At 40.7% G+C, this 57,671-nt stretch carries 54 protein-coding genes, 15 pseudogenes and 1 riboswitch (1 of these 70 only partly in view); of the genes and pseudogenes, 15 read left to right on the plus strand and 54 right to left on the minus strand.

The genetic code is table 11. The annotated features are described in order from the left end of the window. Positions 1 to 82: 82 nt before the first annotated feature. Entirely contained in the window at positions 83 to 232 is a 150-nt protein-coding gene (locus JCM10519_RS28615; protein ID WP_347843769.1) for a hypothetical protein, read from the plus strand. A 439-nt stretch (positions 233 to 671) separates the two neighbouring features. Here JCM10519_RS28615 and JCM10519_RS10080 read toward each other — a convergent pair. The 9 genes and pseudogenes from JCM10519_RS10080 to JCM10519_RS10125 all read right to left on the minus strand — a co-directional run bounded on the left by JCM10519_RS10080 (position 672) and on the right by JCM10519_RS10125 (position 10,084). Further along, positions 672 to 1,595 (minus strand): annotated as a pseudogene (locus tag JCM10519_RS10080) (serine/threonine protein phosphatase). A gap of 119 nt (positions 1,596 to 1,714) precedes the next feature. Next, a complete protein-coding gene (locus tag JCM10519_RS10085) occupies positions 1,715 to 2,548 on the minus strand; it encodes a hypothetical protein (protein ID WP_054738949.1) in 834 nt (277 codons plus the stop codon). After that, a complete protein-coding gene (locus tag JCM10519_RS10090) occupies positions 2,478 to 3,218 on the minus strand; it encodes a hypothetical protein (protein WP_054738951.1) in 741 nt (246 codons plus the stop codon). Before JCM10519_RS10090 ends, JCM10519_RS10085 begins: the two co-directional genes overlap by 71 nt. Positions 3,219 to 3,282: 64 nt before the next feature. Then, positions 3,283 to 4,143 carry a hypothetical protein gene (locus JCM10519_RS10095; protein ID WP_054738952.1) on the minus strand — a complete coding sequence of 287 codons (861 nt, stop codon included), beginning with the start codon at positions 4,141 to 4,143 and terminating at the stop codon, positions 3,283 to 3,285. A gap of 19 nt (positions 4,144 to 4,162) precedes the next feature. Next, positions 4,163 to 4,852 (minus strand): hypothetical protein, encoded by a 690-nt coding sequence (locus tag JCM10519_RS10100; RefSeq protein WP_054738954.1) that lies wholly within the window; start codon positions 4,850 to 4,852, stop codon positions 4,163 to 4,165. A gap of 108 nt (positions 4,853 to 4,960) precedes the next feature. Then, the gene (locus tag JCM10519_RS10105) at positions 4,961 to 7,087 is read right to left on the minus strand and encodes a glucoamylase family protein (protein ID WP_347843770.1); all 2,127 of its coding nucleotides are present in this window, start codon (positions 7,085 to 7,087) and stop codon (positions 4,961 to 4,963) included. A 58-nt stretch (positions 7,088 to 7,145) separates the two neighbouring features. After that, positions 7,146 to 7,868 (minus strand): hypothetical protein, encoded by a 723-nt coding sequence (locus JCM10519_RS10110; RefSeq protein ID WP_347843771.1) that lies wholly within the window; start codon positions 7,866 to 7,868, stop codon positions 7,146 to 7,148. 310 nt (positions 7,869 to 8,178) lie between these two features. Beyond that, entirely contained in the window at positions 8,179 to 8,868 is a 690-nt protein-coding gene (locus JCM10519_RS10120; protein ID WP_054738963.1) for a hypothetical protein, read from the minus strand. A 19-nt stretch (positions 8,869 to 8,887) separates the two neighbouring features. Then, positions 8,888 to 10,084: a hypothetical protein gene (locus tag JCM10519_RS10125; RefSeq protein WP_347843772.1), complete on the minus strand. Its 1,197-nt coding sequence runs from the start codon at positions 10,082 to 10,084 to the stop codon at positions 8,888 to 8,890. 687 nt (positions 10,085 to 10,771) lie between these two features. Here JCM10519_RS10125 and JCM10519_RS10130 point away from each other — a divergent pair. Further along, positions 10,772 to 11,699: pseudogene (locus tag JCM10519_RS10130) on the plus strand (LysR family transcriptional regulator). A 45-nt stretch (positions 11,700 to 11,744) separates the two neighbouring features. On the opposite strand, the gene JCM10519_RS10135 reads toward JCM10519_RS10130, so the two are convergent. The 3 genes from JCM10519_RS10135 to JCM10519_RS10150 all read right to left on the minus strand — a co-directional run bounded on the left by JCM10519_RS10135 (position 11,745) and on the right by JCM10519_RS10150 (position 14,022). Next, complete coding sequence (locus JCM10519_RS10135; protein ID WP_054738968.1) at positions 11,745 to 12,371, minus strand: glutamine amidotransferase; 627 nt, start codon at positions 12,369 to 12,371, stop codon at positions 11,745 to 11,747. A 135-nt stretch (positions 12,372 to 12,506) separates the two neighbouring features. Continuing rightward, positions 12,507 to 13,538, minus strand: a complete 1,032-nt coding sequence (locus JCM10519_RS10140) for a GGDEF domain-containing protein (RefSeq protein WP_347843773.1) — start codon at positions 13,536 to 13,538, stop codon at positions 12,507 to 12,509. Positions 13,539 to 13,785: 247 nt separating this feature from the next. Then, positions 13,786 to 14,022: a hypothetical protein gene (locus JCM10519_RS10150; RefSeq protein WP_347843774.1), complete on the minus strand. Its 237-nt coding sequence runs from the start codon at positions 14,020 to 14,022 to the stop codon at positions 13,786 to 13,788. A gap of 234 nt (positions 14,023 to 14,256) precedes the next feature. Further along, a riboswitch (FMN riboswitch) is annotated at positions 14,257 to 14,371 on the plus strand. A gap of 153 nt (positions 14,372 to 14,524) precedes the next feature. Here JCM10519_RS10150 and ribD point away from each other — a divergent pair. From ribD to ribE, 4 genes and pseudogenes are all read left to right on the plus strand, one after another. After that, the gene (gene ribD, locus JCM10519_RS10155) at positions 14,525 to 15,625 is read left to right on the plus strand and encodes a bifunctional diaminohydroxyphosphoribosylaminopyrimidine deaminase/5-amino-6-(5-phosphoribosylamino)uracil reductase RibD (RefSeq protein ID WP_054738976.1); all 1,101 of its coding nucleotides are present in this window, start codon (positions 14,525 to 14,527) and stop codon (positions 15,623 to 15,625) included. Next, positions 15,607 to 16,245 carry a riboflavin synthase gene (locus tag JCM10519_RS10160; protein ID WP_054738978.1) on the plus strand — a complete coding sequence of 213 codons (639 nt, stop codon included), beginning with the start codon at positions 15,607 to 15,609 and terminating at the stop codon, positions 16,243 to 16,245. Before ribD ends, JCM10519_RS10160 begins: the two co-directional genes overlap by 19 nt. Positions 16,246 to 16,256: 11 nt before the next feature. Continuing rightward, a pseudogene (gene ribA / locus JCM10519_RS10165) lies at positions 16,257 to 17,467 on the plus strand (GTP cyclohydrolase II). Between the two features lie 13 nt (positions 17,468 to 17,480). Continuing rightward, positions 17,481 to 17,951, plus strand: coding sequence for a 6,7-dimethyl-8-ribityllumazine synthase (gene ribE, locus JCM10519_RS10170; RefSeq protein ID WP_054738980.1), 471 nt, complete (start codon positions 17,481 to 17,483; stop codon positions 17,949 to 17,951). A 518-nt stretch (positions 17,952 to 18,469) separates the two neighbouring features. Here ribE and JCM10519_RS28620 read toward each other — a convergent pair. Further along, a complete protein-coding gene (locus JCM10519_RS28620; RefSeq protein WP_347843775.1) occupies positions 18,470 to 19,081 on the minus strand; it encodes an MFS transporter in 612 nt (203 codons plus the stop codon). A 281-nt stretch (positions 19,082 to 19,362) separates the two neighbouring features. After that, positions 19,363 to 19,853, minus strand: a pseudogene (locus JCM10519_RS10180) (MarR family transcriptional regulator). A 333-nt stretch (positions 19,854 to 20,186) separates the two neighbouring features. Between JCM10519_RS10180 and JCM10519_RS10185 the strand changes: the two are divergent. Next, positions 20,187 to 20,501: a DUF2087 domain-containing protein gene (locus tag JCM10519_RS10185; protein ID WP_054739128.1), complete on the plus strand. Its 315-nt coding sequence runs from the start codon at positions 20,187 to 20,189 to the stop codon at positions 20,499 to 20,501. A 94-nt stretch (positions 20,502 to 20,595) separates the two neighbouring features. Here JCM10519_RS10185 and JCM10519_RS10190 read toward each other — a convergent pair whose 3' ends face one another. Then, positions 20,596 to 20,916 carry a winged helix-turn-helix transcriptional regulator gene (locus JCM10519_RS10190; protein ID WP_054738982.1) on the minus strand — a complete coding sequence of 107 codons (321 nt, stop codon included), beginning with the start codon at positions 20,914 to 20,916 and terminating at the stop codon, positions 20,596 to 20,598. 104 nt (positions 20,917 to 21,020) lie between these two features. On the opposite strand from JCM10519_RS10190, the pseudogene JCM10519_RS10195 reads away from it, so the two are divergent. After that, positions 21,021 to 21,558 (plus strand): annotated as a pseudogene (locus JCM10519_RS10195) (flavin reductase family protein). Between the two features lie 192 nt (positions 21,559 to 21,750). Here the strand turns inward: JCM10519_RS10195 and JCM10519_RS10200 are convergent. After that, positions 21,751 to 22,272, minus strand: a complete 522-nt coding sequence (locus JCM10519_RS10200) for a nitroreductase family protein (protein WP_054739129.1) — start codon at positions 22,270 to 22,272, stop codon at positions 21,751 to 21,753. 130 nt (positions 22,273 to 22,402) lie between these two features. Here JCM10519_RS10200 and JCM10519_RS10205 point away from each other — a divergent pair, with 130 nt between their 5' ends. Then, the gene (locus JCM10519_RS10205; RefSeq protein WP_054738983.1) at positions 22,403 to 23,197 is read left to right on the plus strand and encodes an AraC family transcriptional regulator; all 795 of its coding nucleotides are present in this window, start codon (positions 22,403 to 22,405) and stop codon (positions 23,195 to 23,197) included. Between the two features lie 99 nt (positions 23,198 to 23,296). On the opposite strand, the pseudogene JCM10519_RS10210 reads toward JCM10519_RS10205, so the two are convergent. Then, a pseudogene (locus JCM10519_RS10210) lies at positions 23,297 to 23,644 on the minus strand (ATP-binding cassette domain-containing protein); the annotation flags it as partial. 212 nt (positions 23,645 to 23,856) lie between these two features. On the opposite strand from JCM10519_RS10210, the gene JCM10519_RS10215 reads away from it, so the two are divergent. Next, positions 23,857 to 24,360, plus strand: a complete 504-nt coding sequence (locus JCM10519_RS10215) for a cupin domain-containing protein (RefSeq protein WP_054738987.1) — start codon at positions 23,857 to 23,859, stop codon at positions 24,358 to 24,360. 200 nt (positions 24,361 to 24,560) lie between these two features. On the opposite strand, the pseudogene JCM10519_RS10220 reads toward JCM10519_RS10215, so the two are convergent. From JCM10519_RS10220 to JCM10519_RS10270, 12 genes and pseudogenes are all read right to left on the minus strand, one after another. After that, positions 24,561 to 25,896, minus strand: a pseudogene (locus tag JCM10519_RS10220) (MATE family efflux transporter). After that, the gene (locus JCM10519_RS10225) at positions 25,881 to 26,687 is read right to left on the minus strand and encodes an ATP-binding cassette domain-containing protein (protein ID WP_054738990.1); all 807 of its coding nucleotides are present in this window, start codon (positions 26,685 to 26,687) and stop codon (positions 25,881 to 25,883) included. Before JCM10519_RS10225 ends, JCM10519_RS10220 begins: the two are co-directional and overlap by 16 nt. 1 nt (position 26,688) lies before the next feature. Continuing rightward, positions 26,689 to 27,805, minus strand: a pseudogene (locus JCM10519_RS10230) (iron ABC transporter permease). Positions 27,806 to 27,807: 2 nt separating this feature from the next. Beyond that, positions 27,808 to 28,842, minus strand: coding sequence for an ABC transporter substrate-binding protein (locus tag JCM10519_RS10235; protein WP_054738992.1), 1,035 nt, complete (start codon positions 28,840 to 28,842; stop codon positions 27,808 to 27,810). A gap of 178 nt (positions 28,843 to 29,020) precedes the next feature. Further along, positions 29,021 to 29,275, minus strand: coding sequence for an AraC family transcriptional regulator (locus tag JCM10519_RS28625; protein WP_347843848.1), 255 nt, complete (start codon positions 29,273 to 29,275; stop codon positions 29,021 to 29,023). Further along, positions 29,220 to 29,411 carry a hypothetical protein gene (locus JCM10519_RS28630; protein WP_347843857.1) on the minus strand — a complete coding sequence of 64 codons (192 nt, stop codon included), beginning with the start codon at positions 29,409 to 29,411 and terminating at the stop codon, positions 29,220 to 29,222. The genes JCM10519_RS28625 and JCM10519_RS28630 overlap by 56 nt, the downstream gene beginning before the upstream one ends. A 39-nt stretch (positions 29,412 to 29,450) precedes the next feature. Then, the gene (locus tag JCM10519_RS28635; RefSeq protein ID WP_347843776.1) at positions 29,451 to 30,074 is read right to left on the minus strand and encodes a hypothetical protein; all 624 of its coding nucleotides are present in this window, start codon (positions 30,072 to 30,074) and stop codon (positions 29,451 to 29,453) included. Between the two features lie 287 nt (positions 30,075 to 30,361). Beyond that, entirely contained in the window at positions 30,362 to 30,871 is a 510-nt protein-coding gene (locus tag JCM10519_RS10250) for a GNAT family N-acetyltransferase (RefSeq protein WP_054739002.1), read from the minus strand. A 31-nt stretch (positions 30,872 to 30,902) separates the two neighbouring features. Then, complete coding sequence (locus JCM10519_RS10255; protein WP_054739004.1) at positions 30,903 to 31,376, minus strand: GNAT family N-acetyltransferase; 474 nt, start codon at positions 31,374 to 31,376, stop codon at positions 30,903 to 30,905. A gap of 142 nt (positions 31,377 to 31,518) precedes the next feature. Continuing rightward, on the minus strand, positions 31,519 to 31,806 hold the full coding sequence (locus tag JCM10519_RS10260; RefSeq protein ID WP_054739006.1) for an HNH endonuclease: 288 nt from the start codon (positions 31,804 to 31,806) through the stop codon (positions 31,519 to 31,521). Between the two features lie 17 nt (positions 31,807 to 31,823). After that, the gene (locus JCM10519_RS10265; RefSeq protein ID WP_054739008.1) at positions 31,824 to 32,246 is read right to left on the minus strand and encodes a hypothetical protein; all 423 of its coding nucleotides are present in this window, start codon (positions 32,244 to 32,246) and stop codon (positions 31,824 to 31,826) included. 421 nt (positions 32,247 to 32,667) lie between these two features. Beyond that, complete coding sequence (locus tag JCM10519_RS10270; RefSeq protein ID WP_054739010.1) at positions 32,668 to 32,886, minus strand: NUDIX domain-containing protein; 219 nt, start codon at positions 32,884 to 32,886, stop codon at positions 32,668 to 32,670. A 94-nt stretch (positions 32,887 to 32,980) separates the two neighbouring features. On the opposite strand from JCM10519_RS10270, the gene JCM10519_RS28640 reads away from it, so the two are divergent. Together JCM10519_RS28640 and JCM10519_RS28645 are read left to right on the plus strand one after the other, a co-directional pair. Continuing rightward, entirely contained in the window at positions 32,981 to 33,358 is a 378-nt protein-coding gene (locus JCM10519_RS28640) for a hypothetical protein (RefSeq protein ID WP_347843777.1), read from the plus strand. A 4-nt stretch (positions 33,359 to 33,362) separates the two neighbouring features. Further along, on the plus strand, positions 33,363 to 33,605 hold the full coding sequence (locus JCM10519_RS28645; protein WP_347843778.1) for a GNAT family N-acetyltransferase: 243 nt from the start codon (positions 33,363 to 33,365) through the stop codon (positions 33,603 to 33,605). On the opposite strand, the pseudogene JCM10519_RS10280 reads toward JCM10519_RS28645, so the two are convergent. From JCM10519_RS10280 to JCM10519_RS10300, 6 genes and pseudogenes are all read right to left on the minus strand, one after another. Further along, a pseudogene (locus JCM10519_RS10280) lies at positions 33,590 to 34,422 on the minus strand (undecaprenyl-diphosphate phosphatase). The gene JCM10519_RS28645 and the pseudogene JCM10519_RS10280 overlap by 16 nt on opposite strands. Beyond that, positions 34,422 to 35,171, minus strand: a complete 750-nt coding sequence (locus JCM10519_RS10285; RefSeq protein WP_054739012.1) for an ABC transporter permease — start codon at positions 35,169 to 35,171, stop codon at positions 34,422 to 34,424. Before JCM10519_RS10285 ends, JCM10519_RS10280 begins: the two are co-directional and overlap by 1 nt. Beyond that, positions 35,164 to 35,310, minus strand: a complete 147-nt coding sequence (locus JCM10519_RS28650; protein WP_347843779.1) for a hypothetical protein — start codon at positions 35,308 to 35,310, stop codon at positions 35,164 to 35,166. The genes JCM10519_RS10285 and JCM10519_RS28650 overlap by 8 nt, the downstream gene beginning before the upstream one ends. Beyond that, positions 35,297 to 36,028 carry an ATP-binding cassette domain-containing protein gene (locus JCM10519_RS10290; RefSeq protein ID WP_347843780.1) on the minus strand — a complete coding sequence of 244 codons (732 nt, stop codon included), beginning with the start codon at positions 36,026 to 36,028 and terminating at the stop codon, positions 35,297 to 35,299. The genes JCM10519_RS28650 and JCM10519_RS10290 overlap by 14 nt, the downstream gene beginning before the upstream one ends. Before the next feature lie 208 nt (positions 36,029 to 36,236). Beyond that, positions 36,237 to 36,852 (minus strand): annotated as a pseudogene (locus JCM10519_RS10295) (helix-turn-helix transcriptional regulator). A 366-nt stretch (positions 36,853 to 37,218) separates the two neighbouring features. Next, positions 37,219 to 38,671, minus strand: a pseudogene (locus JCM10519_RS10300) (DEAD/DEAH box helicase). Between the two features lie 293 nt (positions 38,672 to 38,964). On the opposite strand from JCM10519_RS10300, the pseudogene rsmH reads away from it, so the two are divergent. Next, positions 38,965 to 40,015 (plus strand): annotated as a pseudogene (gene rsmH / locus JCM10519_RS10305) (16S rRNA (cytosine(1402)-N(4))-methyltransferase RsmH). A gap of 335 nt (positions 40,016 to 40,350) precedes the next feature. Continuing rightward, positions 40,351 to 41,040 carry a hypothetical protein gene (locus JCM10519_RS28655; protein ID WP_347843781.1) on the plus strand — a complete coding sequence of 230 codons (690 nt, stop codon included), beginning with the start codon at positions 40,351 to 40,353 and terminating at the stop codon, positions 41,038 to 41,040. Positions 41,041 to 41,411: 371 nt separating this feature from the next. Here JCM10519_RS28655 and JCM10519_RS10325 read toward each other — a convergent pair whose 3' ends face one another. From JCM10519_RS10325 to JCM10519_RS10380, 14 genes and pseudogenes are all read right to left on the minus strand, one after another. Continuing rightward, positions 41,412 to 41,669 carry a hypothetical protein gene (locus JCM10519_RS10325; protein WP_054739021.1) on the minus strand — a complete coding sequence of 86 codons (258 nt, stop codon included), beginning with the start codon at positions 41,667 to 41,669 and terminating at the stop codon, positions 41,412 to 41,414. A 17-nt stretch (positions 41,670 to 41,686) separates the two neighbouring features. Then, positions 41,687 to 41,953 (minus strand): collagen-binding domain-containing protein, encoded by a 267-nt coding sequence (locus JCM10519_RS10330; protein ID WP_054739023.1) that lies wholly within the window; start codon positions 41,951 to 41,953, stop codon positions 41,687 to 41,689. Positions 41,954 to 42,619: 666 nt separating this feature from the next. After that, positions 42,620 to 44,000 (minus strand): annotated as a pseudogene (locus JCM10519_RS10335) (MATE family efflux transporter). Positions 44,001 to 44,017: 17 nt separating this feature from the next. Further along, the gene (locus tag JCM10519_RS10340; protein ID WP_054739024.1) at positions 44,018 to 44,455 is read right to left on the minus strand and encodes a MarR family transcriptional regulator; all 438 of its coding nucleotides are present in this window, start codon (positions 44,453 to 44,455) and stop codon (positions 44,018 to 44,020) included. 289 nt (positions 44,456 to 44,744) lie between these two features. After that, positions 44,745 to 44,966, minus strand: a complete 222-nt coding sequence (locus JCM10519_RS10345) for a hypothetical protein (protein ID WP_054739026.1) — start codon at positions 44,964 to 44,966, stop codon at positions 44,745 to 44,747. Next, a complete protein-coding gene (locus JCM10519_RS28660) occupies positions 44,945 to 45,241 on the minus strand; it encodes an ABC transporter permease (RefSeq protein WP_347843782.1) in 297 nt (98 codons plus the stop codon). Before JCM10519_RS28660 ends, JCM10519_RS10345 begins: the two co-directional genes overlap by 22 nt. After that, complete coding sequence (locus tag JCM10519_RS10350; RefSeq protein ID WP_347843783.1) at positions 45,198 to 45,683, minus strand: ABC transporter permease; 486 nt, start codon at positions 45,681 to 45,683, stop codon at positions 45,198 to 45,200. The genes JCM10519_RS28660 and JCM10519_RS10350 overlap by 44 nt, the downstream gene beginning before the upstream one ends. Further along, on the minus strand, positions 45,683 to 46,633 hold the full coding sequence (locus tag JCM10519_RS10355; protein ID WP_054739029.1) for an ATP-binding cassette domain-containing protein: 951 nt from the start codon (positions 46,631 to 46,633) through the stop codon (positions 45,683 to 45,685). Before JCM10519_RS10355 ends, JCM10519_RS10350 begins: the two co-directional genes overlap by 1 nt. A 1-nt stretch (position 46,634) precedes the next feature. Continuing rightward, on the minus strand, positions 46,635 to 46,862 hold the full coding sequence (locus JCM10519_RS28665; RefSeq protein WP_347843849.1) for a GyrI-like domain-containing protein: 228 nt from the start codon (positions 46,860 to 46,862) through the stop codon (positions 46,635 to 46,637). Next, positions 46,858 to 47,091, minus strand: coding sequence for a hypothetical protein (locus JCM10519_RS28670; RefSeq protein ID WP_347843784.1), 234 nt, complete (start codon positions 47,089 to 47,091; stop codon positions 46,858 to 46,860). The genes JCM10519_RS28665 and JCM10519_RS28670 overlap by 5 nt, the downstream gene beginning before the upstream one ends. Before the next feature lie 3 nt (positions 47,092 to 47,094). Further along, entirely contained in the window at positions 47,095 to 47,961 is an 867-nt protein-coding gene (locus tag JCM10519_RS10365) for an effector binding domain-containing protein (protein ID WP_054739031.1), read from the minus strand. 617 nt (positions 47,962 to 48,578) lie between these two features. Then, positions 48,579 to 49,029 (minus strand): annotated as a pseudogene (locus JCM10519_RS10370) (YaiI/YqxD family protein). Between the two features lie 38 nt (positions 49,030 to 49,067). After that, positions 49,068 to 49,289, minus strand: a complete 222-nt coding sequence (locus tag JCM10519_RS10375; RefSeq protein WP_347843785.1) for an RNA 2'-phosphotransferase — start codon at positions 49,287 to 49,289, stop codon at positions 49,068 to 49,070. Between the two features lie 270 nt (positions 49,290 to 49,559). After that, positions 49,560 to 50,791 (minus strand): annotated as a pseudogene (locus JCM10519_RS10380) (DEAD/DEAH box helicase). A 1,281-nt stretch (positions 50,792 to 52,072) separates the two neighbouring features. Here JCM10519_RS10380 and aes point away from each other — a divergent pair. Then, complete coding sequence (gene aes / locus JCM10519_RS10385) at positions 52,073 to 53,080, plus strand: acetyl esterase (RefSeq protein WP_054739034.1); 1,008 nt, start codon at positions 52,073 to 52,075, stop codon at positions 53,078 to 53,080. Between the two features lie 108 nt (positions 53,081 to 53,188). Here aes and JCM10519_RS10390 read toward each other — a convergent pair whose 3' ends face one another. From JCM10519_RS10390 to JCM10519_RS10405, 5 genes are all read right to left on the minus strand, one after another. After that, entirely contained in the window at positions 53,189 to 54,229 is a 1,041-nt protein-coding gene (locus tag JCM10519_RS10390) for a LacI family DNA-binding transcriptional regulator (RefSeq protein WP_054739037.1), read from the minus strand. Positions 54,230 to 54,411: 182 nt separating this feature from the next. After that, the gene (locus tag JCM10519_RS10395; RefSeq protein WP_054739038.1) at positions 54,412 to 55,698 is read right to left on the minus strand and encodes an MFS transporter; all 1,287 of its coding nucleotides are present in this window, start codon (positions 55,696 to 55,698) and stop codon (positions 54,412 to 54,414) included. Between the two features lie 109 nt (positions 55,699 to 55,807). Further along, positions 55,808 to 56,182, minus strand: coding sequence for a hypothetical protein (locus tag JCM10519_RS28675; RefSeq protein ID WP_347843786.1), 375 nt, complete (start codon positions 56,180 to 56,182; stop codon positions 55,808 to 55,810). 161 nt (positions 56,183 to 56,343) lie between these two features. Next, complete coding sequence (locus JCM10519_RS10400) at positions 56,344 to 57,423, minus strand: hypothetical protein (RefSeq protein WP_347843787.1); 1,080 nt, start codon at positions 57,421 to 57,423, stop codon at positions 56,344 to 56,346. A 210-nt stretch (positions 57,424 to 57,633) separates the two neighbouring features. Next, positions 57,634 to 57,671: the 3' end of an acyl-CoA dehydrogenase gene (locus tag JCM10519_RS10405; RefSeq protein WP_054739040.1), read on the minus strand. Its footprint extends 1,105 nt past the window's final position; only the last 38 of its 1,143 coding nucleotides appear in the window; its start codon lies beyond the right edge, outside the window — the gene reads right to left on this strand; its stop codon occupies positions 57,634 to 57,636.

Here is a 57,671-nt window from a genome sequence, read left to right on the forward strand (position 1 = left end):
TTTGCCCGGATGCAAAATCCAAAGGCGAATAATATCCTTTTACCTGCAAATAATAACCCTATTAATATTAAGGAGAATAATTATGGCAAAAGATTCACAACTTGACCCGAAATCGGTCCGTAAGAAAAAAAGCCAATGGAGGTCCTACCATGCTGAGAGCGCATTAGATGGAGAAAGCCGAAATACGAAAAAGCAGTCAGGCAGCCGTCACAAACCCGGTAATGATAAATAATCCACTTTTTATGCAAAGGAGCAAATGATATGAACCGTGACAAGCTCATCGACCAGGTAAAAAAATGAATATGCACGAATAGCCTCTGCTGAATCCCAACAGCATTTCCATCAGACCACAACCGAATTAACACCGGAAGCATACTATGAAAACCTGTTAAGCAAAGCCATCAGCGAAATCAACAGAGGAACCTTTGACAATTTCAAATCAGGGGAAGAAATAGTAAATGCTATTGCAAATGATAAGTCCTGGCTTACTGATTGGAAGTAACTTTAGCCGCAGATTTATAAACTTTATATTAAAGCGCAAATGAAAACCGCAGTCCATTTTAAAAGGATTGCGGTTTTCAATATAACATTAGAGCTATAAATGAAAAACCCCTGAAATGTAATCAAGCAAGGTTCCAGCCATTACGACAGTTCAGGAGTTTTATTCCATCTTAGTTATTATAATGAGTCGAATATGGATTTTTCTTAAAATCATAATTTTCAAGCGGTATCGGTCCTCTGACTACTGTCCTGTGAACACGTAAATCTCCATTTTCATTGGCGGCAATTCTCCAGTCAACCATTTGTATTTTGCCATTAACAATTTCAATTCCATTTAACCCACGAGTACGTATACAGCATCCAGTATTAAAGTATGGAAGGTCATCTGCTTTCGGAAACTTTGGTCTGTGAGTATGTCCACAGATAAGCATCATTTTATGTTTTTCTATCCATCTGTCATAAACTTTCTCTACTTTATGCCTTTTATATAAATTACGAGCCGGGCTGGTTGGATTGCCGAATCCAACAATATGCAGATACCTCCAAAAATATCGAAGTAACAGCATGGAAAAAAAACCATAACTGATCATTAATAATGTCACCCTGATGACCATGCAGTACAAAGATCTTCTGCTTCGTTTCCTTATGCTTGAGAATTACAGCCTCCTTTGGCTTTAATCCCCTATATAAGTCCACTCGTATTTGGTTGTATTCATCATAATATTGATAATAATTCTCTTTGATAAATCGCTTTGATTTTAAATAAATATTATGATTCCCATATAACATAATAAAGCGGCCTTCATCATAAAACTTTTTTATTACTGTAAAAACGTCGCTATGGGCTAAACGAATAACACTAAAATTCTTGTATTCCCAAAGCTCGTCTCCATCCCCGACTTCTATATATTCATATCCTTCTTTGTAATAGTAATTTAATGCATGCAAAAAAAGATTCTGATTTCTAGTGAATTCATCTGAAATGCTGTCATCACCCCTATGGATATCACTAAAAATATATATTTTGTATTATCATCAAAATATACAATATCAGCATTTTTATAAGCATTATTCAATCGTCTGTCAGCTTTCATCTTACCTCCATTAATATCAAACTTATAATCTATTATTGGAATTTTACCGTTAACTGCTGTCCGATTTCTCCATTCTTATGCCATAGGACCCGATTTCCCTTGAACAGCAAAACAAGGTACTATACGATAACCAGATGCTTTTCTCCATCATCCGCCAGTAAAACCCTATTCCCCTGAATGGACCTGTCATCCACTGTGATCCCATCGGTTGTCAGGGTTCCCTTACTTCTGCTTTCAACCCTGATTTCATAGAGGGACCTCCCATACTTATATTCAATGGAAAAATCGCCGAAGCTTGCCGGTGTGGCCGGATCAATGACCAGCTCATTCCCTTCCTTCCGAATACCCAGAAACCAGCTTAACAGTCCCTGATACATCCAGCCTGCAGAACCGGTATACCAGCTCCAGCCGCCTCTTCCCGTATAGGGCGGGCTTAAGGATATATCCGCTGTCATTACGTAGGGCTCCTTTTCGTACTTAAGCACATCCTTCCTGTTTTGCGTCACATGAATCGGGTTAAGTATGGTGAACAGGGTTTGGGTCATATGATAGTCACCGAGCATTGATGTGGCGATTGCCAGCCAGACCGCTGCATGGGTATACTGGCCTCCGTTTTCCCTCATGCCGGGGATATAATTTTTAATATAACCTGGGTTTTTGCTTGTCTTATTAAAGGGAGGCGTCAAGAGAAGGGAAAGAGCATCCTCTTCTCTTACCAGATAACGCCATGCTGACTGCATGGCTGTTTTTGCCCGCTCCTCTTTCGCCCCCTTTGATATCACGCTCCAGGACTGGCTGATGGAATCGATCCTGCATTCATCATTTTCCTTTGATCCCAGTTTGGAACCGTCATCGTAAAAGGCCCGAAGATACCACTCCCCATCAGGCGTGCTCTTCGATGCTTTGAAGCAGGTTTTCCCGTTTCTGCTCCAGCTCCCGGCCGTAGGCTTCATCACCTGCCTGACGGCACAAGGGAATGAAGTCACCCATTACAGTATACAAAAACCAGGCCAGCCAGACACTCTCCCCCTTTCCCATCATTCCTACCTCATTCATACCGTCATTCCAGTCGCCTCCGCCCATAAGGGGAAGTCCGTGTTCTCCGAAGCCGGTCCTGTCAATGGCTTTTTTGCAATGCTCATAAACCGTTTCGCAGACCTGGGATATTTCCGGGGTAAACATCACATCATGCTGGTCTGCCTTTAGCACCGGACCCTTGATATAAGGTACCTGCTCTTTTAAAATCGTGGTATCTCCGGTGCTTTTTAGGTAGGCAGCTGTGCAGTAAGGCAGCCATAGTAAATCATCGGATATTCTGGTCCTTACGCCGATCCCCATGGGCGGATGCCACCAATGCTGAACATCTCCTTCTTCAAACTGCCTGCTGCAGGCAATCATAATTTGCCTTCGCAAAATGTTTGAATCTGCAAAGAGAAGGGAAAGAGCATCCTGAAGCTGGTCCCGGTATCCATAAGCTCCACCGCACTGATAAAAGCCTGCTCTTGCCTGAATGCGGCAGGACACTGTCTGATAGAGCAGCCAGCCGTTAACAAGGATATCCACGGCCCTGTCCTTTGTCTTTACCTGTACCGTTCCCAATAATCCATCCCAATAGGCTCTCACCCTGTCAAGCTCCTTATTAGAAGCAGCTGCCTCCCTGTATTTGTTTCTGAGTTTATATATCTCTTCAAGCTGGTGCTCTGCCCCAGCCCGAACAACACCGTCCTGCTCTCTTCGGGCTGTAATGCAACGGATACCTGGACCGCTCCGCAGGATCATAGCATACCCCCGTATTGCAGGATAGCTTGACCTCCGCTCCCCTGGGCTCCCTGACGCTGCCCTTCTGCCCCAGAAACTCCTTCCTGTCACCGGTATAACCGATTATGGTTTCACTGGAAAACAGATAGGAATAGGTGTTTTGAAAGTTCATGGTATAGATGTTCTTTGCATATAAGCACTCATGCTCATTGTCATAGGTGGTCAGGATATAAGGATTGGTCTGCTCCCCCTGGGTGCCCAGAACCCATTCCACATAATAGGTCAGGCTTAAATATTTTACTTTATCTGAACGGTTTGTAAGAGTAAGGCTCCATAGCTTCAATGACTCATCTAAAGGAGTAAAAACAGTCAGCTCCTGGTCAACCTGTGCTTCCTCATGAAGGAACCTGCTGTATCCAAACCCATGCCTTACCCGGTAAGTGCCCCGGTCAGACCTTCCCAAAGACATGGGAGTCATTACCTCACCGGTCATTTCATCCAGAACATAGATAGCCTCAGAGGCTCTGTCACTTACAGGGTCATTGGACCAGGGAGTCAGCTTATTTTCCCTGCTGTTGATGCTCCAGGTAAAACCGGCGCCCGACTCTGATATCTGGAATCCAAAGTTCTTGTTTGAAACAACATTAATCCAGGGTACCGGCGGCCTGTTATTACCTTCCAGCAGAATTTCATATTCCCTGCCTTCACAGGCAAATGCCCCGAAGCCGTTAAAAAATTCATAATTCTCTGATTCTTTCTCCTGTGTTGTTGGTGCATATGCTGTGTCCAAAGCCCTTCCTCCTTAAAGCCTAATATTCCTCAAGTAATTCATACTGGTTTTCTTTCACATTGGTAAAATAGATCCCCGTCTTCTCTGAAAATACAACCCGTGCTACCGTATACAGCAAATCAAGCTCCGCCGGTTTCAGTTCATAGGTATGCAGCGTAAAAAAGCTTGGCTTCTCACTTCTGGAATCATAAATCCGAAGAGAGCTTGTCATATCATTGATGAGTTCATCCACTTCCTGCAGGTAGCCAGGCTTGGAATCAATCAGGATGATTAAATCTACCATAACACGGTTGATCCTCATATATTCGTAAGCCTTTAATGCATCCTTTACGATTCTCTCCTCTTTCATGGACCGGACCATTAAAAGCAGAATGGGATTATCGCCGGATATTCCGAATTTCCATAAAAAGCTCTGATTCATAAAATTCCGCCTGATATTTTCATCCGGCCCCCGGTAAATATTCGAAGAATAGAAGACCGGGCTGATTAAATCCTGAAAGGCGTTTAACTGGGTTCTTGTAATCTCCAGATACTTTAGCTCCAGGTTGGTTTGAAGCCGGAATTTCTCCAGGATATCATCGATCCGGTAGCTTACATTCAATTCCCCGGCGATTTTTATTGCTTCCTCTTTACTGCTGCACACTCCGGTAATGAAAGAAATGCAGGCTGTTTCACCTGCGCCTATGCAAAGCTGCGCCCTCAGGCTCATAATGGATCATTACAAAAGCCTGAATTATTTAAAAATGCAATGCTGTTAACCACAGCATCCGGATTCTCCAGGGTATTGTTTCTTCCGATAAAACGTTTTCTGTCATTTTCATATTCTAATTTTTTTGCATAGCTTTGTACCTGTCCTTACCATGTGCATCACATAAGGATTATCATCTTCCTTCTTACGCCGCCTTTTCGCAAGGAAGATATCCTGCTCTTCCAGGTACTCACTTTCCAGAAAGAGCTTATTAAATGCCGGATGGCTTAACTCTGCCAGATGGGTATCATCCACCACCTCTAAATAGCTGGTCACTTCCAGCTGCTTTTCCTCATTTCCATGATTGGTAAAAGTGATCTTGCGTATCTCATAGTTATAGTCCGCATTCAAACTGACGATCATGTGTGAAGAAATATTCCCATCTCTTCGTTTAAATTCCGCCTGGTGAGGACTGAAAACCACCTGGTAATCCTCCGGCGGCTTTTTGGTCGGATGGTAGGCGGCACTCCAGACCTTTCCCTTTTTCATGTCTTTGATATAGATATAATTACCTGTATTCGCATAAATATCCGACCGGAAACGGTAAAGCATCCGGTCCTCATATTTGCTGAAGCCATCCCCATCGGTGGTTATCATCAGGGAATAATTTCCATTTGACAAATAATTCACAACCGGTGAATTGACGCCGGTATGATTAACATACCGGTTACTGTAACTATCTTCTTTAAAAAGCGGCTTTCCGATCTTTATTGTATATCCCTGCTTGGCAATGGAAATCAAATAGGACTGGCGTTTTTCCTCCAGCAGTACTTCTGTGGCTTTTATCATCATCTCCCCGTGGAACCTCTCCCGAAGAATCCCCTCATTCAGGTAATTATTAATTGCAGCCAGATTCATCCCCTGATGATGGGCCATATAGGATTTCACAATGCAATAAGGGGTCAGCTCCACAGAATTCGGTACATTAAAATCAACGGACTCATAGAAACCGTAAATGCCGTAAGCACCTAATTCCTTCAGCCGTTTTAAATTATCAAGGCATTCCTCTTCTGCAATATCCAGTGCCAGCATCGTTGCATAGGGAGCAACCACCAGGGAGTTTTTACGGACCGGCTGGAGTCTTATCTTTGGAACACCAAAGGCTTTGTACTGGTAATTTGAGTTTAAGTCAAACCGGTAATACTGGGATTCCGATATTCCCCAGGGTATCTCCGATTCCTTTGCATACTTCATATGCTGGAGCACTGCTGCCCTGGCGGTCTGGGCGTAGACGGAGTCTTCGTATTCCTTGAATACAAGATTTGGCATCAGATATTCAAACATCGTACCGCTCCAGGACACAAAGCAGGGAATTCCTCCCACAATGGTCAGCGGTCTTCCCAGTTTATGCCAGTGCTTTAACGGCACCTCCCCCATGGCTATGGCAAGAAGGCTTGTAAGTGCCGATTCTGATGCCATCAGGTCATAGCAGCCCTCATCCAGGGTGTGGGATGAAACATGATATCCAATATGAAACAGCATTCTCTTTTCGTTAAATAAAAAACGGAAATCAACATTTGTTAAAATGCTGTCTATCTTATTACTGACCGCTCCGATCCGTTCCATCATGCTATCCGCAAATTTATTGTCCCCCACCCCAATGCTGCGAAGGGAAGGATGGGAAGAAAATGCCTCTTCCTTCAGTTTTAATGCCTCGGTTTCCCTTATCGTACTGTCAATGAGATTCTTCAGCTGTCTGGTCCAGGGGTAATCTTTAAGCGGTGTAAGGTCCCTCTCATTTAAGTCTTCCCGGATTACCGCAATATCATCGATCATTTCCCCTATCCTTTGATACCTGGACTTAAGTTCATTTCTGGCAGGAATTCCTGTTCTCATTTGAATTTCTTCATTGCTGTTTTCAACCGCTATCTTAAGTTCGGACAGAAAGTTGTCCGGATAAACCGGCCTGTCCATCTGCTCTAAAAGGCCGTTTTTCAAAGCAACCAGATGTCCCAGGAAATTGCCGCTGTCAACGGTTGATATATAAGCAGGATTTAATACCTCCAGGGTCTTTATGTGATACCAGTTATAGAGATGCCCATTAAACTTCTGCATTTTCTGAACCGTTTCCATCAGGTTTTCCACAGCCTCAACCGTAGAGCTTAAAGTCTCAAATCCAAAATCCCTGGCTGACAGGATTGCCAGAAACTGAAGTCCCATATTGGTCGGCGATGTTTTATCGCTGATTTTTTCCACCACCCCGATCTGGTAATTATCCGGACAGAGCCAGTTGTTTTTCTTAGTGGAAAGCTCCTTAAAAAAACTGCCAGGTTCTGCGTGCAGTATCCAGAAGCAGTTCTTTGTCCTGGGCTTTATTACTCAGCTGATGCTTCTTTTCCGGCTGGCTGATCTGGTAAGCGATTTGGTAGGCAAAGCACCAGTCGGCAATTACGGCTGCCGTCAAAACCATTCCTGCCGGGTTTAAATATCCCATAAATAAAATTATTAAAAGGGCAGCCGCCGGAAGAAGAGAACTCCACATCGTAAGAAAATACCCTTTTCTGGTATTGACAATGGAGGCGTCCACTGCTTCCGCCGTATTCCACCTTAGTAGGTTTTTCTTGCTGATAAAGATCCGATACAAAGTCCTGATCATTGCATCACATGCCACATAGGCACGGTAGGGAGTGATTGTAAACTCCAGGAAAGCCCTATAAAGCATCGCAGCAAGCTCCCGAAAGAAGCATTTATAAACAAGGGCAAGCTTTGGCCGGATCAGCTTCTGGGTAATCACTGCAAGCAACAGGATCACCAGGGTAAATATATCATTAAAGAAAACAATGGGTAACCAAAGATAATATGCCTTTGGCATCCACGCCAGATTTAGCAATACAAACAGTGTCTTACTTAAAGGAACCATGCTTCTTCTTAAGTTGTCAAAGATTTTCCATTTTGACAGCGCACATAAGTTTTTCCCGTCCTGGGTCTTTTTTTTAAAAACAGCCAGGGTAAAAGCTGCCAGTCCCCGCGCAGCCATCGGTGTTCCCTTTTGGTAAAGGATAAAACACTGGTCGGAAAATTGTCCATAATCTTGACTGTACTGGAAAAAGCCGTCCGTGCATAGCAGCTTTCAAAAAGGTCATGACTGAGAATCCTGTTTTCCGGCACCTTGTTCTGCAGCACCTTGTGGAAGGCTTTCCTATCATAAATGCCCTTCCCGGTATAGATTCCTTTGTTAAAAATATCCTGGTAAATATCTGATATTACAGTCCCATAATGAGCAAGGCCTGATTCCCCTCCGAAGATTTTCGTAAACCTGCTGCCGTTCTTATCCACAATATGATTTCTTACGGAGGCTGAATAATGACATAGCCCTCTTCTACCTTTTGACCTGCAGAATCCAGAATCGGTTTGTTTAAGGGATGATCGATCAGTCCCACCAGCTTTGCGGCATTGTCACGAAGCAGATTTGTATCCGCATCCAGTGTAATCACATACTGGAAGGTGGTAAGAAGCTTTTCATCGCAGTAAATGGAGGAAAAGGTGGTATCCTCCTTTCCCGCTCCATTTAAAAGGTTATTAAACTCTTCCAGCTTTCCTCTTTTACGCTCCCAGCCCATATAACAGTTCTCCGCTTTATTCCATTTGCGGCAGCGGAAGAACAGAGAAAAACGCTGGTGCTCCGACGGATAGAGCTCATTCAGTTCCTTCATACGGGCAACAAGGGCGCTTTCAATTACCTGGTCCTTTGCCATGAACTGGTCTTTAGAATCCTCAAAATCAAGGAGCAATGCAAAAAAAAGGTTGGACTGCCGGTTTGCCAGATAATGCTTTTGAAGACGGTCCATGTATCCCAGGCCCTGTTCCTTTGAGGAGACGATAACCGGCATGACCACAAAGGTTCTTGCTTCCGGCCGTATTTCCTCTAAATAGTTCAGGGAAGGAATCTTCCTGACCTTAATTCTTCTGGTAAATATAAAATTTGTAATCTCTATGGAAATACCCATTAAGAGCGGCATTGCTGCCAGAAGGATCATTACTTGCCGGCTGATATTATTAAGTCCGCCAAGGGTCCGGAAAGCATAGAGCAGGCAGGCACAAAGTGCCGGAATAATAAGGAACAGGGTAAAGAAATAAAGGAAGCCATTTACATTCATCCGTTTCTTTATTTTTTTGAGGGACCGGCTTTCCTAACGCCTTTGCTTTTAAAACCGGGTAACCCTTACCCAAAAGCCAGGCTCCCACATGATGAGAGCAATGAAGGTCAGCCCTTCCCTGAACTGCCAGCTCCAGACAGTCCTGAGCGATCTTTTCCTCCGGCAGACGATAACGGTGGGATAATTTAACAATGACCCCACGGTACATGCCCCTGGATTCCAGATCCATCTTTGGATATACCCCATCCGGATCCTGTGATAAAATCTGCTCCAGACATGAATATTCCTCAAAGAACTTTTCTTCATCAACTTCATTGATATCTCTCAGGCTGACAATCAAAGTCCTGATATTTGTCTCAAGAAATGATTCAATCTTTCCTTCCTCCATAAATATGCCGGAGGTCTTCACCTGCCTTTCCATGGAAGAAAAATGATGTTCCAGGTATTTTTGAATGGAAGCCTCATCAAAAGACATGTTTCTTAACAGGTATATTACATGGGCATGGAAGGAGTAGTTCTGCCTTAAGTTATCCTCTGTTTTGCAAAGCAAGGCTGATATAGCGGACGGTCCCTTCTTATCTGCCAGCTTATCCCGGAGAAAGCTTTCTGCCTTTGATTTCACATCAATCATATGAAGTATTTCATCCGCGATCACAATGATTTCTTCAAGAATGCAAAAGCCCAGCACCTCCGGCAAAACCCAGATCTCCTTATCCGTAAGCGGGATTTTCTGCTGATAAGCATTCAGCATCACAGAAATATTTTCTTCACTTAAGTGGCCGCCGGAAAGAGCCACCATTTTTTTTGCCACAACATAAATTCGTGGAAAGTTCCGGTATTCTTTTGACTCCAGGACCGGCAATACGGCATAGCTGGTTCCCGAGGTACGGACCTTTTTAATTTCCCGGTACAGCATCTGGAAATTGTCAAAGAGCCATCGTGCTGCCGGAATCAGGGAAATGATATCGGTGGACACAGAAGAGATGCTGTCTCTTATTTTATTCAGCTTTTTATAGGCGGCCTGATTATAATCATTAAGGACAAAGCTATGTCCCACCAGTTTGACCTGGCTATGGCTTTCTGCCAGATCAAGCATCTGCTTCTCCCACTCACTTGGATCCAGTTTATTTTCTTCTCCCTGGAAACAGGCCGGGAAATGCACTTTCTTACTAAAATGATAACGCCGGTAATACAGTAAGGATAGTACAAAACAGATCAATACAGCCAGGATCAATAAGATATTCAGAAGAAAAGGTGAATTTATATAAAAATTAGTTTTTTTCCAACAAGCTCTGCAATTGAAGCTCCTCCTTATTTAAGAAATCCTTCCGACATAACCATATCTTTTTACAGATAGTTTGTCTGTTTTTCTATAAAAAAATAGCGCAATATTATATTGTAGCACTTTTTCTGTCTTTTTATTAATTTCCTGTCAGATTTATAAAATTTATATGAATTTCCTGTTCTTAACTGGTAAATTTTTCCTGAACTAAATATCTACCCATAAAAACCACCCCAAAAATGGATATTACAATCCCGGCAAATAAGTCAATTGTTTTCTTGCACATGATCTGCCCACCAGGATTGTCCCTTGATTCTTTCAGCATTTTTCAGTACAATAAGTTCACTACAGTCATTGGCAAATTACAGTTGGGAAATTATTGATAAGGCCAGCATGAGCCGGACGATGATTATCCTTTTGACCTGTGAGAAAAGAGAACTGTTCCAGCGCAGAATATTTTTGAGCGTTGATACAGCCGGTTGTGTAAGAGAGGAAAATGAGATGACATTACAACAGTTAAAATATTTCATCGAAGCTGCAAACTGCGGCTCCATCACCAAAGCCGCCGAACGATTATTCATTGCCCAGCCAAGCCTTTCAAACGCTCTTCGCGACTTGGAAACGGAAATTGGACACGAACTTGTCACCCGGACCCCGAAAGGCATATCTCTGACCACTGACGGTGCGGAGTTTTTGGGCTATGCCCGCCAGGTGGTTGAACAAGCGAGTCTCTTAGAACAACGATGGCTGAACAAGAAACCATCGCGGCAGCTGTGCTCCATATCTACCCAGCACTATGCCTTTGCTGTGAATGCGTTTGTTAATATGGTAAAAAAAACCGATGCCGAAGAATATGAGTACACATTACGGGAAGCAAGGACTTTTGAGATTGTGCAGGATGTTAAAAACCTGCGCAGCGAACTCGGCATACTCTACATGAACACTTTTAACCGCCAGGTGTTAGAAAAGCTGCTGCGGGAAAACAATCTGACATTTCATCCGCTCTTCACCGCTGTTCCTCATGTTTTTATAAGTACCTCCAATCCCCTTGCCAGGAAAAAAATATGTGACACTTAAAGATCTGGCCGATTACCCCCGCTTGTCCTTTGAACAGGGGGACTACAACTCCTTCTATTTCTCAGAGGAAATACTCAGCACGGAATACGCAAAAAAAGATATTCACGTCGGTGACAGAGCCACCATATTTAACCTTATGATCGGGCTTAACGGCTATACAATTTCCACAGGAATTGTGAGCGCAGACTTAAACGGTGATGATATCACGGCAGTACCTCTCCGCGTTAACGATTCGATTGAGGTTGGCTGGATCTCCCATAAGGATATTCAGTTGACACGGCAGGCGGCAATGTACCTTGAGGAATTGAAAATAGTTGTAGCCGAATATGGGGTTGATCTTAAAAATGAGTGATAGCCTGTAACTATAGCTTGGCATACTTTTATTTTATACTGATATTCATCTTTCGCACATTAACTCATAAAAATACTCGGATTTATGTGTCCTGTAAAGATTATACCAGGCATCTAATGTCTTTGCAGAAAACACATCCAAAGCTTTAAGGACTTGCTGGGAAAATTCTAACGGAGCTATTCCGGAAGCAGTTATCAGGTTCCCGTCAGTTACGGCAGATTCCTGCTTATAATACTGTTCTCCCCCATAGCCTGGGCAGATCATTTTAAGATATTCCAAGTCATTGCTTGTATGCCAGCTTGAATCCAGCAATCCTTTCCGGGCAAGTCCTATTGTAGCTCCGCAAACAGCAGCCACAACAATACCTTCCTTTAAGCAATGCTCTGCCATAGACAAAATAGGATCATGAACCGTTTCTGTCCATGTATCTCCGCCAGGCAAAATCAAGGCATCTGCATTTTCCATGGTGCATTCATCAAGTTCCATATCCGGTAATATTTTCAGGCCTCCCATTGTAATAACAGGAGTCTTTTTAATTCCCACCGTAACGATTTTAGTTGGGGCTGAGCCTTTCTTATAATATCTTCCGGAGTTCAGCTCCGCAGTTAGATAACCTATTTCCCAATCAGCCATTGTGTCAAACACATAAAGATATACAACGTTTTTATTCATACATATGTCCTCCATTTTTTAATGTTTCAAGCGTTGATCAAATAATCAGCCGCGAGAAAAAACGATGTTATCTTTATAATAAAACAACTTCACTGACAACTGCTGTCAGTGAAGTTATTGTTCATTATCCAAACATCATAATTTAATTACTTCTATCCGATTTCGTCCATTCCTTTTTGCCGCATACAACGCATCATCACTTATTTTATACAGTGTATATATGGAAGTGTTTTCATCTGGAATAACGGTGATGATTCCTATGCTTATGGTATATTTTACAACATGATCTCTGCCAACGATAACAGAAGCATTCTCTGCAATCCTTCTTAATCTTTCTGCAACTTCTAAAGCCTCTTGTTCATTAGTTCCCGGAAGCAATACCGTAAACTCTTCGCCGCCAATTCTGCCAAACAGATCATAATCCCGTAATTGACTTTTTATATTCACTGCAAAATCTTTAAGTACCATATCTCCTGCATAATGGCCATGGATATCATTTATCTTTTTAAAGTTGTCCAGATCAATAAGAAAGAATGAAATAGGCTCCTTTCTTCTTTTAAATAATGAAAGATTCTCTTTAGCCCGCAATAAGAATGCTCTGCGGTTGAATATATCAGTCAGTTCGTCATATGTAGCAACCTTAGTTAATTCCAAATCCGACTTTTCCTTTGCCATCAGGATAAAACCAATATTCCCGATTAACATGATCAGATACAGGCAGATAAAAAACAAAACATTGTATATATTATTGGACATCAAAGACATGGATTCTCTTAAACTCATTCCCACAAAAGCTCTTATAATAAGCAAAATGAATTCTGTTAAATAAATAAAAGCAACCGTTTTCTGTAAAACAGAGGAATTCTTATCCGTTAATAATACATAAATTGGAAAGTACCACAGTATAATCATGGTGATGGATATAATTGAGACCCGCACCCCCTCCACATTATTCAGAAACAAGGCTAGATGGATCATAACAATGGAAATGGCGGCAGCAATAAAATAAGCCCGTCTTATCAATTTGTTATAGCGCTTTTTTATAATCAAGAAAGCAATAATCTGCGTAGTATGAGCAATAATTAAAAAAAGAATCACCCATCGATATTGAAATAGATGAATTGATGATGCCCCGTAACCCAAGAAGGGCCCATGCAAAGGTATCAAAGAGCCTTGCAAATAAAAAAATATATAAAGAAGAATCCTTTTTATGTTGAACCATATAGGCAATACCTAATATTCCAGAAAAAAGATGCCCTATAACAATTGTGAATATAAGGGTCTTTATGTTAAAATCTAAACTCATTTTATTACTCCCCAACTTCATGGTGAAGTTCCATGGTGAAATTATAGGCAATTAACCGTTTTCAGTAAACCTGACTTGAAGCCTTAGTTCCTAACAATTCTGCCTAAGCTAATCTCCCCCATCATACACCTTCATCATTAAATATTCATCAATCCCTTTACGATAACGACCTGGAATGGTTCCTATGTACTTATATCCTGATTTCTCATCAAAAATCTTTGCACCCGGATTGTAATCTCCATCCACCAGGAATATTTTATCTCTGGTTTTAAAAACCATATTTTCCATTGCCTTCCTACAACAATCTAAATATTCTGCAGTTCCTTTTTTTAATTGAATATTCACCACTCCACCCCTTCATTTCCCTAAATAAATAACCCGCTCCTCTAAATTTATGCACAATGTACATACTTTACCTGAATAACAACTAGTTTATAATAAAATTAAAGCAGACATAACGGTTGGTGTCAACATTCTATTGCAACAAAAGCATTCAAGGAGCCATTATCCTTTTTATTGTAAACAGAATATTTTTAGTTGACAAATACAAAACAAGGAGTATAATGACAGGTAATTGAATAATATCTTCAGGGCAGGGTTAAATTCCCTACCGGTGGTAAAGCCCACGAGCCGCAAGGCATGATTCGGTGCAATTCCGAAGCCGACAGTATAGTCTGGATAAAAGAAGATGATAAATCACAGTATTTCTTTGTATATGTAAATTTGCTCTGGAACTATTTTTTTGTTCCGGAGTTTTTTTATTGCAGTACATACCTGTCTATGCTTGTGATAACTTAAATGCCTTGAACGACTTTGTTCAAGGTATTTTGTTTTTAGGAGGTGCTGCATGACTGACACAGAATATATGAGATTTGCTTTGCAGCTTGCAAAGAAAGGCTGTGGTTGGACAAATCCAAATCCCATGGTTGGAGCGGTTATCGTAAAAGACGGTAAGATTATCGGACAGGGATATCACCGGAAATACGGGGAGCTCCATGCGGAACGCAACGCTCTTGCAAGCTGTCACACATCGCCAGAGGGAGCAGCCATGTATGTGACTTTGGAACCTTGCTGCCATTCCGGCAAGACACCCCCCTGCACTGAGGCGATCCTGGAAAGCGGGATCCGCCATGTGGTAATCGGTTCTTGTGACCCAAACCCGTTGGTGGCAGGAAAAGGCATTGAGCTGTTACGTTCCTCTGGAATTGAGGTGACAAAAGGAGTTTTAAAAGAGGAATGTGATTCACTGAACCAAAGTTTCTTTCACTACATCCAAAACAAAACACCCTATGTGATCATGAAATACGCCATGACTCTGGATGGGAAGATTGCGACACACACTGGCAAATCCCAATGGATCACCGGTGTAGCGGCTCGGCACCGCGTTCATGAGGACCGGCACCGCTATTCTGCCATTATGGCAGGGGTCGGCACTGTCCTTTCGGACGACCCGCTGCTGACCTGCCGGTTGGAAAACAGCAGAAACCCGCTCCGTATTGTCTGTGATACCCATCTTAAAACGCCCTTAAGTGCAAGGATTGTTACTGCCACTGGTACTGCCTCTACTCTCCTTGCTACGGCAGTTACAGACAAAGACAAACACCGCCCTTATCTGGAAGCAGGCTGTGACATTTTAGTACTTCCTCAAAAAGAAGGGCATATCGATTTAAACTGCCTTATGACAGCTCTTGGTGAAAGAAAAATTGACAGCGTTTTGCTGGAGGGCGGCGGCACCTTAAACTGGTCTGCCCTGCAAAGCGGAATCGTCCACAAAGTGCAGGCCTACATTGCCCCTAAGCTATTTGGCGGCAGCGGAAAAACCCCGGTAATGGGCCTTGGCGTAGATAGCCCTGATCAGGCGTTTCATCTAGGAAAACCGGCTATTTCATTGATTGAGGAGGATATTCTATTGGAAAGCGAGGTGATCCGGTGTTCACAGGAATCATAGAAGAAATCGGCAAAATTCAAACCATCCGCAAAGGCCCAGAATCTTCATTTCTCTCTGTTCAGGCAAAGAAAATCATGGAGGATGTCCGCCTGGGGGACAGTATCGCAGTAAACGGTGTTTGTCTCACGGTTGCAGCCTTTTCTCAAGGCGGATTTACTGCCGATGTTATGAACGAGACCTTTAACCGTTCCTCTCTTGGAAGTTTATCAACGGGAAGCCCTGTCAATTTAGAGCGGGCAATGCCGGCAAACGGAAGATTCGGGGGACATATTGTTTCAGGCCATATCGATGGCACCGGAACAGTATCTGCCATTCAAAAAGACGACAATGCCGTTTGGTATACCATTAAAACCACACCTGATATTTTGCGGTACATCATAGAAAAAGGATCTGTCGCTATTGACGGAATCAGCCTTACTGTAGCAAAAGTTAAAAGGGATAGCTTCAGCGTTTCTGTCATCCCCCATACAGCATCAATGACCATTTTGCCAGGCAGGCGCATTGGTGATACGGTCAATCTTGAAAACGACTGTATCGGCAAATACGTGGAACGGCTGATGGGCATTCAGCAGCCTGAAAATAATATCACAGCCGGCTTTCTTAAGAAATACGGCTTTTAGGAGGAATCGAAATGTTTCAATACAACACCATTGAAGAAGCACTGAATGAACTGCGGCAAGGAAGAATTGTTCTTGTGACAGACGATAAAGACCGGGAAAATGAAGGAGATTTTATTTGTGCCGCTGAGTTTGCCACCACGGAAAATGTGAATTTTATGGCAATACATGGCAAAGGTCTCATTTGCATGCCAATGAGCGCAGAGTTTTGTAAAAAGCTGAAACTCCCTCAGATGGTTTCTGATAACAGCGATAACCACGAAACAGCCTTTACTGTATCCATTGATCATGTGGATACCACCACCGGAATTTCAGCGGCAGAACGCAGCCTCACTGCCATGAAATGTGTGGAGGAGAAAACAAGGCCAGAGGATTTCCGCCGGCCCGGTCATATGTTCCCTTTGCTGGCAAGAAAAAAACGGCGTACTGGAGCGTAACGGACATACAGAAGCACTGTGGATCTGATGCGGCTGTCCGGCTTAAAGGAATGCGGCCTGTGCTGTGAGATCATGCGGGAGGACGGAACCATGATGCGCACTCCGGAATTAATGGAACTTGCGCATAAATGGGGGCTTAAGATAATCACCATAAAAGACTTACAGGAATACCGCAAAAGAAATGATAAGCTTGTTGAACAGGTCACCTGCACAGATCTTCCTACAAAATACGGTAATTTTAAGGTTTATGGATACATCAGCAAGCTAAACGGGGAGCATCATGTGGCGTTGGTAAAAGGTGAGATCGGTGATGGTCAAAATCTTTTATGCCGGGTTCATTCCGAGTGCCTTACCGGAGACGCTTTCGGCTCAGAGCGCTGTGATTGCGGACAGCAGTTTGCGGCAGCAATGACACAAATCGAGAAAGAAGGCCGCGGATCCTGCTATACATGCGTCAGGAAGGCCGCGGGATCGGCCTGATCAATAAGCTGCGTGCCTATGCCCTTCAAGATAAAGGGATGGATACTCTGGAGGCTAATCTCGCCCTTGGCTTTGACGGGGATATGCGGGAGTATTTTATCGGTGCACAGATTCTCCGTGACCTTGGGGTAAAAACATTGCAGCTGCTCACGAACAACCCGGACAAAGTCTATCAGCTTTCTGGTTTTGGTATTGAGATTACAGAGAGAATTCCCATTCAGATGGATGCTACTGCACATGATCTGTTTTATTTAAAAAACAAAGCAGAGAAAAATGGGCCATATTTTGAATTATTAATATATTTCTAAAGGAGAACTTACAATGAAAACATTTGAAGGAAAACTCGTATCAAAGGATATGAAAATCGGCATTGTTGCCGCACGATTCAATGAATTTATAACTGCCAAACTGTTAAGCGGCGCCCTGGACGGACTAAGGCGCCATGAGGTCAGCGATGACTGCATAGACACTGCATGGGTTCCCGGAGCATTTGAAATTCCGCTGATTGCCTCTAAAATGGCAAAGAGCGGAAAATACGATGCGGTGATCTGCCTTGGCGCAGTCATTCGCGGCAGCACAACCCACTACGATTATGTGTGCAATGAGGTATCCAAAGGCATTGCAAGCATATCCCTTAGCAGTGATATTCCAGTTATGTTTGGCGTGCTGACAACAGAAAACATCGAGCAGGCCATTGAACGTGCAGGCACCAAGGCCGGCAACAAAGGCTTTGACTGCGCTGTCGGGGCCATTGAAATGGTCAACCTCATCCGTGAAATTGATGCTCGTTAAGGCCAGGCTGATCCATTCCATAGAACATGCGTCGGGTACAGATACTAATTCCTATCATTATTAAGGCAGCCATATAAAAAGGAAGGTATGTACTGCTTCCTATCTTATCAAACACAATACCATAAAGGAACTGTCCAAGAGGATTCGTACACATACAAACACACATAACACAAGAAATGACTTTCCCGGTTAATTCTTTGGGCGTTAATATCTGAAGATATGTCATTACTTGTATTTGGAATAATGTTGACAATACCAGCATCAGAGAACACCCCATTAAGAGAAATGGACTCGTCTTTGATTTTAGTTTCTTCGAAAATACTCCGGCGATCAAACCTCCTAATATGCATCCGGCAGCGATGATACCTTGCGCAAATCCGTATAACCGATTGGCAGTATTAGGGGAAAATCCCAGATGCTGAGTAATTAGAACCGGAACTCCTATTAAAACCAGAGAGGTCAAAAAAAGATTGATAGAAGCAAAAATCAATGACAGCTTCCACAAAATCGGCTGCTCCTTAAACATAAAACCAAAACTTTCTTTTAAGTCGTTGAAGCCGGTAATGATTATATTTCCTTTTGCCCGCCTTTTTTTCAAATGGAATATGGATAAAGATTTCCATTACGGCAGCCACGAAAAAACAGCCAATACTTACATATAGAATCGGCGCTAACCCAACAATGGAAAATAATATACCGCCAATTACCGGCCCAACCATACCGGCCAGTGAGCTTATTAAATCAACAATGGAATTGGCCTGCATGATATTTTCTCCATCTACCAGAACAGGTACGCTGGCCTTTACTGCTGGCTGATATGCCCCCTGTATACCATACAGAATAATCATTGTTATTGTCATAAGCGGTATAACATCTATTTTCCCTACCAGCAGACAAAACAGGAAAATAAGCATTGCTGTGGCAAAATCCAGAATCACCATGATGTTTCTCTTATTAACACGATCAGCGATGATTCCTCCTATGGGAAACAGGATAATCATAGGAATAAATGAGCAGGCCAGAATTGTCCCAAATAAAACGGACGAGCCTGTTTGGTTTAACAGGTAGAGAGGAAGCGCATACCTTAAAATCTGATTTCCGAATAAGGAAATAATCTGGCCTATTGCCACAAGTAAAAAAATCTTTTGAAAATATCGCTTTATTTTGCATAATCCTTTGTTCTCCTTTCGAAACACATCTTTGTGTCCTAGGAAACATACTTTATCACTTTTTTTGTGTCCTTGTCAACAAAATAATTGCAATAAAAATGCAGCCCGCTCTCTATGGAGTTGGGCTGCCTGTGGTTTTTTTCATTATTCAAGGCTATTTAGTTGTGATTAAGCATTCTGGTACACTTGCGCCTGGTCATCATCTCCTATTCCATAACGCGCTTTAAATGGGCCTGGTACAACTACAGTTTATCATAACATTCCGACTTCATATCTACACCCAGCTTTTCTATTTCTGCATCCAAATGGTTATTATACTTTTCCGCAAAACGAATCATACTGTCTAATTGCTTCTCAGTTACCTGATCAAATACGGCTTTATCCCGCTCCTGGAACTCTTTATGCAGTTCCTCGTGGACTTTGTAAATTGAGCTTCCTTGTTCCGTAAGCCTGAAATAGATTTCTTTCTTGTTGTCCGGCTTCTGGTAGCTATGGATAAGACCTTTTTCTATGAGTTTTTTTAGTTATTTTACTTATGGCACTTCTAGTCATATAAAAAGACTCTGCAAGCTTTGTCACATTGGAATCTTCATTTTTTTCCGATGTATTCAATGCAATGTATTTCAGAAGGCTTATAATCCTTAAGGCTTTCTTTCATCTTAAACCCATCAAGCCAAATCTTCTTGTTAAATAAATCCCAAAAACCCTTTATAACCTGTTCTTCTTTATTCACTGCCTGTCCTCCCACCCGTTGGTGCATTAATAATATTATACTGAATGTTTGTTTCTATTTCAACCTGTGTTTAAAACAGGCAGGCTTATTTTCCAATAAAGTAATCTTCTCTCGGGAGAATTTAAGGGACTGAAGACACCCCTGCTGTCAATGGCTTCCTCAATCATAGATGGGTACTCTACGGAGCGTTTATTGAAAAAACCACAGGCAAGAGCTACAATCATTTCGCGGCGGAGAAAGCATGCAAAACGATAAAGCACATAATATCATCCATTTTAAGATGATGTAATTACTTTTTGATAATATAAAATGAAAAAGTATGAAAAGGAGAAAATGAATTTGAATCGTAAAATTAAAATAGATAATTTTCTTGATGATTATGGAAGAATAACGCAATTACCTCAAAAGAAAACCTTCCGGGCTGCGACACTCTGCTATCTAGCTGAAAAGTTTGCATCTGACCGGGATTATACTGAAAAAGAAGTAAACTCCATCTGTGAAGAATGGCATACGTTCGGAGATTATTTCATACTTAGGCGGGAACTTATTAATAATGGGTTATTATGCCGTGAGCCAAACGGTTCTCGTTATTGGAAACCAACTGCCTTTCATCCGATTGACTCCTATAACTGGGATAGCGAACCCTGAGAGCCTAATATAGTCAATATAACTGCCTGGCCATACTAACAGATAATAAAAGATGACGGCATTATTTTAAGTACAGGAGCAAAGCTTTACCTTGCTATTCCACAAACTGATGTCCCCATTTACACATCGCATCCAACACCGGCATAAGGGACTTTCCTTTATCCGTAAGCCGGTATTCCACCTTAGGCGGCACCTGGGGATATTCTGTCCGAATGATTAACCCATCCGCTTCAAGCTCCTTTAATTGATTACTGAGCATTTTATGGGTGATGCTTTTAAGGGCTCTTTTTATCTCACTATACCTCATTACTTTACAATGCCATAGCCAGAAAAGAATATGCATTTTCCACTTTCCGCCTACCAGGGACAATGTATATTCAAATGGCTTGGAATAGACTTCTTCTTCATGATCCATTCTAACTCTCCTTTTTTATAGTATCTATCCTAAAAGTGCATACTTGTTAATATAATTATTCTATCATAATATAATAAACATAAAATGACAAGGAGGATAACACGATGAAAAGAGAAATTGAAGTATTTGATTATGCGAATGAAATTATAAAAGCGCTGAAAACAGGCGTTTTGCTGACCACAAAAGCAGATGATAAAGTGAATTCTATGACAATCTCCTGGGGTACCCTGGGAATTGAATGGTCGAAACCTATATTTACTGTTTTCGTCAGAGAAAATCGCTTTACAAAACTTCAGCTGGAAAAAAAATCCTGAATTCACCATAAATATACCACATGGCGATTTTGACAAGAAGATATTGGGTATTTGCGGGACAAAATCTGGCCATACAATTGATAAAATCAAAGAACTTAACCTGACACTTGAAGCACCCGGTCATATCTCGGTTCCTGCCATTAAGGAACTTCCTTTAACCCTTGAGTGCAGGGTTGTATACAAGCAAAAACAAGATGAGCATGAAATTACGGAAGAAAACAGAAACACATTTTACCCACAGGACGTTGATAGTTCATTCCACGGTGCAAACAAAGATTATCATACCGCTTATTACGGAGAGATTCTAAGTGCATATATTATCGAATAAAATAAATGCCAGGCTTGCTGTCTTTTGTATGTGTTCAGTTGTTATATAGCTTTTAGGCATAAATAAAACCTCCTGCCGTATTTTAAGCCTGCGGCAAGATGATGACACTCCACCTGGTACAAGCAAGTCCCCGCCACCACCACTTAATTATTTTCACATTTGAAGTAGGGGACTTACTTGATTCGGTTAAATTCAAAATTTGTTGTAATGGAGCTTTTGATATAGCAGCTTATCTTCTTCATATGGCTTTTTTTCCTCCGCAGGATAGCCAATGGCAATCATACATTCAACACTATATTGCTCCGGTATCTCCAGAACTTCTCTAATATATTCCCCCGCAGTCTCTTGCCCGGTATGAAATCTTTCTCTTACCTGAATCCAGCACGACCCAAGACTTAAATCCTGTGCCGCCAATTGAATCATGGTCGCCGCTATGGATGCATCCTCAACCCATACATCACTTAAATCTTTATCCGCTATTACTACAATTGCGAAAGGGGCACCTGCTAGAAATTTAGAAGCAGGTTCCCGGCACAGAGAAAGCCGCCGGATCAGTTCCCCATCGGTGACGGCAATGAACTGCCAGGGTCTTATGGACCTTGATGAAGGTGATAGCAGGGCACTTTTAAGAATTACATCGATCTTCTCTTTTTCAACTTCTCTGGCTTGAAACTTTCTAATGCTTCTTCTGGATTTTAAAAGATTAAATAACATAAATTGCTCCTTTCTGATTTCCATTGCATTCCATCCCTATTCTTCCATATCGGTATTGTAACAATTGCAATTTTATATTACAATTTAATTTATACACTGTACAATTTTATATTACCTGGGAGGTATAACCATGGATTCACCACTCAACTGGTATGATGAATATTTCCATTCAGAAGACCGCATCGTCCTGACAAAACAGGAACTGGACTTACCGGGCATACGGCTGTTTGCCACGCATAATATCCACAACGCAATCTTTCCTCATATACCCCATTATCATGAAAATACGTTTGAATTTACCTTTGTATCCAAGGGAACCATTTCCTTCTATACGCAGGAAACGGAATATGAAGTTTCCGGAGGGAATATCTTTGTCTCTTTTCCTGACGAGGTACACAGCACAAACGAAGCGCCCATTACTCTCAATGAACAGTACTGGTTCCAGGTCGACATAAGCGATCCGAAAAACCTGTTATTTTTAAATGAAGAGACTGCAAAACAACTGATTGAAGATTTAAAAAGCATAAAAAGGCATATCGTATCAACAGATATCAAGGAAACACGTCCTCTGATTGAAAAAGCCTTTGAGCTGGCCTTATCCAACGGGAACCGCCTGTTGATTGCCGGATATCTGATTATCTTCTTCCAATTGATGATCGCGGCCGCCAAAGAGGAAAGATATTATCTGACCAATGATATTGAAGCAGCCGTCCGGTACATCGAAGAACACGTCACAGAAGAATTATCTCTTCATACCCTGGCCGGAATCTGTAATCTGTCCGTCTCTCAGTTTAAGCAGAAATTCAGGCGCATCGTAGGCGTCTCTCCACGGAATTACATCAACAAGAAAAAAAGTGAAATGTTCAAAATTACTGCTTCTTCAGAATATTCCCGTAACAGAGGTGGCCATGAAGCTCAATTTTAATACCAGCAGCTATTTCTCCACTGTTTTTTAAAAAATATACGACCCTGACTCCCAGCGAATACATTCAAACAAAGCTTGTGGACAAGGTAGCTAAGTAAAAATCGGGCTGTCACAAAGAACTGCCCTTGCAATGGATATAAGTTGTCTCTGGCCCTGGCTTACATTGTCGGTGGCTGCAGAGACCTTCGCCGCATAACCTATCGGATGTTTATCAATAAAGTCGGCGGCATGGGCGATTTCCGCCCCTTTGATCACCTCTTCCTTTATAGCGTCATTCTTTGAGTAACGGATATTATCCATAATCGTTCCGCTGTACAGGCTGGTATCCTGGATCACAACAGAGAAGCATCTTCTCAAGCTGTCCCGTTTCACATGGGTGACCGGAACTTTGGCAATCATAATTTCACCGCTGTCTGCATCATAAAAGCGGGTCATCAGATTAACAATTTATCCTTATTATACCATGTTTTTTTCATAAAAAGTATAAAGCAGCTTTTAAATTTTGGTGCAGCGAAAGTCAAGCGGATATTCTCAATCCGCTTCGTTACTTGATTCGGTTAAAAAAATGCTTTAAATTATATGAAATTTGTGGAATTAAATTTACATATCCAAATAATAAGATATAATAAAATTAAGGAAAAATTGAAAGGAGTATCACAATGAATACAGCAGATTACTTTATTAAAAACTTGGACATGACCCCTCATCCGGAAGGAGGATTTTATAAGGAAATTTATGCATCTGAAGAAACTATAACCTCAAACGATTTAAAAGTTGACTTTGAAGGCTCCCGAATCCTTTGGACAAGTATCTACTTTTTACTTAGGGACGGAGAAGTTTCTAATTTCCACAGATTAAAATCTGATGAAATGTGGTACTATCATTCAGGTTCTCCCCTGACTATTTATATGATTAGCCCAAAAGGGGAATTTATTACGGAACAGCTTGGACTCGATATTGAAAATGGAGAGAAACCTCAAGTATTGGTGCCAAAAGATTATATATTTGGCTCCGCTATGAATAATAAAGGCTATGCATTAGTTGGCTGCATGGTATCGCCAGGATTTGAATTCAGAGACTTTGAGTTATTTAAAAGAAATGATTTGTTGGAAAAATATCCTCAGCATCAGCAGATCATTCAAAAATTGACTTCCAATTCGTAAACATCTGTCTTGATAATCATATTTATTGGTTTCAAGCCACTTTGTATAAAATTTCATTTGCTTACCAAGGCTGCACCTCTGAATAGGACTTAATGTTCTAATTCGACAATACGCTGCAGCTTTCAACTTTTTAGATTCTGTTGGTTGAACGATACCGCTTGATGCTGGTGAAGCTTGGTATGCATACAAAATACTATTGATTAATCTAAGCCGCCTTTTGCGACATAACTTTTTTTATACATGTAAAATCCTAATAAGTCTGATAAAAACCATCCCACTACAATCGCCCAGCAAATACCCGAAAATCCTTTAACAGGTGCAAATGAATAGGCCAGCAATACTCTTAATCCCTGTGACACTATGGTCAGCAGGATTGATATTTTAATGGCTCCAAGACCCCTGAAAAAACCATAAAACATAACAATAAAGCCCAACAATACATAAAATACGGAAACAATTCTAAGATAACCAACACCGACAGCTATTACCTCTGCTGCATCTTTATTTACGAAGAGCGTTATTAAATTGGGGGCGAAAATAAATGCGGAAACGCTGATTACCGCCGACAGGATTATGATAATCCTTGAAGTAGTACGAAATCCCTCCCGGATTCTTTTTGTTTCTCCGGCACCTTCATTCTGCGCAGTATAAGTAGAAAAAGAATTACCCAGATCCTGCAAAGGAGCATTGGCAACCGAGTCGATTTTGGAGCAGGCTGCAAATGCAGCCATAACTGTTGAGCCAAAGGTATTGACTAACCCTTGAATAAGCATCATTCCAAAGCTGGAAATTGACTGTTGCAGCGCTGTTAATACGGAAAACGCAGCGATTTTATTAAAAACAGAGGCGCTGAACCGGAAGTCTTTCCGCTGGAAATTCAGAAATTGCATTCGTTTTATTGTGTAAATGCCGCAGCCTATCGCAGCAAAAGCTTGTGTAAGGAGCGTGGCAATGGCTGCACCGGCAGTCCCCATGTGCAGCACCACAATAAAGAGCAGGTCTAAAATAAGATTTGATATGCATGAGATGATCAAAAAGTACAACGGTGTTTTCGAGTCTCCAAATGCCCGTAATAAAAAAAGCAAATGCATTATACATGCCAACAAAAATAAAACCATAAAAAACATATTTTAAATAGTCTGCAGCATAGGCGGCAGTTTCCTTTGGCATTTGATAAAGGCTGATGATCTGCGGTAAAAAGACTGATGTTACAATTGTAATCAATACACTGATACAAAATAAAAATATTAAGGCAGTAGAAATCGTTTGTTTCAGTTCATCGTACTGCCTGCCACCATAGAGCTGAGAGAAAATTGCCGAAGCCCCCATAGCAAGTCCTATTAAAATAGAAGTAATAAACACAATCACAGCACCCGAGGAACCAACTGCTGCAAATGCATCTGTGCCTACAAACTTTCCTATTACAATTGCATCAATAATCCCATAAAATTGTTGAAGCAAGTCTCCAATAAACAATGGAATGAAAAATTTCATAATAATCCTTGAAGGATTTCCTTTGGTCATATCAAGTTCCATCTTTTTCTCCCCTCCTGACGCCTGTTATTTTGAGACAGATATGCGATTGCTAAATCTCCGGTAACCGGATTAGAGTAAATTTCACAATCTATTTCATAAACCTGTCTTATAAGCTCCTTTGTCAGCACTGCTTTTGGATTTCCTGAAGCTATGATCCGTCCGTCTTTCACTACATAAAGAAAATCGCAGTAAACAGATGCCATGGAAAGATCATGCAGAGCTGCAAGAACACCGATATTTAATGATTTGACAACTGATAAAATCTGAAGCTGGTATTTAATGTCCAAATGGTTGGTCGGCTCATCAAGAATCAGGAATTCAGGCTTTTGAGCTATTGCTCTTGCCAATATTACCCGTTGTTTTTCACCGCCAGATAATGTTAAATAGCTTCTGTCCGCATACTCCGTCAAGTTAACTCGTTCTAACGCATCGGCTGCGATTTTATAATCCTCTATATTGTCAGAGTCCATTAAGTGTTTATGGGGCGTTCTCCCCATCATTACCATCTCATGGACAGTAAAATCGAAATCCAATTCATTAAATTGGCCTACCACACCCATATCTTTTGAAATGGCACGCGCAGATGATTTTAAAACATCCTTATCCCCTAAAAGGACAGTCCCCTCTTGCGGTTTGATAACCTTATAAATACTTTTCAGCAAAGTGGATTTTCCGCATCCATTTGGTCCAATGATGCCGACAAACTGTTTATGATCCACTTGAATGCTGATATCTTTTACAATATCTGCCCCCGATAAGGTGACTGATATGTGATCTGCTTTCAAATTCAATTTATCTCCCTCCAAACCCGTAGCCTTTTTTTAATCAGCATATACATAAACACAGGTGCACCAAGAAGTGAAGTAACGATGCCAATCGGCAGTTCTCCATTTGGAATTACTGTCCTTGCAAAAACATCTGTCCACATCATAAATAAGGATCCGGTAAGAATCGCCGCAGGGACCAGCCGTTTATGATCCGCACCCACGACACCGCGAACAATATGTGGAATAATAAGGCCTACAAACCCAATAATCCCACAAGTGGAAACTAAGACACCTGTTACCACGGAAGAAATCACCATGTATAACCGTCTGTAAAAATTTAAATTAACACCCAGGGTGATTGCGGCTTCTTCTCCCATTAACATCGTGTTCATCACTCTTGATTGGGACAGGAAAAAGGCTGTTGCCATAATTACCACCGCAGTCACAGGAGGCAAAGTGTCCCACTCTGCTGATGCCAGACTTCCCATTGTCCAAAAGGATACGGAACGGATACCCTCTGAATTTTTAGCAAAATAAACAATAAAATTTGAAGATGCACTGCATATGGCATTAATTACAGTTCCCGCTAAAACCAGCTTGACAGAAGATGTCTTTCCTCCAATACTGGCAAGGGCCAGAACAAGTGCTGCCGCAATCAGAGCACCAATGAATGCCCATGATGCAACCCCCAATTCTCCCAGTACTCCTCCGGCCCCAAATCCAAGCATAATTGAGAAGGTTGCTCCTAAGACACCTCCAGATGAAATTCCCAATATATAGGGGTCTGCCAATGGGTTTTGTACGGAAGCCTGCATGACTACTCCGCAAAGTGCCAGCCCAGCCCCCGTAATCATTGCCAGCAAAACCCTTGGAAAACGGATCTGCCAGATAATATCCACATACATACCGTTTAGCTGCTCACCTGCATCACGGATCTGATACCCAGTCAGTTGATGTATCAATATTTTACAGGATTGTTGAAAGGGTATATTTACCTGTCCAATGGATAGTGAAATTACAACTGACACAACGACAGCCGCGAGTAAAATTACAAGAATTATTGAGAAAGCAGGCCAACTTTGTAAGCTGCCTTTAAAAATTCGGGAGGTTTTCTTTTGTTCTTCTTTGTGTGTTGAAACCATGCTCATTCCTCCTTAAACAGTTCGGGATGAACAAACTCGGCAACATCCTCATATAAATCCGCAAGATCAAGGCTTCCGCGAATTGCATTGGTATAATCAACCACCATTACATTCCCTTCTTTAATGGCGGTAACATTTTTTAAACTTGAATTCCCAAGCAGTAAATGTTCTGCCGCATCGCTATCGGATTTTTGGAACTCAGTGACAATCATTTTATCAGGATTAATGGAAAGAATAGATTCGGCTGACATTTCCACATAAGTGTCCTTTGATACTTCTATGTACTCACCGCCTGCGCCTTCCACCATTTCATCAATGACACAGAGGCCAGGACCATAATAATAATAAGTATCATTCTGGCCGCCAGCAAACAGCAATACCCTTGGTTTGTCAGTTGCCTGAGAAGCTTTGTCCTGAATAACTTTAATTCGTGCTTTCTGATCCTCTACAAAAGCATCTGTTTTATCTTTAATATTTAGTACTGATCCCAAATTATTGATGTCATCAAAAAAGCTGTCAATTGTACGTCCCATGGTGTAGTTAATACCTGGAAGTACAGGAATTCCTCTTTGATTCCAAAAGGAAATATCGCCAAGGCGTTCATCGGTGAATGCCGAAGACATAGCAACAATTAAATCCGGCTTTAAAGCGATAACAGACTCTTTAGAAGGCCATGCATCCGTAAGAAGTGGAAGCTGCCCTACCTGCTCCTCATATTTGGAATAGGATTTGTCTAAATAGGCCAGTCCCGCAATCTTTTCTTTTTCTCCAAAATGAATCATCAGCTCTGCAAGGCCCTGCCCAATTACGACAACTCTCTTTGGCTCCTCATAAATGGTCTGCTGAACTTCCTTTCCTTTATTATCATAAACAGTAAATTTTAAAGGATAATAACTGGTCTGTTGCGGGGAAATGGTCTGGCTGGCTGCTACTTGGTTTGAAGCCCCATTTTCTTTTGTTGGTGGTTGTGAGCAAGCACTCAATGAGGTAAAGCAAAAGATGATTGCCAATAAAATAGATGTTGATTTTTTTAACATATAGATCACTCCTGTATTATAATTAGTTAGTTTCTCCTAACTCACAGTGTATTGTACATCATAAGTGCTCATGGACTATACTGCTTACGATGCCGATTTATGTTGAGAGAATGCCTATATTAAAAATAAAAAACCACAGGTATCAGCCTGTGGTTAAAGTACGAAGTCTTAAAACATTTTATAAGCAGAACCTATTCTGCATTGCGCAGCAGGAGGATTCCCGATATTTTAATGGGGTAATACCATATTGCTTTTTAAATGCTGCACAAAAATTGCTGGAGCTTGAATAGCCAATCTCATAGGCAATATCATTAATTGATTTCTCTGTGTTCAGCAGCATGGAGGCAGCCCGCTGTAATGAAAATTTCCTGTGATAGCTAAAAATAGTATCTCCATAAACCAGCTTGAAACCTTTCGTCAGTTTTTTTAGGATTAATGACCAACCTTTTAGACAGGGAAAGGATACTTGGCAATTCAAATGGTTCTTCAAGCAAAATTTGAGGAATTTCCTTGATTTTTTGCAATTCATAAGGAGTGAGTGCTGTCAGCTCACATGTTTCACGCTTCATACTTCGTTGGATATAATCATTGATAATGTTTCCATAACCTTACTCTCGTAAAATAAAGTACGGGTTTTTTTCAGGAAGGCGGCAATTAAATATTTGCAGAAAAGCAGCTGATATTTCAGGGGGAGCATTTAAGCCTAAATAGTACTCTGAGCGGAACTGATCTTCCAGCTTTTCTATTGTATCATTCCATAAACCAGCTCCGGTACTTCCAAAATAAGAGGAAAGTGCCTGCCTGTCAGCTGTTATAGAAACTCCCTGATATTCTTGCCCCGCACAACGCCTGATGATGCCTTTCATATCCTGGGATAAAGAAAGGGATAAATTGTTTGTTTCAAAACAGGTATCGCCGGCTTTTTCTTCTTCTATATACATGCAACCATCGATACAGTATTCAATTTCAAAATAGTTTCCGGCTAAATCAAATACTGTCACGATATCCTTATTAAACACAAAGTTATAGATAATCAGCATAACATTGCCGAGTAAATTATATATTTGTATGGTTCCTTTGCCATACTCCGGCTTTATATCATAAACAATGCCCTTACTCTTATCGTGGTTAGGCAAAAAACGAGCTTTCCCAATTTGCTCATGCATGGCTCTATATTGCTCTAACATAGCGGCATATCCATTTCTTGAATTTATATAGAATTTATGCTCCATTTAAAAGCTCCTTTCCTGTCTTAATACTATCAAAAACTATGGTTCGGCATACTGTTAGTATAAGCTAACTATACCATACTGCCCTGTTTATTACCTGTCAGGTTTAAAACTTCCAAAAAGAGGCTGCTAAAACCTAACGGGGCTGCAGAACTTTTATTGCTTTTTAGAACTTTTATTTGACAACATGCCATCGCCCGATGATTTGCAAACGCCTGGTTATCAAATATGAGATTTTGGAGGGTACCTTTTTCGATTGCTTGCATTGCAAATCCATGGGTACTGTTTTTTCAATCCTCTTTAATCAGTGCATACATTTTCATATCAAGAATAACCTCATTTTTTATTGCATTCTTTCTCAAGATACCTTCACACTGAAATCCTGCCTTTTCAAGAATACGGCAGGATGCCGTATTAAAAGCAAAGGGTTCTGCAAAAATCCGCAAAATATCCGTGTTTTCAAAAATATACCTGCAAGTCTGTTTCACTGCACTTGTTCCAATTCCTTTTCCCCAATATGATTCTGCTATATAGTAACCCATTTCAGCACTTCTGAAATGAATGTTGTTACAGCGGAACACTCCAATGCTTCCGATGGCTTTATCATCTACTGTAATTGCAAAAGCATATATCACATCCTTGTTCGCCGACAACAAAGAGGTAATATATTCTTTTGCATCTTCAACTGTATAGGGATAAGGTAACCCATCTCTTAGATTATCCTGGATTTTCTTGTTATTTATCGCTAATGCTAAATTTTCAGCATCCTCTATCTGCCATTCCCGTATTTTACACTCCACTTAAATATCTCCTTTCAAATTGAAATTCATCTCAGAAAATATACTCCATTATGTACTCTTCCGCATTTTCATCAATAATTTTGAATCCTACATTATGATACATACGTAACGCATAATTATCCTTTTGAACAGCAAGTAATGCCTTTTTATATCCCTTGCTTTTAAGCACCCTCAACATTTGCTTCATCAGTTCTGTTCCAATACCATATCCACGATATTTTTTATAAAGAGAGATTGAAAACTCTGGTGTATCATCGCCAACAGTTCCAAATCCATTGATATTTCTTACCCAGACAGCACCTGCAATTTTTTTATTTACTTCTGCGCACAGGCAATAATCGTCTTCCATTCTTCCAAAGTTTTCAATATATATCTGCAAAGAAGGTTCTTCAATTACTGCTCTTGGTAATAAATTATTTTCATCTCTCTGAAAAATCGCTTCATACAGAAAATCAGCGAGAAGCGGATATTCCTGTGCATACATTTCTCTAATAATATATTTCATAAATACCTCCGATTTTAAGTTTTAATCATCGGCTCTTATTCCACACATGCAAACACTCCTTATTAAATTCTTTTTCTTTTCAGTTGTATAATCCGAACGATATTAAAAAAATGTTCTTTCTTCATATACCTTTGTAACCTGTTTACTCATTTTTGTTGCCTCTAAAGAAATTGCAGAAACTCATTTTTCCATTTTTTTCTGCATATGCTAACAATCTCTGATACTGTTTTTCATTTTGTTCTACAATTCCTTCTAAAACAACGGTGTCCGCCTCATCATTTAACACATGCAATTTCCTATGGCAATTTGGGCAGACTGCCACCACATTATCCATCGTGTCGCTCCCGCCATCCGCTAATCGCTTCACGTGGTGTTCTTCCAAATATGGCTCCTTGTTCTTATCATAAAAGGGCGCTTCTTCACCACACATCTGACATTTACCTTCTGCTATCTTTTTTTACCATCTCTTTCACGTAAGGGCTCCGATAATATACAACTGCTTCTGTTTTCTGTGACTTTTTTTGATTTGCCACTTTTAATCTGAACCGCTAATTTTTCCGGTGATAACTGTTTAGCTTTTACTTCCTCTAAATCCATCACAATCTCAAGTTCTGATAAAGCTATTTGAGGCCTTTCCCCCTGATCCAGTAATTCTAAAATTCTTTGTTTTTCTTGCTCGTTTTTCTGGATTGCCGCTGTCTGTCTTATAATAAATTCATACATTGTCTTATTTGCCTGAAACAAATATCCCGTATTGCCTCTACCAAGTTTATTAAACGGTGCATATTTCTGTGGCTGCAGTTTTAATAACTTTTCTTTATAATCTGATGTAATGATCGGTTCAGTAAAAAGGATATAGGTAGTATCCACTCTCCAGCCTTCTTGTTGCCATTCATTCGATAATTCTGTCGGCCTTTTTGCATATACACATCTCTTTTAGCTATGCTGATTGCCATTACCTTCTTCTTATAGCTATGTATGATAACGTCGCCACGTCTAACCTCTTTCATTTTTTTCCCAATGGGCTTCCTTCCTCCCGGTATTTCCATACTGCGGCGCCCACAAATACCCGCCATGATATTCTTCATAAAATGTTTTGTTCTGGAACACAAAAAAAGTAATTCATGCTAATCCCTCCAAACACCCTTGCTGCACCAGTAATTCATCCACTGGCGCCAGCTTATACTTGTGTAACTGCTCCTTCTTCACCCAAGCAGTTTCACTATGCACATTGAGTCGAAAATTTTCATCTAATAAAACTGCCCTGTATAAAACCATCATATATTCTTTTCTATCGACAAAAAAACTGCTGTTCTCCAAGAAACTCTTCTATCTTAAGTTTCACAGATAATTCTTCCATAATTTCTCTTTTTAGGCACTCCACATCTGTTTCATTATCTTCTACTTTTCCACCTGGAAATTCCCAATAACCTGCTAGTGAACCGTAATTACGCTTCGCTATTAAAGTCTTACCTTCTTTTACAATGGCTGCTGCAATAATTCTATGCATACTAATCACCTCAAGTTCATTATATAATATATCTGCTTTTTGTACTAAGTTTTTTTAATAAATTATAACGCCTTTTCCTAATTGGGGCTTTGCCATGGACCATATTACTATTGAAGAGTATCAAAACAAAGATTTTGAAAGCGTAATTGATTTATTAGTTCATTCTTTTAAAAGCAAGTTTTACCATCGTCAGAATTTAAGCATTCATGATATAAAAGATATTTTATATGTTTCCTGGGATTTGAAAGCCGGTGCCCCCGCCTATGTCCATTTTGTTGCAAAACATAATCAGAATATAGTTGGTGTAATTTTAATACGCTGCAGTAAAAAAGAAAAAGGAAATAAAAGAATACCGATTATTTCCTTATGCCAAAGGTATGGCGTCATTAACATCTTACTGCTGTTTTTAAAAATGCTGCTGTTAGATGTTAACACGCCAAATGAATCCTATATAGAACATATCGCAGAATGAAGCTTTGCGTGGGAAAGGAATTGGCATGCTGCTGCTTCAGCACGCCGAACAGGCATTATTGGATCGGGGCTATACCTCTTGTTCATTAGCGGTTGCTGAAGAGAACTCTGCAAAACGCCTTTATTCTAGGTTAGGATTTAAAGAGATAAAAAAGATAAAAAGTCCCTTAAAAGATTTTTTTGTCGGGACATTTCAGTGGACTTTTATGCAAAAAAACTTTAATCCCAAAGGTTATATAAAAAAATAAAGTAACACAAGGATACCCAGTGCAATGCGATACCAGCCGAATATTTTAAAGTCATGCTTTTTAATATAGCTCATCAAGAATTTAATGACGAGCAATGACACAAGGAATGCTGTCACCATTCCAATCCCTAATGTCAATAATTCCATCCCTGTAAAAGCAATACCAAACTTTAAAAGCTTTAATGCACTTAATCCGAACATGACCGGTACAGCAAGAAAGAATGTAAACTCCGCTGCCACAAGCCTGGGTACTCCAATCAATAAGGCCCCGATAATCGTTGAACCGGAACGCGATGTTCCAGGTATAATAGACAGCACCTGAAAGAAACCTATCATCAATGCTGTTTTATAAGTGATGTCGTACACTTCACCTCCCTCAGAAGGCCGCTTTTGATTCCAGTTTTCAATTAGAATAAATGCAATACCATAAAAAAATCAATGTAATTGCAATGACAACAGGGGTATGCAGATGTGCTTCAATATAATCATCGAAGAAAACAGTCACCACAGCACCTGGAATACAGGCAATTACAACCTTAAGCCATAGTGAAAGAATATCCTTATGGACAACAACCTGCCTGTTTTCTTTGAATGTAATAGGAATCATTTTGTTCCAAAATATCACTACCACCGCTAAGATTGCACCAAGCTGAATAACAACAAAAAAACATTTCTTTAAAGGCTTCGCTCATATTAAGCTGTAAAAACTCATCGACCAAGAGCATATGGCCAGTGCTGCTGATGGGCAGCCACTCTGTAATGCCCTCTACAATACCAAGAATTATAACTTTTATAATTTCCATGAAATCAAATGACATTATTTTAAATCCTCCTTATAAAAATATCTAAATGTTGAATAAAAACCTGAGAGTGAGACAAATCCAATGATCCCTATGACTACGGGAATTGGATAATCCGTAGTTTGAATGCTGCCTTTTACTAAAAACAAGTTAGCTGTCCAAGGATATAAAGCACCAAATTTATGATTACTAATTGCAGCACTCCCCATAACAACGGCTGCAGAAACAATCACGGGTATAACAAACCCTTTTGTTTTTTCGGCTATATATGCAAATGGAGATATGGTCAAAAACATTAATACACTGCCCAATAGAAACTTGATCAGCCATTCGCCTGCAACTTTAAAACCAAACCCATCTAAACCAAAGATGACATGATAAGCTGACATTAAAGCAAAAATTGCTGCCCAGGTCAAAACAGTCAGTACGGTAGTCCAAAGATACAGCATGAGAAACTTGCCAGTTATAAAGTCAATTCGTGAAACAGGTGCAGGCAATATCATTTTCAGTGTCTTTTCCGTATATTCCCTGCTGAATAAGTAAGAAGTAATCGCCACATAAACCATCATATTCATCAATAACATGACATATAACAAACTGCTGTCGAATATGTCGTTTAAGGTAAAAACCTGCTCCGGATGGTCAAAATGGGTTTGCAATGCTTCGACTAACATCATAAAAGGGGTAGACAAAACGCCTAAGACACTGAATAAGACGATTTTAGAGCGTTTCAATTTTAAGATTTCACAGTAAACCAGATTAAGCAATGCCGCCACCTCCAATCAATTCTGAAAAATAATCTTCTAAATTCTCTTTTGTCTCCTTTATTTTTGTTACCATTAATCCGTTTTCTACAAACGTTTTGTTGATCATACCACAGTTATAAGCAATGTCAAATACTTTCAATGTATTTCCCTCTACCTGGCAGTTTGTAATCCCATAGCTTTTTTTCCAGAATTTCTAATGCTTTCTTCATATCTGAAACTTCAAATTCAATATATTCATGTCTTCGATTTTGAAGGACCTCCATTTTGATTTCTTCAATCAACTGCCCCTCATGCATCACTCCAATGACGTCCGCAATTTGCTCAATTTCACTAAGCACGTGGCTGGATACAAATATAGTAGTTCCTTTGTCCCGGCAAAGTGATGTCAGCAATGCGCGTATTTCTGAGATTCCGATTGGGTCAAGTCCGTTGATTGGCTCATCCAGTATGAGCAATTTCGGCTCATGCATCAGCGCCGCGGCAATTCCGAGCCGTTGTTTCATACCTAATGAATAATCCGAAAAGGGCTTTAAATATTCATGATGCAGACCGACCATTTCCAAAGCCTTCATTATGTCCTCCTTTTTTCCCTGTCCACGCAAGTGCATCAAAAGGGTTAGGTTGTCAAAGGCGGTAAGATTTTCGTAAAATCCCGGCGTCTCAATGATCGATCCGATTTGCCGGTAAATGCTGTGATCTGTCTTTTCACACCTTGTGCCAAACAAATAAATTTCTCCGCTTGTTGATCGAATGAGTTTAAGAAGCATTTTCATTAAGGTTGTTTTTCCTGCACCATTTCTGCCGAGCAAGGCGTAGATTTTCCCGTTAGGTACATGGACGCTGACATCGTTTACCACAATTGATTTTCCATACTGTTTTTTTCAGATTTCTTGTTTCAATAAGATATTCCATCGCCATATTTCCTTTCTTTTCATTCAAGTCCTCCATGAATGATAGCTTTATTATCCATATCTGACATGAGTTGAACAAGAAACCTGTCGTCACAATAGAAAAAAAGCCCTGACACGTTTCGTGTCAAAGGCCTGTTTTCAAGCTTTTCAGTATTTATTTGATTTGTTTTTCTTTTAACAAGGTGAGTATCTTGATGAAAAAAAAGAAAAACAGCAAGGCCCCCGCGTATGGCTCTCTTGTTGCAAAAAAAGAAAACAATTGCTATTGCATCTATGGCAAAGGAAGTCTTTAAGATGATACCCCTTAATTTTTCTTTTTCTAAATGTGAAAAAAATAAACTGCGTGACACCAAGCCCTATCAAGGTAATAAAAATGACCCAATAACATGTAAGAATTGCCTGGGTATTATTCGTGTATATAAGCAGATTAACCGCCTGGATATATGTCCCCGCCGGTTGTCCGTAAAGAGGTAAAAGGATAAAGCAATTGCCATTATATCCAGCACCGCATAGATGTATCCGAAGACTTTACTCAAATTAGAACGATTTTCAGTTACTGCTATACTAATGAGTTCATCACCAGAAAGCAGCTCATCAATAGATACATCAAAAAGCTTTGATATCCCTTTTAGTGACTCAATATTGGGATAACCCTTCCCACCTTCCCATTTTGAGATTGCAGTTCTTGAAACGTATAATTGTTCTGCAAGTTGTTCCTGAGTCAGATTCCTTTGTTTTCTAAGTTGTTGTAATTTTTCATTGAATTCCAACTTAAGACTCCTCTCGATTAGACTTTGCACGAAAGATTTCAGCCTATGTTCAGAGGGCAAAAACCGTCATTTCTTAGCCCGGTCTTTGCTCCGAAACCGCTCTAACACCACAACATTTTGTTGCTAAAGTCTGCTTTTTATCTTCCCTCTTGTATCTCTATACACCGATTTCACAAATTATATCATAGAACTCCTGATTTGGCGATCTCCCATCTGCATTTTATCCAGGCACAACATTCCAAGCAAACTGCAAGTACCTAAAATCATACTTTGTGCCAAATCTGCAAGTACTAATCTGGCTTGTTTTGTATTCTCCTCCGCCTGTAAAATCGGACAATTATGATAAAATCAATTATTTCTATACATTTAAATTCTCCCCACTGCCTTCGTCACCTTCAATTGCTTACCGCAAACCATTGTATGTTTCATTGCTTCCAGTACCAATGGTCCTTTACCGTTTAGTATCTCTATATAGGTAAGGGTATCTTGTATGGTTATTATTCCGATGTCCTCTGCCCCCACACCTTCCAGATTGGATATGACTCCAACAAAATTGGTTGCCCTGAGCTTCTTTTTCTTTCCGCCATTAAAACGTAATTTCATTATATCCTTATTTAATTGATCACTTTTCATTTTTCTAATCTGAGGAGCCATATGCATTTTTTTCATCAAAAGCAGGTTTCAGTCTGGCTACTTCCTCTTTGGCAGGTTTTGTTATTTCCTGAATTTTAAACCCGATCAGTTCTTCGATGTCAAGTAAATATCTGGTTTGTATGGGAACCACAAAGGAAATTGCTTTCCCTTTTTGCCCTGCACGCCCTGTTCTTCCGGTACGATGGACATAGTTTTCCTCATCCAGGGGAATGTCATAGTTAATGACCAGAGAAATATTCTCTATATCTATACCTCTTGCCGCTACATCTGTGGCAATTAAATAGCGGTACTCTCCCCTTTTAAAACGCATCATTGCAGATAATCGATCAGCCTGTTCCATGCCGCCATGCATTTTATTACAGGGATAGCCTAAATCATTCAGGCGGTCACATACCATATCCACCCGATCCTTGGTACTGCAAAAGATGATACAGCTATCCGGTTTTTCAATAATCATAACATCGGTAAGCAGTCCAAACTTATCTTCTTCATTTGCAATATAAAGAAAATGATTAATATCAGCTGTCATGATACTGGCCTCGCTGACATCTATATTGATGGGGTCTCTCATATAATTTGATGCTATACTTTTTACTTCATCGGACATGGTAGCAGAAAACAACATTGTCATTCGTTCCTCGGGCAGTTCTTTTATAATTGCTTCTACCTGTTCAATAAATCCCATATCCAGCATTCTGTCTGCCTCATCAATTACTAAGCAGCTAATTTTATTTAAGCTCAACGTACCTTTCTCTATGTGATCCATGACACGCCCCGGTGTACCAACAACTACATGTGTTTTCTGCTTTAACTCTGCTTTCTCAATAGAAAACTGGTGTCTTCCATAGATTGCTGCTGCTTTTATTCGTTTAAATCTGCCTATATTGGTAAAATCCTCTTTTACTTGAACAGCAAGTTCCCTTGTTGGAGTCAAGATAAGGGCTTGTGGTTTATTTTCAAGCCATTCAACTAATTCACATATGGGAATTGCGTATGCGGCCGTCTTGCCGCTGCCCGTCCTCGCTTTGACGATAAGATCATTTTTTTCTAAAGCAGCTGGAATGACTTTAGCCTGAACTTCTGTAGGTATATCATACTCCAGACCATTAAGTGCCTTTACGATATCCTCACTGATTGTATAATTATGAAAATCTTTAATATCCATATCTAAACCTCTCATTCAATTCAAAAATGTATAATTATAACTAGAATCATATAATTCTTGATAAGTTACGTACTAACCCATTTTACATGAGGATACCGTTCAATGCAATAAAAACGGTTTCATTCGCTTCCAGCCACTTTAAGCTTAAGCTTTCTTACAGATTCTTTTATTATGCATTTGCTATTATGACATGCTTTTGATATCATGTTATATAAGAATATTCAAAATCGTCAGCTTCGCAGACGCTTTGAATCATATATAAAAAATAGATATTTAAAAAGGTGGTAGCAAGAATGGATAATCAAGAGCAAAAACATCAGCGTCGTCCCAGGTATAAAGGTACTCACCCAAAAGCTTTTAAAGAAAAATACAAAGAACTGCAGCCAGAGTTATATGCTGATGCTGTGGCAAAGGTTATTCAAAAGGGTAATACTCCTGCTGGTACGCATCGTTCCATTTGCGTGAATGAAATATTGGAATTCCTACAAATTACCCCTGGACAAACTGGATTAGATGCAACTCTGGGTTATGGCGGCCATACTTTAGAGATGCTTAAATGTTTAAATTCAAAGGGGCACTTGTATGCTACTGATGTAGACTCTATCGAATTACCTCGGACAAGGGAACGTTTAGAGCGCTTAGGTTATGGCTCAGAAATCTTAACGATCAGGCAAACAAATTTTTCCAATATAGATCAAATCACTTCCGAATCAGGACCATTGAATTTTATATTGGCGGATCTGGGTGTTTCTTCCATGCAGATAGACAATCCTGAAAGAGGATTTTCCTTTAAGGCGGATGGGCCATTAGACTTACGGCTGAATCCACTAAAAGGCATGTCTGCAGCTGATCGTCTTAAAACTATTTCGCAGGAGGAGTTACGCGGTATGTTGCTGGAAAACGCGGACGAGCCTCATTCCGCAGAAATCGCTCATGCCATTATTTCTGCAATAAAAAAAGGAACAGACATTACAACAACAAGTCAGCTCCAGCAAATTATCAAAGATACACTGAAATTCATTCCAGAAAAAGATAGAAATAATGAAATTAAAAAGTCCTGTCAAAGATGCTTTCAGGCGCTGCGAATTGATGTAAATAATGAATTTGAAGTGCTATATGAATTTTTAGAAAAACTTCCTGCTGCCCTGGCTGAGGGCGGACGAGTTGCTATCCTTACCTTTCATTCTGGTGAAGATCGTCTCGTTAAAAAAATCTTTTCAACGCTTCTATCGTGAAGGTATCTACAAAGAAATAGCCCCTGAAGCTATTCGGCCATCAGCAGCCGAATGTAATTCCAATGGCCGTGCCCGATGTGCAAAATTACGCTGGGCTATAAAATCTTAATAAAAAGCTGCTGCAATTAAGGTATTCCCCCACTTGCAGCAGCCCTGATAAAATTAATACATGGCAAATCGATCTAAAATTATTCAATCATAAAACTGGCTACGCCAATATTATTCAAAGTAATGATTGGTTTGCACCAGAATGTCTTACAGCAGCTATCAGACATCCTTACTTTTAAGATATAATGGCCTTCATAAGGAACTGTAAATTCAAAGCAGCCACAACCGTTAATCTGTACACAGGACAGAAAAATATCGGTGTCATTGCATCTCTGGTATAATTTTACATCCCAATCATGGAAATCCTGGCATCGGCAGCCCCAGATACAGCCCATTATGATACAGGGTTTAATCAGGCAGTCCTGGCAAACAGGGCAGGGTTCCGGTTCCGGACAGGCTGGGCATTCCGGGCACACTGGGCAGGCCGGGCATGGCTTCGGTTTTGGGCATTCTACAGGAATTGGTATTGGAATGGGAATATACTCTTTTTCCGGTTCCGGGCAGGCTGGGCATGGCTCTGGTTTTGGGCATTCCGGACACGCCGGACAGGGTTTCTGCGGAGGACAAGGTGTCGGCGCGGACACGCCGGGCATGGTTCCTGCGGAGGACAAGGTCTTGGTTCCGGACAGGGTTGCTGTGGAGGACAAGGTCTTGGTTCCGGACACGTTGGACAGGGTTCCTGTGGGGGACAAGGAGCTGGTGCCGGGCAAGGTTCCTGGGGAGGGCAAGGTGTTGGTGCCGGACACGGTTCCTGCGGAGGGCAAGGTGTTGGTGCCGGACACGGTTCCTGCGGAGGGCAAGGTGCCGGTGCCGGACACGTTGGGCATTCCGGGCACACCTGAGCAGGCTGTTCCTCCATTCCCGGTGATACCTGAGGTACTTCCGGTGCTGGAACCACTGGGGCTGGCGCTATGGCTTGACATGTCACTCCTCCAACAAATGGAAAATAATGAAATTCAAAACCGCTGTCAGCATTTACAGCAAAAGCTCTCAAGGCCGCATTACCGCTTACATGGCCGCCTGTAGGATGTGCATGGTACATAGCCTGTGGCGCCAGAATACTTCCCCAGATATCGGAAGACTTTTCCATATAGATATTAGTTGCATCCTCAAACACATACAATGTCTGATTAGCCTTACTTCTTTCCCCATAAACACCGTATTGCAAATGAGCATTGGCTCCCGTTCTCAGCCTTACAATTACTGTACTTCCTTGCGGAACTTCTGCACGTATACCTTTGTTGATCAGACCATTTGGCCTTACATCGATAAGGAATACATTCTGTACAGGGTCATTTCCCCTTAAAATCCATTCGTAATTATTATCCACTACAATTCCATTTGGAGTTAAGGTTTCAATACAGTCTTTGTAATATCCAATGCTTTCCCTTGCATCACTAAAAAAATCTGGGTAAGTCAGCACCTATCCTGCTTGCAGGTATATATCTTGGTACATCATAACTGGGAATCAAATAGTGATCACCTTTATCCGATGGTGTCCAATATTGGCTGCCCCCATTGGCCTGGTACAAAAATTTTAGTTCTTGTATCCCATCAGTCAGCCCATCTTTTCCGATGAAATAAGTACTTCCCTTGGCTGCACGGAATCCACCGCCGACAACCACATGGCCGATAACAACCAAAGGACCGGCCATAGATACATTACCGCCAACTAAAAAGCTACTAAATCCGGTGAGTAGCCGACTTCTCCATTACCTCTTTTAACAAAGCCAACACTCAACCCCCTTGGACTGTAAAAACTTCCACCTATAGCTACAGGCCCTTCAACATCTATAATGTTATTAGCATCGTTAAATACAATAACATTGAATCTGGATGCAGCACCAAAAGGCTGACCTGCAATCGTATACCAGTTAATATCATCATAAGGTAATCCTGCACTTGCCATTGCTTCCTCACTATAACTGATATTGTCCATATAAACTCCTGCAAATTGCTTGAATTGCAACGCATTTTTATTCTCAATTCAGTTTATTCTAATGGAAATGGTTCTGTGCAGTTTTTTTATGCAATAGGACTAAATTTTATGAAAATCTTTTGAAATTAAGATAAATTATCTTCCAAAGTATGGGACAAAATAAGCATTTTTTGTCCTTCATTGCCATCATGTTTCGGAAAAAAATCTCTAAAGAATTCTCGCTTTAAAAAGCCTCTCCTTACTCTTTGTCAATTTATCGATAATATTAATTATTGTATTGAAATCTAACAAACAAATAACTGATTTTAGTATTCCTATCGCCCTGAAATCCATATTATCAAGAATGATGTCAGACAATCAGAATTCTTCTATTTCATCTACATGGTCAACTATAGGTTTTACAAAATGATAATTGCATTAAAGAAATTATTATCTAACTGATTTTTCTGACTTCATTAATAACTCGGTTCTTACAAGTCCTGGATAAATAATCACAACGCCAGTACTATCTATTATTAATTACCATCTAGTCCTAAACTGAATAAAAGTTCGATGGTTATAAGCTTGTTTCATTAATGATGTTTCATTATTTTAAAAATCATTAAACTCTATAGGTCGTTCAAATGGTTGATAAACTTTTAAGTTAACTCTATAGAATTTATCACCTTAATCCTGGTTAGACTTGGGGTCAATCAAGCTTTTCAATGTTTTCCTGAATTGAACAACAAACATCGTACCTGTTACGGTTACAGCTATGATATCGGCAATTGGTTCAGCCAGATAGATTGCCATTGTTTGATTTGTAAATATCAAAGGCAGAATGTAAATTAACGGAATCAGAAGGATCACTTTTCTGAGCAGAGCAAGGAAAAGCGAAGTTTTGGCGTCTCCAATTGCAATAAAGGTCTGTTGACAAGCGACCTGGACCCCAAACACAAGCGATACGGAAAAATAAATACGCATAGCGCCTGACGTAAACTGAATGAGTGAGGCATCGGACGTAAAAATACCGGCGAACCATTGCGGGAAAAGCATGATAAAAAGCCATAATGACGCTGAAAATATCACGCTGCATTTCAGCAGTATAAAAAAGGCTTCCTTAACGCGCCGAACATTTTTCGCGCCAAAATTGTAACTGATAATCGGCTGCGTCCCCTGGGTAAGGCCCAAAAGCGGCAGCATAGAAAATTGCATGACGCTTGTGAGAATTGTCATGGCACCGACAGCAATATCTCCGCCATATTTCAGAAGCGATGCATTAAAACAAACAGCAATCAGGCTTTCCGTAGCATACATGACAAACGGAGCAAGCCCAAGTGCAATACAGGGCAATATCACTTTTACCTCAATCCGGCAGTTTTCTTTTTTCAGTTTCAGGATCGTTTTTTTGCCGCAAAGGAAATACATGACCCAAACTGCGGAAATAGCCTGTGACAGGACCGTCGCCAATGCCGCACCGGCAACCCCCATATTCAATCCGAAAATGAAGATTGGATCAAGTATAGTATTGCAAACCGCACCAATTAAAACGGAATACATGCTGGTTTTTGCAAAGCCCTGTGCTGAAATAAAAGCGTTAAGGCCGACTGTAAGCTGAACAAATATCGTACCTATTACATAGATACCCATATAACTAATTGAATATCCAATCGTATTTTCGCTCGCACCGAAAAGCATTAAGAGATCCTTTTGCCAAATGTAAACAACAAAAGTCAAAATAGCGCTTATGATCAAAAGCAGGACAAACGAATTGCCAAGTATTTTTTTCAGCAGTTTTGTTATCGCCTTTTCCCATATAAATGGAGGCACGAGGCGCACTACCCATACTGACAAAAGCTGCAAAAGCCGTTATAATCATGATAATGGGCATACAGACACCTACGCCTGTCAGCGCCAGTGGTCCAACCTCAGGAATATGTCCAATATAAATGCGGTCAACAAGATTATAGAACATATTCACAAGCTGTGCTGTAATAGCAGGCAATGAGAGTTTAAAAATTAATTTTCCTATTTTTTCTTCACCTAAAAAGGCAGTATCTTTTTCCATATCCAAACTCCTTTTGTCTATCTTTCTAACGCTGCATCAGCATTATCAAAAATTTTCTCCAGCAGCTTTTCAAATACTCTGATTTCATCATTTGTCATTCCGGCAAAGAGCAATTTCAATACCTGGGCCTGGCCAAGCCTGATATCTGTAATGATAGGAGTTGTTTTCTCTGTCAACTTAAGATGAATGACCCGCCTGTCATTTTGGTCCTGGACTCTTTCCAGAAGGCCTTTCGTGATAAGGCTTTCAACGGATGTTGAGACATAGCTTTTTGCAATCATTCTGATCTCAACGATATCACTTGCCGTATCATACTCTGGATTGTTTGCAAGAAATGCAAGAATATCAAGTTCAGACTGACTGATTTGGTACTTCATACGAGTTTCTTCAAACTGTTTTTCATAAAGCCGTTTTACGCGTTGCCCATTAATCAGCATTGCAGCCCGTTTACTCATAAATTCATCCACCTTTCTTTAGTTCTTTTTCAGAACAGTTCTATAAAGAACTATCTTACAGGAATCCATTTAGAATGTCAAGTTATAAAAAGCGTTGAAAATGATTTTATGATTTGTAAATGCGCATTTTACATTCCTCCTTTGCGTGAACTTGTTGTTATACCGGAAGGATAAGGAACAGCTAACGTATTTAAGCTGCTGGATATGAACGAATGATTTCGATGTTGTCAGGATACACAAGAGAAATAGAAAAATCCCCCTCACTTCTATAAAGGAAAAAGTGAGGAGGCTATGCACTAAAAACTAAATTTTCATCAAGTTTTTTGCTTAGACAGAATTTTTGAAAGCCTGCGGCTGACCGTAGATTCATTTCCTCCAATACTTCTGGCGGCTTGTGATCAGCTTTTCTCATTGAAAAATGCTTCATCAGTAAGTGATCAACTGTCCATAATGCCTGAAGCAGCTCTTGGTGAATAAGCTTGTTTCCTTTTATAATCTGCGCAGTGCCCACAAAAAACTGATAAAACACATAACCGCTAGTAAAAGAAAAACAAATGTAACATCACGGGCAGCAATATTTCCCTGTAAAATCAAAGCTCGTAAGGCGTTAATTACATGAGTAAACGGGTTTAGATTAACTGCAATTGCCAATCCCCCGGATAATCTGTCTGCCGGAAATAATGCCGTGCTTAGAAAGAATACCGGCAGGACAATTGCGTTCATCACGGTTTCGTAAATGACCTCATTGGGAAGGCAAAGGCTGATCGCATAAGTAAGCCCTGCCATAAAAAAATGCAGTCATAAATATCAGCAAAGCAATCAGGAGCCCCCCTATAAATCCGGACGCAATTTTTACAGAAAAGAACAGGCTGACAATGCACATGATTGTAACTTCAATAAAAGTACATAGTACTGCTTCTAATACTTGGCCGAGTACAATTGAGCTTCTTCGAACCGGGGCAATCAACACCCTGTAAAAACTCCCATCAGTTTTCATCAGATAATTCATAATACCGCTGCTGCTGCATGCTCCAAAACTTACAAGGACAACAAGCCCGGGAAGAATAAAGGCCGTATAGTTTTCAATCCCAATGCCCTGCATAGGCTGTCCGGCAACGGCACTATATAAAACCAGCCAAAGGATAGGCTGCAAAATCGTCATTACAATCGTGAAAGCATTATGAAAACGCCACTTTATATTACGCTGAAGCAGAGTAAAAACCTCCATTAGCACGCCTCCTTTCCATTTTCTTCTGTGAGTCTGATAAAAACGTCTTCTAAGGTAGGCTGCATAATTTCTATCCCCAGGAATGGGACTTCATGTTCCAGAAGCCAGCGATTCGCTTTTTCTAAATCTATATGTCCATTTTTTAAGTCGGTAATGATTTTATCATGGCACAAGTCAGATTCTTTCAGTCCAACAACACTTTTTAACGGTTCAAAACAATTTTGGGCCTGTTCTTTTGATGCAAAACTGATTTTCAGCATATCCTGCCGTAAGTATTCTCTGAGCGCATGAGGCGTACCTTGAAGTATCTCTTTCCCACTTTTCATAATGCATATGGTATCGCTTAACTGGTCAGCTTCCTCTAAATAATGAGTTGTCAGAAAAATCGTGGTTCCAAAATCATTTCTGATTTTTTTCATCATGTCCCACATCGCCATGCGGGATTGAATGTCCATACCAACAGTTGGTTCATCCAGGAATAATACTTTAGGATTTGACATCATATTGAGTGCAATATCAAGCCGCCTCTTTACCCCGCCGGAATAGGATGAAACAGGATATTTCAAGTACCGTTCTAACCCAAAGCAGGAAATCAGTGTTTTCATACGTTTTTGCGCTTCCAGTTCAGGCGCCTTATAGAGCTTACTTTGAAACATCATATTTTCTGTAAGAGACAAGTGTGTATCAATGGATGTCTGCTGTGCCACACAGGATATTTGCCTGCGAATTTCAGACGTTTCCCGGTAAATGTCTTTTCCGAACATGGTAACAAGACCAGAGGTAGGAGCCAGATAAGTGGTCAGTATATGAATAAGCGTTGATTTCCCCGCACCATTATGTCCTAAGAGGGAGAAAATTTCTCCCTCCTTTACCTCTAAGTTCAGGCCATTTAATGCCTGTACGCCGTTCTTATACTTTTTTATTAAATTTTCGGTTCGAATAGCGGTCATATTATTCCTCCTTGACCGGGAACAGAACTTCCGTAACATATCCGGCAGGATTCCCTTTTAAGAACATTCCGGGGCCTTTGATAAAAACCTCTCTAAATGGTGGACTAAGCTGCAGATGATGTTCAGCAGCATACCGGTCAATTGCTGAATAAGCATTATGCAAGGTTTCATAAGGGCCAATATGCGTGACGCTGATTGCTTTGATGCGTGGAATTTCTTTTATTTCAATTCCATTTTTTTATGGGTGTTTCCTCTGTGGGTACGCACAAGTCCATTTCGCCCATTTTTGTTTCCGGGTTCATCACATAATAGCAAAAGAACGGTGCGCCGCTTGTCTTTCCCTTAATAGACTGAAAAACGCTTGGAAAAACCTTGTTTGCCCCGGTTACGATTCCCTTGTATCTCAGAAAAGCAACCCGAATCGGTTCTATATCTCTGATTTCAATTTGGTATTCCATTTTTTAATTCCCCTTTTCCATTTTTACAGCAATCCATACTTCGGAATGCCCCTCCTGTGGCTTTTCCTGACTGATCGGATATACCTCTATGTCCGGCAATTCTGCATAAGTGTACCCTGAGAACGGAAGCCATTCTGTAAGAAAACGTTTGAAAATATTTTGTATGGATTCTTTGAAATGTCCGTCGCTTTCAAATACCACCCATGTTGCTGCCGGGATTTCATACTCAAACATTCCTGCCGGAACAGGCTGATCCGTTGCAGCCGCAATATAATAGTAAATATCATCTGGATTTTGATAAACAGTGACTCCCAGCACTGCACCTGGAATTTTATCCGACAGTTCGCAGATTTCTGTGAATTGGTTATCCTGTAAAGCTCTGTTCCAAAAAGGCGGAACCAGCTTTTGGTTTTCCTCCATGTCCTCTGTTAATGGAATGCGGATCCCTACAATCCTCATAGACTCTTTTTCTTCCATACGATATGGCATAGCATCACCTCCTGTAACTTTAACGGAAAATTTAATGGGGGGATACGCATGGAGCATACTCCCCCCGGATTTGGCAGCTGAGGGAGAAATTCCATGAACGCTCTGAAACGCCCGGTTAAAAGAGGTCGGAGAATTGTATCCGTATTTCAGTGCGACATCCAATACCTTTGTATCTGTGGATTGCAATTCAAAAGCGGCCTGTGTCATTCTCCGGCGGCGGATATATTCAGATAAGGGAATACCGGCTACATAGGTGAACATACGTCCGAAATAATAAGGCGAACAACACGCTATGTTTGCCGCTTCCTCACATGAAATTTCGTTATCCAGGTTCTTTTCAATATAGTCAATAGCGCTGCTTAACTTCTTTAGCCACTCCATTTCTTCACCTCCATGTATCAATCATACTATTTAAAATAAATTTATTCCTCGCTTTTTATGTTCTCTTTTGTAAACTCTACTTTACCGCAATAAAATTTATATATCAACAATAGACGCCCACACTTTTTTTATAATAAAAGTGTGGGCGCTGCTTGCTGCTGAGCTGCATCTTTATTAAGATTTTTAGCTTGGAAAGAATTTGGGAAAGCCTGCGTCTGATTGTTGATTGGTTTACTTTAATACATCTGGCAACTTGCAGCGGTGTAGTCTGCATTGACCAATACATAAAAAATCCCTCCAAACTTTATGGGATTAGGGGAAACTGTAAAATATTTAGGTATGGATAGGGACCTGCCAAAGCTTTATTTTTTTTATTTGGTGAGTATAAATTATAACAGGTGTTTTGTAAAGGACTGCTATACACATCAAAAGGCTACGTCTTCAATTCTGAAAAACGTAACCTCTATATTTGTTGCAAAAACTTTTTAAATTCTTTTCACCTGAAGTTGAAGAATGCTTCCGATTTATTTAAACAATTGCTTATATAACTCTTTTAAGCTCTAAATTCAAATGGCGGCGTAATGTCCGTTTTATCTTCCATATCAAAAAGCTGATCACTATTTTTCTCCAGCATGGGTAATTAATTTTCGGAACGATTCTTCAAAATGCTTGTCATCTTCCAGTGTTCTTTTTCTTGGTCCGCTTAGATGATTTTTAGATTTTGCTCTTCTTGCGGCTTTTGCAATGTGTCGCTCCATGAGAAGCTGATTTATGTTGTCGTTGGTATACCATCTTCCAGATTGATGAATCGCATATGCATTTTTTTCCCAGTGCCATTGCTGCCACACCATAATCCTGTGTTACCACAATATCTCCAGATCTACACAGGTTTACCAGTGCAAAATCGACTGCATCTGCTCCTGCACCGATAATCTTTATCTCGCTGTAATCAGACTGTAACACATGATTTGTATCACATAAGAGACATACCTTTATCTTATATTCTTCAGCTACCCTCTCAACAATACGAACTACCGGACAGGCATCTGCATCCACATAAATCTCCATTTACTTTTTCCTCCTCATTATGCCAGTAAAAAAAGAAATTATTCTGCTTTTTTAAGGAATTCTGCAGGCACCTTTTTTATAAGCCATACATTATTTTCAGAGCAATAGAATTTATAACCAGCCTTTGCCATAGCACCGGCATTAACCTGATATACAACAGGCCTTCCATGTCTGTTACCTGCTTTAACGGCTGTTTCCATATCTGTTGATAAAATATAATATTTGATACTCAAAAAGACAAAAAAAACTGCAAGCTGCATTGAAGTTATCCGGAATAATACAAAAGAGCACATTACCATGCTTCACTTTCATATAACTTGTTACTCTATTTACATATCCAAATTTACCGTTTTTTTGTCCTTCATTGAAATTTTATTAAAACTCCGTTTTTCTTTCAATGTTCCATCTGCTGTCATTCGATACTTTTTCTTTTTTTGATGAAACGCCATCTATGGAAGCTGTATGCAATGACTCTCTCTTAGATGATACACCCGATTTTTGTGAGGTAGTTTGGGATGATGTTTTTGACCTTAAAATTTCTTTCTTCGGAGGTTTGGCTTGAGATTTCGCTGTTTTTGCTGTATCTCTTCTTGGCTGCACAGCTTTATCGCCGGAACGTTGTTCTTTAATGGGTAGGGATGATCTTTTATTTCTATTAATTTCTTCCCAATCAACTTTTCAATATCGTTTAGTTGTCCCTTTTCATCAAAATCGCAGAAGGATATTGCTGTTCCACCAAGTCCTGCCCTGCCTGTTCGACCAATACGATGTACATACGTCTCTGGTGTATCTGGCAGGTCATAATTAATAACATGGGTCAGTTCATCTATGTCTATTCCCCTTGCCGCGATATCTGTTGCAAGCAATATTCGCAATGTTTTGTTTTTAAAATTGTTTAATGCCCTCTGACGTGCTCCTTGTGATTTATCACCATGGATTGCCTGAGCAATTACGTTATTCTTTGATAATTGCTTAATAAGTCGATCCGCCCCGTGCTTGGTACGGGTAAATACTAGTGCTGAAACTATGTTTTTATCTTTTAGAATGTGCAGAAGCAAATCCTTCTTATTACTTTTATCAACAAAGTACAGATACTGCTCTATGGTATCCACTGTTGATGATACCGGAGTGATTTCTATTTTCGCAGGATTCTTCAGAATCGTACCCGCCAACTTGGCGATGTCTGGCGGCATCGTAGCGAGAAAAGTAATGTTTGCTTTTTTTTAAAGGAGTTTTAGCAATGATCTTTCTAACATCATGAATAAATCCCATATCCAGCATACGGTCCGCTTCGTCCAATATAAATATTTTAATATGTTCTATATTTACAATTTTTTTGATCGATTAAGGCCAGTAGTCTTCCTGGTGTTGCCACAAGTATATCTACCTTTTGCTTTAAATTTTCCTCCTGGGGCTTTTGAGATACTCCCCCAAAGACTACACAACATTTTAAATTAGTAAATTGCCCATAAGTGTTAAAACTTTCATAAATTTGTAGAGCGAGCTCTCTAGTTGGAGTTACGATTAGAGCCCTTATATTTTGTTTTGCCCGATGAGGCACTTTTTCTTCGTTGAGTAACTGAATCGTTGGTATAGCAAATGCAGCTGTTTTTCCGGTACCAGTCTGGGCACAACCAAGTAAATCCCTGCCGCTTAATATAACAGGTATTGCCTCTTCCTGTATCGGTGTAGGAATATCGTAACTTTCCTTTTCCAATGCCTTTATAATATCATGCATAATATCTAAATCTTTAAATTTCATAAACTCTCCTATTAATCTGTATTGTTTAAATTTATCTCTTATCTGATACTTGACCAGGCCAGTCTATTTAGAGCAACATATTTCAACGGCACATTCTGTATACTTTGAATGTGTAAAAAAAATGTCGCCCCTCTGGTATCCCCTTGGGGCGGGGTGAATTTCTGTGAAGCACAGACTATCGCACAAAACGCCAGCGCAAACTATAAGCAGTTATCCAAGTACCTTCATAATTTTCATTCCACTCTTGAATTCCATCGTTGCAAAAGAATATGGATGAATCCTTTATAATGATTGAAGCTTCTAAAATATCGGCCCCATAGTATAGTATTTATCAAAACTTTCGGTGGCATCTTGTTTTCCGCTTTATCCAGGTAATCAAAAAAGCATATATAGCCTCCATTCTCAGAAGGAACATGCACTACTGCTTTTCGTACCATCCAGTGTTTATTCTTGCATACACCTCTGATTTGAAATAGCTTCGAGTATTGTCATCATAAATCCGGACCTTCAAGGCTAAATCTCCTTTCTGGCGTAAGAATCTTTGACCATTTTGCTTCGAATGAAATTGATATATGTAAAACTGTCAAGAGACTTCATCCTTTACGTCTATCAGTTTCCGCATGGTATTCTCTATGAGTTTATCGTCAACCAGTTCTTTCTATATCCGAAAACACGGCAATCTTAATTTCTGATTTGTATTATTGTTTAGGATATAAGATACTGTGGTATATGACCCCCTACCTCTGCGGCAATATCTTTCATTGTTATTCTTTGCATAAAAACGCTCTTCTTATCATTGCCTCATGCAGCAGATATCGGTCTCTTCTCTGAAAAATTTGCATTCGTCTGATTATACTGGACTTTTCCCATTATGTAAATAGCATAATTTCATATAATATAAAACAAAAGTACCGCCCACCAGTTTCTATCAAGTGGAACCTTTCCTCGTTCCGGGACTTTTTACATATCTGCCTGCCTTAACGAAGCTTTGTACTCACCCGTTTCTCTGTATTTTAAAATCTTGCAGTCACTGTCATCGATATGAATGACAGACTGGTTCGGAACCCTGAAGCCTCTAAATCATGTCAGTGGAAAATTTCCTGTCAGGGTTGGAAATTTTATTAGAAAAAATAGAATTTCCCGTTTCAAAATATAGGGATTTGATGTAGAATTGAAAATAGGATTTTATTGTTATGAAGCCGTAAAGCCGAATAATAAGCGCTCCCAGGTACAATCCGCAGTTCGAACCGAGAACTAATCCCAGATTAGGAGGTAATCTATATGAAATTTCACATGCCAGAGTACAAAATCGACTACGAAGTAAACAAGCCCGATCCATATCCACTTCTTTCTGAGGGAATGAAAAAGGTCATTGATTATCAGGCAGAACACTCTGCCGATGCCTTTGATACCAATTGCTCTTGGGATGAATTGAGAACGAAATATGTAGAAGAACGCCGTTTTTGGAATGAGGGAGGTCCAAATCCCTGCAAAACAGTGGAATTAACAGTCGAAGGTCCCATCGGTCCGATCCCTGTGCGCATTTATTACCCTGATGATAAACCTCAGCATCATGCTTTGGTATTCATTCACGGCGGCGGATTTACCGTAGGAAGTATTGATACTCACGACCGCATGATGCGAAGTGTCATGGCTTCCAGCAAATGCGCAGTAATCGGTGTGGACTATCATCTGGCTCCGGAAACGAAATTCCCGGTTCCGCTGTTTGAATGCACAGCTGTCATCCGTTATTTCCATGAGCATGGATCTAAATATGGTATTCTTCCGGATAAAATGGCAATTGGGGGCGACTCCGGCGGAGCAAATCTGGCTTTGGGGGCTGCGCTTTACCTGCGTGACGTATTTGGCGATAACGATTACATTTGCGCACTGCTGCTCTATTATGGTTCCTACGGTCTGATGGACGGTCCTTCCTGGCGCTTGAACGGAACCGCATTAGACGGTATGCGCAAAAGTGATATGTCTGCTTACATCAGCTATTATCTGGAAAATCCCTCATTAGATGGAGAAAATCCATATTTTGCTACCTTAAACAATGATCTGACCCACGGAATACCTGCTGTTTATTTATGCTGTGGCAGCTTGGATCCGCTCTTAGGCGATTCTCAGGCCTTACATAACATATTAGCTCTCCATGGCGTACACACGGAATTTGAGCTGGTTCCTGGTGTACTGCATGCATTCATGCATTACGGGCGTATGATGGACGAAGCCCTTGACTGTTTAAAGCATAGCGGCGAATTTTATGCTTCCATCATAGAAGGATAAAAAAACTCGCCGGCTATGGCCACCAGCCGAATATATTCATAAAGAGTGCCGCACCTGCGAATATAAATCACAGGTACGGCACTCTTTTTTGGTATTTGCATTCAGGTTTCATATTTTTACATAAGCAGGCGGTGTCGGTGCAATTACAATTCTGCTCTCATACGGTTCTTTATGAATCTGGGCAAGAAGCAGTCTTGCACTCTCCTTCCCCCCTCGTTTATATTCCGGTCTGCTGACCATGATATTCATCCCAGGAACCACCGGAACATCTGAATCCGAAAGCACGGCAATCTTAATTTCTAATTCTTTTCTCTGATATAAAGCAGCGCATAAATACTTTATCATCACTCCCCAGCCACAAATCACAGCATCATTCGGTTCAAATAGTCTGAGTCTTGGCAGAACATTCTGCGTAAGAGAGCGTTTGCACATATCATCAAATGCCATATGCCGGTCGTCCGAAGATGTTCCTTGCATAACGGGGACCTTGCACACGATAAGCTCAGCATCCGGATACAGCTCCATGGCTTTTTTCAATCCGCATAACCGATATTCCTCCTGCAGACTGTCTACGCCCGGCTGCCAGTACAGAATCCGCTTGGCGCCCTCTCCCAAAAGACAACATGCTACCTCAAAAGCCCCATCTTCATAATCAAAGCTTACAGAAGCCAGCCCCTCTTCATCAGGACAGCAGTCACAGGCAACGAAGGGAATTTTATAGTTGTCAATCATCCTGCTGCAGACCGGCGGCAGACCATCTGATGAAATAAAAATAACCCCATCCGTCCGCCGCTGCAGCACGCTTTCCACATACTCCGGGCACTTACTTTCTTTCTTCATCTGGAAATCCATCAGCATAAGACCATATCCTTCTGCCCCAAGCTCTTCCCGTATTCCCTGCAGCAGCCTGCCGAATCGGCTCTGAGCCACAGATTTTTCCAATGCCACTGCGATACATTCCGTACTGTCCTTACGAAGAGAACGTGCAGTTTCATTCGGTATATACTTCAAACGCCTTGCTGCGTCTAACACCGCTTCACGTGTTTTATCTGATATTCTCTGATTTGTATTATTATTTAGGACATAAGATACTGTGGTATGTGAAACCCCTACCTCTGCTGCAATATCTTTAATTGTTATTCTTTGCATAAAAATATTCTCCTTATCATTGCATCATGCAGTAGGTATCGGTCTCTTCTCTGAAGAATTTGCATTTGTCTGAATTATACTAAACTATCCCTCTTATGTAAATAGCATAATTCCCTATAATATAAAACAAAAGTACTGCCCGCTATTTTCTATCAAGGTGCCGCCTTTCCCCGTTCCGGATTTTACATATCTGCCTGCTTTATCGAAGCTTTGTACTCATCCGTTTCCCTGTATTTTAAAATTTTCCGGTCACTGATAAAGGCACAGATTAAACCGAGCGCCATAGCCGCCATACAAGTAATAAATACGAATTTGTACCCGCCAACCGGGTCTGCCTCTAATCTTGCACCGCACATGGAAGTGTAAAAGGTATCCGGAAGGAATCCCAAAATAGATGCAATTCCGATAACACTTCCCACCACATTTTTCTGTGTTCCGAGTTCATCCACAACTGCATAGTATAATGCACGGAATACCGGATAACACAAGGTAGAGAAAACCATAATAACCAGAATCGGAAACATCATTGCCGCAGATCCTGGTATCAGCACCAGCAATACGTAGCTGACTATAGAACCAACTCCCGCATAAATCATAAACTTGCTTGAACGCCCCATCTTTTTCGCGGCATAAGCTGCGATTGAAGCACCGATTAACGTACAGATTGTCCGGTTATAATTCGCAAAAATAACGGTCATATTCTGATCCATCCCACATACATTCGCCAGATATGGCGCCAGATAAGAGATTCCTGCCTGTGCGATACAGGCACCAAAAATCATTCCGGAAAGCAAGTAGGTAACCGGCCTGCTAAGTGCCTGGCCCATTGCTTTGACACTGTCAAGCAATCCTTTATTTGTAGCGCCCTCAACATTTGTTACAGGCATCAGGAAAACCATTGCAATACCAACCAGAATCATAACCACGCTGCAGGTGATAACCACATAACTCATTGCCCTTGAACTATCGGCTGAATATTTTGTAAATATACCAACAAAAATGGTCGTAAGAATAATACCTACAATCCCGCGTCCTGCTTCCAGTGAGCCATACATACTCCCCTGCTCATCTGCCCCTGCAATCACGTTGATACATTTAATCGATGCTGACCAGTAAGTCAGTACTGTCGTAAATGCCCATGCAACATGGATGATCATCAGTATTGTGTAGCTGGGCCATGTTGCTTCCCATAATCCAAGGACTCCTGTTCCTATCATGGAAAAAATCAAAAGCTTCTTTGCATCAAACTTATCCGCGATCATCCCTCCGGGAATATAAAGAATAATATTGGCAATACCATACACGTTCAGCAATTTACCATAATCTGCATCCCTTCCGAGCAGCCCCATTGCTTCCTGAAGCGGTGCATAATATGTATACATCAGATATGGCAAAACATAGATCGTGTTCAACGACAACATCATCAAAATAAGGGTCGTAATTTTTCCGAATTGTTTTTCTTTCCCCATACTTTTACCTCTTTCGTTTTATTTTTTTGCAGGAATAACAATAACAAATGCATTTGGAACTTCCGCCGCATATGTATAACCAGTTTTTCATTTATCCAGATTTTTTTTATTATATAATACCATTATAAGGCAGTGCCCATCCAAACAGCAGCACCAGCGTCGTTATGACGCCTGCAATAATCAGAATATATCCATAGCGGCGATCCTGCTTATATTCGGACGCCACTTTTTCTTTTTCCGGCAATATCATTAATTTCTCGTGGTATTCCATCTCCTCTGCTCCTGCCTGGTGCAGTTTTGTACCAATCAGCGCAAAGAATAAGCTTAAATAGATTCCGATAAAAAACGGATCCAGGAAATTCACAAAAACACCTGCAAAGGGACTGATCCCAAGCCCTACAAGACTTTTGGGAATGACAAATCCAAAAAAGCCGGAAATCATCGCCCATCTGGCGCCGGTTGCAGATAATTTTTTTGCATACAATGCCGCCAACCCCCGGCACTACCCAGCTGGCTGCAATAATTGTGGATGCAAACCAGGAAATCACACGCACGCCGCCTAATCCAAGATAAGCCAGCACAAGTGCCAGGATCCCTACCGTCAGCATCATAATACGGCTGTGCTTAAGCTTTTCTGCTTCCGAATTAAATTTTTTTGTCAATAATATCCGCTGTTACCGAAAACCCGATGACCGACAGGAACGTGGAAGCACTTGATAAGCCTGCTGCTGTAATGCCGGCCAGCATTAATGTCCCAATCAGTTTGGGAAGCACTTCAAAGGAGGCCCATATCAATACACGCTGCGGATCTTCCAGCGCTCCATTTAAGTTCAGCACAGCCACCGACTGCAAATTCAGAAACAGCAGAAATACGACCGTACAAATTGCCGCCACAGCACCGGAACGGAATGTCACATGTTCACTCTTAGCCATAAGATTCCGTCCCGCCTGCCACGGTGATACCGCCACAGTGATTAACCAGATAATCCCCATCGTAACCGCATACATCACTGCTCCAAACACATCCTTTGCTCCCGTGCCGGCAATATTTCCATGATAATCCAACAGTCCCTGGGGGGTGGCCGGATTGTTCATCAAATTCGTCAGCAGTTCACCAATCCCGCCTTGAGCTTTGAAAATAACCGGTCCCGCAAGAATTACCCCAAACAGAAATACTAAAAACATCAGCGTATCTGTTAAGACCACTCCTTTTGACCCAGAGTAAAAGGTGAATACCGTAAAACAAAGCCATGCCAAAAACAGTGTCACTTCATGAGGAAGTCCGGTCAGTTCCTGTATCAGAATACCTACACCCGTAATACATGCCAACAGATATGCCGTCAAGGAAATAATGGTAATGATTCCCGCCACACGTCTGATTTTTCGGTCATGATAGCGCACGCCAAAATACTCCGGCATCGTAGTACATTCAGAGCGTCTTAAATATCTTCCAAACACGAGAGGACCAAACACATAACCGCAGGCACACATGGAATTCAGAAGCACCAAAGAAGTAATATTTCCAGTGTAACACCAGCCCTGATCCCCCATAAATCCGTTTACAGACAACATGGAGGCAATCAATGTACCAGTAATCAAAAAAGTGGGAGCATTTCGTCCACTGACATAATAGTCATTGGCATCTCTTACCTGGCGGCCGGCATATAAGCCAACCACCATATATATTATAATACTTATAATAACACCCCAAAAATAAATGCTCACCGGGTCACCTCTCTCCACTTTGCAAAAACAAAACGGTATTTTTATCGTATATCATTTCGTTCCTCTTCCTTTTTCAGAACAACAATCAAGATGATACCTGATACAACCAGACATCCGCCGACGCAAATTGAAAAAAATGATTTCTCCCATAATAAAATTATGCTCCTTTCGCCGCATGCAGATTCGGACACAAGCACTCCTTTCACAGGACTATTTCATTCCCATATCCGCAGCTATAACCATCTTCT

This window comes from Clostridium sp. NkU-1, assembly GCA_001312405.1.

Coding starts and splice junctions, on each gene's coding strand:
- JCM10519_RS28615 (WP_347843769.1), top strand. CDS start 83: ATGGCAAAAGATTCACAACTTGACCCGAAATCGGTCCGTAAGAAAAAA.
- JCM10519_RS10085 (WP_054738949.1), bottom strand. CDS start 2,548: ATGAAGCCTACGGCCGGGAGCTGGAGCAGAAACGGGAAAACCTGCTTC.
- JCM10519_RS10100 (WP_054738954.1), bottom strand. CDS start 4,852: ATGAGCCTGAGGGCGCAGCTTTGCATAGGCGCAGGTGAAACAGCCTGC.
- JCM10519_RS10110 (WP_347843771.1), bottom strand. CDS start 7,868: ATGGCTGCGCGGGGACTGGCAGCTTTTACCCTGGCTGTTTTTAAAAAA.
- JCM10519_RS10120 (WP_054738963.1), bottom strand. CDS start 8,868: ATGATCCTTCTGGCAGCAATGCCGCTCTTAATGGGTATTTCCATAGAG.
- JCM10519_RS10125 (WP_347843772.1), bottom strand. CDS start 10,084: ATGCTTGATCTGGCAGAAAGCCATAGCCAGGTCAAACTGGTGGGACAT.
- JCM10519_RS10135 (WP_054738968.1), bottom strand. CDS start 12,371: ATGAATAAAAACGTTGTATATCTTTATGTGTTTGACACAATGGCTGAT.
- ribD (WP_054738976.1), top strand. CDS start 14,525: ATGACTGACACAGAATATATGAGATTTGCTTTGCAGCTTGCAAAGAAA.
- ribE (WP_054738980.1), top strand. CDS start 17,481: ATGAAAACATTTGAAGGAAAACTCGTATCAAAGGATATGAAAATCGGC.
- JCM10519_RS10185 (WP_054739128.1), top strand. CDS start 20,187: ATGAATTTGAATCGTAAAATTAAAATAGATAATTTTCTTGATGATTAT.
- JCM10519_RS10190 (WP_054738982.1), bottom strand. CDS start 20,916: ATGGATCATGAAGAAGAAGTCTATTCCAAGCCATTTGAATATACATTG.
- JCM10519_RS10200 (WP_054739129.1), bottom strand. CDS start 22,272: ATGTTATTTAATCTTTTAAAATCCAGAAGAAGCATTAGAAAGTTTCAA.
- JCM10519_RS10205 (WP_054738983.1), top strand. CDS start 22,403: ATGGATTCACCACTCAACTGGTATGATGAATATTTCCATTCAGAAGAC.
- JCM10519_RS10215 (WP_054738987.1), top strand. CDS start 23,857: ATGAATACAGCAGATTACTTTATTAAAAACTTGGACATGACCCCTCAT.
- JCM10519_RS10235 (WP_054738992.1), bottom strand. CDS start 28,842: ATGTTAAAAAAATCAACATCTATTTTATTGGCAATCATCTTTTGCTTT.
- JCM10519_RS28630 (WP_347843857.1), bottom strand. CDS start 29,411: ATGAAGCGTGAAACATGTGAGCTGACAGCACTCACTCCTTATGAATTG.
- JCM10519_RS28635 (WP_347843776.1), bottom strand. CDS start 30,074: ATGGAGCATAAATTCTATATAAATTCAAGAAATGGATATGCCGCTATG.
- JCM10519_RS10255 (WP_054739004.1), bottom strand. CDS start 31,376: ATGAAATATATTATTAGAGAAATGTATGCACAGGAATATCCGCTTCTC.
- JCM10519_RS10260 (WP_054739006.1), bottom strand. CDS start 31,806: ATGTGTGGTGAAGAAGCGCCCTTTTATGATAAGAACAAGGAGCCATAT.
- JCM10519_RS10270 (WP_054739010.1), bottom strand. CDS start 32,886: ATGCATAGAATTATTGCAGCAGCCATTGTAAAAGAAGGTAAGACTTTA.
- JCM10519_RS28640 (WP_347843777.1), top strand. CDS start 32,981: ATGGACCATATTACTATTGAAGAGTATCAAAACAAAGATTTTGAAAGC.
- JCM10519_RS28655 (WP_347843781.1), top strand. CDS start 40,351: ATGATACAGGGTTTAATCAGGCAGTCCTGGCAAACAGGGCAGGGTTCC.
- JCM10519_RS10325 (WP_054739021.1), bottom strand. CDS start 41,669: ATGGCCGGTCCTTTGGTTGTTATCGGCCATGTGGTTGTCGGCGGTGGA.
- JCM10519_RS10330 (WP_054739023.1), bottom strand. CDS start 41,953: ATGGACAATATCAGTTATAGTGAGGAAGCAATGGCAAGTGCAGGATTA.
- JCM10519_RS10340 (WP_054739024.1), bottom strand. CDS start 44,455: ATGAGTAAACGGGCTGCAATGCTGATTAATGGGCAACGCGTAAAACGG.
- JCM10519_RS28660 (WP_347843782.1), bottom strand. CDS start 45,241: ATGGCAGGGCTTACTTATGCGATCAGCCTTTGCCTTCCCAATGAGGTC.
- JCM10519_RS10350 (WP_347843783.1), bottom strand. CDS start 45,683: ATGGAGGTTTTTACTCTGCTTCAGCGTAATATAAAGTGGCGTTTTCAT.
- JCM10519_RS10355 (WP_054739029.1), bottom strand. CDS start 46,633: ATGACCGCTATTCGAACCGAAAATTTAATAAAAAAGTATAAGAACGGC.
- JCM10519_RS28670 (WP_347843784.1), bottom strand. CDS start 47,091: ATGGAATACCAAATTGAAATCAGAGATATAGAACCGATTCGGGTTGCT.
- JCM10519_RS10365 (WP_054739031.1), bottom strand. CDS start 47,961: ATGGAGTGGCTAAAGAAGTTAAGCAGCGCTATTGACTATATTGAAAAG.
- JCM10519_RS10375 (WP_347843785.1), bottom strand. CDS start 49,289: ATGCAGCTTGCAGTTTTTTTTGTCTTTTTGAGTATCAAATATTATATT.
- aes (WP_054739034.1), top strand. CDS start 52,073: ATGAAATTTCACATGCCAGAGTACAAAATCGACTACGAAGTAAACAAG.
- JCM10519_RS10390 (WP_054739037.1), bottom strand. CDS start 54,229: ATGCAAAGAATAACAATTAAAGATATTGCAGCAGAGGTAGGGGTTTCA.
- JCM10519_RS10395 (WP_054739038.1), bottom strand. CDS start 55,698: ATGGGGAAAGAAAAACAATTCGGAAAAATTACGACCCTTATTTTGATG.